The 47,081-nt window shown below is 68.1% G+C and carries 34 protein-coding genes and 1 pseudogene; 13 read left to right on the top strand and 22 right to left on the bottom strand.

The window, feature by feature from the left end; genetic code table 11:
- The first annotated feature begins 231 nt into the window (after window positions 1-231).
- From ACWDU1_RS02375 to ACWDU1_RS02355, 5 genes and pseudogenes are all read left to right on the top strand, one after another.
- Window positions 232-2,271 carry a M13 family metallopeptidase gene (locus tag ACWDU1_RS02375; RefSeq protein ID WP_449995203.1) on the top strand — a complete coding sequence of 680 codons (2,040 nt, stop codon included), beginning with the start codon at window positions 232-234 and terminating at the stop codon, window positions 2,269-2,271.
- Window positions 2,272-2,623: 352 nt separating this feature from the next.
- Window positions 2,624-3,178 (top strand): annotated as a pseudogene (locus tag ACWDU1_RS02370) (class III lanthionine synthetase LanKC N-terminal domain-containing protein); the annotation flags it as partial.
- A gap of 138 nt (window positions 3,179-3,316) precedes the next feature.
- Window positions 3,317-5,140 (top strand): protein kinase/lanthionine synthetase C family protein, encoded by a 1,824-nt coding sequence (locus ACWDU1_RS02365; protein ID WP_449995205.1) that lies wholly within the window; start codon window positions 3,317-3,319, stop codon window positions 5,138-5,140.
- A gap of 72 nt (window positions 5,141-5,212) precedes the next feature.
- Entirely contained in the window at window positions 5,213-5,350 is a 138-nt protein-coding gene (locus tag ACWDU1_RS02360) for a hypothetical protein (protein ID WP_449995201.1), read from the top strand.
- Window positions 5,351-5,466: 116 nt separating this feature from the next.
- Complete coding sequence (locus ACWDU1_RS02355) at window positions 5,467-7,383, top strand: ABC transporter ATP-binding protein (RefSeq protein ID WP_449995199.1); 1,917 nt, start codon at window positions 5,467-5,469, stop codon at window positions 7,381-7,383.
- Between the two features lie 98 nt (window positions 7,384-7,481).
- On the opposite strand, the gene ACWDU1_RS02350 is transcribed toward ACWDU1_RS02355, so the two are convergent.
- The 5 genes from ACWDU1_RS02350 to ACWDU1_RS02330 form a co-directional block, all read right to left on the bottom strand.
- Window positions 7,482-8,207 (bottom strand): hypothetical protein, encoded by a 726-nt coding sequence (locus ACWDU1_RS02350; protein ID WP_449995197.1) that lies wholly within the window; start codon window positions 8,205-8,207, stop codon window positions 7,482-7,484.
- A gap of 149 nt (window positions 8,208-8,356) precedes the next feature.
- Window positions 8,357-8,590 carry a hypothetical protein gene (locus ACWDU1_RS02345; RefSeq protein ID WP_449995196.1) on the bottom strand — a complete coding sequence of 78 codons (234 nt, stop codon included), beginning with the start codon at window positions 8,588-8,590 and terminating at the stop codon, window positions 8,357-8,359.
- Window positions 8,591-8,795: 205 nt separating this feature from the next.
- Window positions 8,796-9,488: a hypothetical protein gene (locus tag ACWDU1_RS02340; protein ID WP_449995194.1), complete on the bottom strand. Its 693-nt coding sequence runs from the start codon at window positions 9,486-9,488 to the stop codon at window positions 8,796-8,798.
- Window positions 9,489-9,771: 283 nt separating this feature from the next.
- The gene (locus ACWDU1_RS02335; protein ID WP_449995192.1) at window positions 9,772-12,930 is read right to left on the bottom strand and encodes a non-ribosomal peptide synthetase; all 3,159 of its coding nucleotides are present in this window, start codon (window positions 12,928-12,930) and stop codon (window positions 9,772-9,774) included.
- 78 nt (window positions 12,931-13,008) lie between these two features.
- Window positions 13,009-14,043 (bottom strand): AMP-binding protein, encoded by a 1,035-nt coding sequence (locus ACWDU1_RS02330; RefSeq protein WP_449995190.1) that lies wholly within the window; start codon window positions 14,041-14,043, stop codon window positions 13,009-13,011.
- A 160-nt stretch (window positions 14,044-14,203) separates the two neighbouring features.
- Between ACWDU1_RS02330 and ACWDU1_RS02325 the strand changes: the two genes are divergently transcribed.
- The gene (locus ACWDU1_RS02325; RefSeq protein ID WP_449995188.1) at window positions 14,204-14,893 is read left to right on the top strand and encodes a GNAT family N-acetyltransferase; all 690 of its coding nucleotides are present in this window, start codon (window positions 14,204-14,206) and stop codon (window positions 14,891-14,893) included.
- Here the strand turns inward: ACWDU1_RS02325 and ACWDU1_RS02320 are convergent.
- The 3 genes from ACWDU1_RS02320 to ACWDU1_RS02310 all read right to left on the bottom strand — a co-directional run bounded on the left by ACWDU1_RS02320 (window position 14,890) and on the right by ACWDU1_RS02310 (window position 19,934).
- Window positions 14,890-16,179, bottom strand: a complete 1,290-nt coding sequence (locus ACWDU1_RS02320; protein WP_449995186.1) for a SidA/IucD/PvdA family monooxygenase — start codon at window positions 16,177-16,179, stop codon at window positions 14,890-14,892. The two genes, ACWDU1_RS02325 and ACWDU1_RS02320, sit on opposite strands and share 4 nt — an antisense overlap.
- 168 nt (window positions 16,180-16,347) lie before the next feature.
- Entirely contained in the window at window positions 16,348-18,087 is a 1,740-nt protein-coding gene (locus ACWDU1_RS02315; RefSeq protein WP_449995185.1) for an ABC transporter ATP-binding protein, read from the bottom strand.
- Entirely contained in the window at window positions 18,084-19,934 is a 1,851-nt protein-coding gene (locus tag ACWDU1_RS02310; RefSeq protein WP_449995183.1) for an ABC transporter ATP-binding protein, read from the bottom strand. The genes ACWDU1_RS02315 and ACWDU1_RS02310 overlap by 4 nt, the downstream gene beginning before the upstream one ends.
- Before the next feature lie 159 nt (window positions 19,935-20,093).
- Between ACWDU1_RS02310 and ACWDU1_RS02305 the strand changes: the two genes are divergently transcribed.
- From ACWDU1_RS02305 to ACWDU1_RS02295, 3 genes are all read left to right on the top strand, one after another.
- Window positions 20,094-20,801 carry a siderophore-interacting protein gene (locus ACWDU1_RS02305; RefSeq protein ID WP_449995181.1) on the top strand — a complete coding sequence of 236 codons (708 nt, stop codon included), beginning with the start codon at window positions 20,094-20,096 and terminating at the stop codon, window positions 20,799-20,801.
- Between the two features lie 66 nt (window positions 20,802-20,867).
- On the top strand, window positions 20,868-21,809 hold the full coding sequence (locus tag ACWDU1_RS02300) for an RluA family pseudouridine synthase (protein ID WP_449995179.1): 942 nt from the start codon (window positions 20,868-20,870) through the stop codon (window positions 21,807-21,809).
- A gap of 41 nt (window positions 21,810-21,850) precedes the next feature.
- Entirely contained in the window at window positions 21,851-22,594 is a 744-nt protein-coding gene (locus ACWDU1_RS02295; RefSeq protein ID WP_449995177.1) for a CPBP family intramembrane glutamic endopeptidase, read from the top strand.
- Between the two features lie 25 nt (window positions 22,595-22,619).
- On the opposite strand, the gene ACWDU1_RS02290 is transcribed toward ACWDU1_RS02295, so the two are convergent.
- Window positions 22,620-23,213: a hypothetical protein gene (locus ACWDU1_RS02290; RefSeq protein WP_449995176.1), complete on the bottom strand. Its 594-nt coding sequence runs from the start codon at window positions 23,211-23,213 to the stop codon at window positions 22,620-22,622.
- Window positions 23,214-23,563: 350 nt separating this feature from the next.
- On the opposite strand from ACWDU1_RS02290, the gene ACWDU1_RS02285 reads away from it, so the two are divergent.
- Genes ACWDU1_RS02285 through ACWDU1_RS02275 form a run of 3 tightly spaced genes read left to right on the top strand, consistent with a single transcriptional unit; the run spans window position 23,564 to window position 26,159 of the window.
- A complete protein-coding gene (locus tag ACWDU1_RS02285; RefSeq protein WP_449995174.1) occupies window positions 23,564-24,535 on the top strand; it encodes an ATP-binding cassette domain-containing protein in 972 nt (323 codons plus the stop codon).
- Window positions 24,535-25,347 (top strand): ABC transporter permease, encoded by an 813-nt coding sequence (locus tag ACWDU1_RS02280; RefSeq protein ID WP_449995172.1) that lies wholly within the window; start codon window positions 24,535-24,537, stop codon window positions 25,345-25,347. Before ACWDU1_RS02285 ends, ACWDU1_RS02280 begins: the two co-directional genes overlap by 1 nt.
- The gene (locus ACWDU1_RS02275; protein WP_449995171.1) at window positions 25,344-26,159 is read left to right on the top strand and encodes an ABC transporter permease; all 816 of its coding nucleotides are present in this window, start codon (window positions 25,344-25,346) and stop codon (window positions 26,157-26,159) included. Before ACWDU1_RS02280 ends, ACWDU1_RS02275 begins: the two co-directional genes overlap by 4 nt.
- Before the next feature lie 96 nt (window positions 26,160-26,255).
- On the opposite strand, the gene ACWDU1_RS02270 is transcribed toward ACWDU1_RS02275, so the two are convergent.
- The 11 genes from ACWDU1_RS02270 to ACWDU1_RS02220 all read right to left on the bottom strand — a co-directional run bounded on the left by ACWDU1_RS02270 (window position 26,256) and on the right by ACWDU1_RS02220 (window position 44,832).
- Window positions 26,256-27,893, bottom strand: coding sequence for a long-chain-fatty-acid--CoA ligase (locus ACWDU1_RS02270; RefSeq protein WP_449995169.1), 1,638 nt, complete (start codon window positions 27,891-27,893; stop codon window positions 26,256-26,258).
- A gap of 43 nt (window positions 27,894-27,936) precedes the next feature.
- Window positions 27,937-29,223, bottom strand: coding sequence for a wax ester/triacylglycerol synthase domain-containing protein (locus ACWDU1_RS02265; RefSeq protein ID WP_449995167.1), 1,287 nt, complete (start codon window positions 29,221-29,223; stop codon window positions 27,937-27,939).
- The gene (locus ACWDU1_RS02260) at window positions 29,220-30,374 is read right to left on the bottom strand and encodes an acyl-CoA dehydrogenase family protein (RefSeq protein ID WP_449995165.1); all 1,155 of its coding nucleotides are present in this window, start codon (window positions 30,372-30,374) and stop codon (window positions 29,220-29,222) included. The genes ACWDU1_RS02265 and ACWDU1_RS02260 overlap by 4 nt, the downstream gene beginning before the upstream one ends.
- A 4-nt stretch (window positions 30,375-30,378) precedes the next feature.
- Complete coding sequence (locus ACWDU1_RS02255; protein ID WP_449995163.1) at window positions 30,379-30,621, bottom strand: acyl carrier protein; 243 nt, start codon at window positions 30,619-30,621, stop codon at window positions 30,379-30,381.
- Between the two features lie 78 nt (window positions 30,622-30,699).
- A complete protein-coding gene (locus tag ACWDU1_RS02250; RefSeq protein WP_449995161.1) occupies window positions 30,700-32,016 on the bottom strand; it encodes a lysine N(6)-hydroxylase/L-ornithine N(5)-oxygenase family protein in 1,317 nt (438 codons plus the stop codon).
- Window positions 32,009-33,562 carry a pyridoxal phosphate-dependent decarboxylase family protein gene (locus ACWDU1_RS02245; RefSeq protein WP_449995159.1) on the bottom strand — a complete coding sequence of 518 codons (1,554 nt, stop codon included), beginning with the start codon at window positions 33,560-33,562 and terminating at the stop codon, window positions 32,009-32,011. Before ACWDU1_RS02245 ends, ACWDU1_RS02250 begins: the two co-directional genes overlap by 8 nt.
- A gap of 153 nt (window positions 33,563-33,715) precedes the next feature.
- Window positions 33,716-35,173, bottom strand: coding sequence for a peptide synthetase (locus tag ACWDU1_RS02240; protein ID WP_449995158.1), 1,458 nt, complete (start codon window positions 35,171-35,173; stop codon window positions 33,716-33,718).
- A complete protein-coding gene (locus ACWDU1_RS02235; protein WP_449995156.1) occupies window positions 35,170-37,452 on the bottom strand; it encodes a penicillin acylase family protein in 2,283 nt (760 codons plus the stop codon). Before ACWDU1_RS02235 ends, ACWDU1_RS02240 begins: the two co-directional genes overlap by 4 nt.
- Entirely contained in the window at window positions 37,449-39,251 is a 1,803-nt protein-coding gene (locus tag ACWDU1_RS02230) for an IucA/IucC family protein (RefSeq protein WP_449995204.1), read from the bottom strand. The genes ACWDU1_RS02235 and ACWDU1_RS02230 overlap by 4 nt, the downstream gene beginning before the upstream one ends.
- A 27-nt stretch (window positions 39,252-39,278) precedes the next feature.
- Window positions 39,279-43,334, bottom strand: coding sequence for a non-ribosomal peptide synthetase (locus tag ACWDU1_RS02225; RefSeq protein WP_449995154.1), 4,056 nt, complete (start codon window positions 43,332-43,334; stop codon window positions 39,279-39,281).
- A 367-nt stretch (window positions 43,335-43,701) separates the two neighbouring features.
- Window positions 43,702-44,832 (bottom strand): NADH:flavin oxidoreductase, encoded by a 1,131-nt coding sequence (locus ACWDU1_RS02220; RefSeq protein ID WP_449995152.1) that lies wholly within the window; start codon window positions 44,830-44,832, stop codon window positions 43,702-43,704.
- A gap of 117 nt (window positions 44,833-44,949) precedes the next feature.
- Between ACWDU1_RS02220 and ACWDU1_RS02215 the strand changes: the two genes are divergently transcribed.
- Complete coding sequence (locus ACWDU1_RS02215) at window positions 44,950-45,276, top strand: winged helix-turn-helix transcriptional regulator (protein WP_449995151.1); 327 nt, start codon at window positions 44,950-44,952, stop codon at window positions 45,274-45,276.
- Window positions 45,277-45,515: 239 nt separating this feature from the next.
- Here the strand turns inward: ACWDU1_RS02215 and ACWDU1_RS02210 are convergent, their stop codons facing one another.
- Both ACWDU1_RS02210 and ACWDU1_RS02205 read right to left on the bottom strand, forming a co-directional pair.
- Window positions 45,516-45,848, bottom strand: a complete 333-nt coding sequence (locus tag ACWDU1_RS02210) for a hypothetical protein (RefSeq protein WP_449995149.1) — start codon at window positions 45,846-45,848, stop codon at window positions 45,516-45,518.
- Between the two features lie 407 nt (window positions 45,849-46,255).
- Window positions 46,256-47,081 (bottom strand): NAD-dependent epimerase/dehydratase family protein (locus ACWDU1_RS02205; RefSeq protein WP_449995147.1); only part of this gene is annotated, 826 nt, incomplete at its 5' end.

The raw sequence follows: 47,081 nt of genomic DNA, 5'->3' as shown, positions 1-47,081 counted from the left end.
TGCGCTCCCTCCCTCTGGTCGCTCCAGAACCGGGCGGGCCCCACCCTTGACGGATGCGACCATCCGGACAGCGGTACATGGGCGAAGGGGTATGCGACCGCTGCGGTCGGGTCCCGATCGGTGCGGGACCCGGTGTGCGTCCCGGCGCGACGCCGAGGGGCCGCGCCGGTAGCCTCATGGGGCTGGTTCGCCTAGGTGAGGTGCGGGTGCCGCATCGGGGAGAGGTTTCGTGTGACATCGCCGGATCGTCCGTTCGTGCTCGGCCGCCGCTCGTTCCTGGTCGCCCTGGGACTGCTGCCCGCCGCCGCGGCGCTGGTCTCCTGCTCCGAGGACGAAGTGGTCAAGCTGGTCACCGTCGATATGGACGGTTCCGATCCGGCCGTGCGCCCGCAGGACGATCTGTACCGGCACGTCAACGGCAAATGGCTGCGCGAATACCGGCTCCCGCCCGACAAGACCTCCTTCGGCGCGTTCAGCGAGGCCAACGATCGCACCCAGCTCCAGCTCAAGGAGATCATCGAGGGCATCCGGGACCCCGAGGAGGGCACCGAGGCCCAGCACATCCGCGACCTCTACGACGCCCGGACCGATCTGGACGAGATCGAGAAGCTGGGTCTGACCCCGCTGGACTCGATGTTCGCCGAGATCGAGGCCGCGAAGGACAAGCCGGCGCTGGCCGAGGTGATGGGCCGGCTGCCGATCGGCGGGATCATCGGTATCGGGGTGAGCATCGACCAGAAGAACTCCACCGCCTATATCGCCTCGATCGGGCAGTCCGGGCTCGGCCTCGACGAGCAGTACTACCGTGACCCCCAGTTCGCCGAGGAGCTCGCGGGCTACCGCACCCTGCTGGAACGCCTCGCGAAGGGCGCCGGCCTGCCCGACCCGGCCGGGCTGGCCGACCGGCAGCTGGCCCTGGAGACCAGGATCGCCGCCGCGCACTGGAACAACGTGCGCAATCGCGATGCCGCCGCCACCTACAACGTCTTCGATTGGGACAAGGCCACGGCGCTGGCTCCGCAATACGACTGGGAACCCTGGCTGAAGGGGATCACCGATCGCCCGAAGGATCTGTTCGCCGAGGTGGTGGTGAACCAGCCGTCCTATGTCACCGAGGCCGGCAAGATCTGGGCCGAAACCGATATCGCGATCTGGCGTGACTATCTGAAACTCGCGGTCATCAAGACCTACGCGCATGTCCTGCCGAAGGAGCTCTCCGACGCGAACTTCGATTTCAACGGGCGGGTGATGTCGGGGTTGCAGCAGCGACCCGAACTGTGGAAGAACGGCGTCGGTACGGTCGACAGCAACCTGGGCGAACAGCTCGGCAAACTGTATGTCGACAAATACTTCCCGCCGGAGGCCAAGGAACGCGTCCAGGTGATGGTCGACGATCTGATGGCCGCGTATCGCGACAATTTCACCAATTCGAAGTGGATGTCACCGGAGACCCGGCAGGCCTCGATCGAGAAACTCGACAAGATCGGCCTGAAACTCGGGTACCCGGATAAATGGACCGACTATTCCGGCCTGAAGGTCACGCGCGGCAAAATCGTGGAATCGCTGCGGGCCATCAACGATTTCGAGGTCAAACGGTCGTTCGACCGGCTGGGCACCGAGGTCGACAAATCGGAGTGGAGCGCCTCACCGCAAACGGTGAACGCCTACTACTCGGCGGTGACGAACGAGATCGTCTTCCCCGCCGCTTTCCTGCAGCCGCCCTTCTTCGACAAAGACGCCGCGGTCGCGGTCAACTACGGCGGCGTCGGCTCGGTGATCGGGCACGAGATCGGCCACGGCTTCGACGATCAGGGCTCGAAATTCGACGGTGACGGCAACCAGCGCGATTGGTGGACCCCCGCCGACCGGGCGGCCTTCGACGCCAAGTCGAAGCAGCTGATCGACCAGTACAACGCGCTCGTCCCGGAGGGCCTGGCCCCCGAACAGCATGTCAACGGTGAGCTCACCGTCGGCGAGAACCTGGCCGACCTGCGCGGCCTGCAGATCGCATTGGCCGCCTATCGTCTCGCCGAGGAGCGGGCCGGGGTGACCGAACCCGACTACCACACGATGTTCCTGTCCTACTCGCGGATCTGGCGCGACAAGAGCTCTCCGGAGCGGATCGAATGGCTGATCGCCAACGATACCCACGCCCCGGACGAGTTCCGGGTGAACCAGGTGGTCCGCAATATCGCGGAGTTCTACCGGACCTTCGGCGTGGTCGAAACCGACGCGCTGTTCCTGCCGGAGGACCAGCGCGTCGAGCTGTGACGCCGTCCACCGATCGGTGCGGCGCCGCGGGAGCGCTCGCCGCAATGGCAGACCACACGACGACAAAGGCCGCGCCCTGACACGTTCCGTCGTTGCTCGGCGGCCGGTTCGGCTGCCCGACAGCGGTACCGGGCGGCCGGGGGCCACACGATCACATCGGGAGCGGGCGGTGGCAAGCCGGTGGCATTCCGATGGCAGTGAAATGTGCAGCCCGCGGGATTCGACCGGAATTGCCGTGTCAGTGCTGCCATATTCGTGGCAGTGATTTCTGATTGACGCCCGGCCGGGTCTGAACAAAGCTTGCTTCGAGTCGAGAAGATCGCATCGAGGCCTGCTGACCCAGGGAGTTGTTATGAGGTTCGAAAGATACTGTCTGGGTGATCGCGAATTCTTCACCAAGCCCTCCGGGCAGAAGCCGATCGGACCGATCCCACTCGACTTGGACCTTTCCGAATACCGTCTCGAAGTCGAGGAATTCTGGACGCACCTCCTCCCGAAAGCGGCGCGCCGGCCGGACATCCAAGGCTGGAAGATACATCTGAGCGCAGAATTCGGTAGCGAATTGTTCGTTATTCGGACTGCCGCCGAGATCTGCGATGATATGAAGGTTCCGTTCAAACATGTATCGTCGATTCGCGCCTATCGGCTGGCCAATTCCAAGAATGCGGACAGGACGGCATCGGGCAAACTGGTGACGATATATCCGTGCGCGGAAGACCTCGAAGCGATACTCGACCGGCTCGAGGAGAGGCTGGCCGGAACGGCCGGGCCACGCGTTCTCACCGATGTGCGCTGGAAAACAGGCCCTGTTTTCCTCCGTTTCGGAGCGTTCAAGCGGATCGAGCAGGACGGCAAGTTCTGTATCCAACGCCCGGACGGCACCCTGGAAGAAGACCTTCGGCAACCGTGGTTCAACCTGCCCGACTGGGTTGTGGTGCCGGAGTTCTTGCGGTCGGCGATCGCTCGGACCGAAATACACGACGTGCCGTTCCAAGTGACATCTGTTGTGCGGCAATCGAATTCCGGAGGCGTCTATCGCGCCGAGATGATAGACGGCCGGGAGGCGGTGATCCTGAAGGAGGGTCGCCGATACGCCGGATACACGCGTGACGGCGACGACGGATACAGCCGGGTGCGATACGAGGCCCGGATACTGCGCCGGCTGGACGGATCGGTACCCGCCCCCCGGGTGCTGTGGGAATCGGACCTCAGCGGTCACTACATGGTGCTGATGTCCGCACTGCCCGGCACCACACTGCAACAGTGGATGGTCCAGCGCATGCCGGTGTACAGCCTGAACGGCGCCGACTGGCAGGAGTACGCCCTCGCGTGTGAAGACGTGATCGGTCGCCTGTCCGCGGCCGTGGACGGGATCGCGGCCGCCGGCCTCACCCACGGGGACATCCACCCGCAGAACATCCTCGTGGATCCGGAGACACTCGAGATCGGATTGGTGGACTTCGAAACGGCGACCGCGTACGGGAGCACACCGACCCGCGAGATCAACGCCCCGGGCTACCGGATACCGAGCGATCTCGCGCCGGAGCATCTGGATCGATTCGCGATCACCAAGGTGATCACCGATATTCTGACCGGAACCGTTGAGCACGAGGACATCACCACCGAGCAGTACAACGGGGCCCTGCCGGCGCTGCTCGACCGATTGGCAGCCGAGAACGGTGCGGTCCCCCCTGCTCTCCGCCGCCTGGTCGCACGCCGCACTCAACTGCTGGAGAGTTTCGGAATCGCCGGAGAGGTCGTCGATCCGCCGGCACGCGGACACTTCATCGACCGGTTGCGGGCCGATCTGCCGACGATCCTTACCGCCGCGCGCAGCCGGCTCGGGCACCGGCCGACCCATTTCGACGCCTTCGAAGACGATCTCAGCGGCTTGGGATTGGGCCTGGCCGGGCACGCACTGGCACTCGATACGGCCGACCACCCGTCACTGATCGCGGACATCATGTCGGAAGCGCGGCACACCGATCGAGTCGGACTGTTCGACGGATTGTGCGGATCGGTGTACTCCTTGCTGGCTCTCGGGGCCGAGAGCGAGGCGGCGACCCTACTGGAGGGCCGGGATCTGCTGAACGATGCCCTCGGGCCGCGGATCTTCGACGGCGTGGCCGGGATTCTGCTGGCGGCGCTCGAGTCGGAAGCACACCCCACCGTGGCCAAGTTGCTCTCGGGCGACCTCGAGAGGGACATCGGTGATTTCGCGCGGCGATATCTGGCGGAGCCCGAGCGGTTCCGCACCGCCCACGACCTGCGGACGAACAATCTCACCCTGCAGCGGTCCGGACTCATGTACGGGGACCTCGGGTATGGGTGGCTGTTCGCGGCAGCCCACCGGCGCTTCGGCGATCCGTTGTTCGCCGAGGCCATGAACAGTGCCATGCGCGCGGAGCTGCGAGGTTACGCCCTCCACCCATCGGGCGGCCTGCAGTACCAGGACAGCGGTCGCCTGTTGCCCTACCTCGCCACCGGATCCGCGGGCTTCGGCGTCGTACTCCAGAGCGTGGAGCGGGATCTGCTCGACCCAGGGGTGGCCGCGGCGCTGGCCGATCTCCTCACCGCGTGCACCCCCGCCTTCAGCGTCGGATGCGGGCTGTTCAACGGTTACGCGGGATTGTTCTACGGCGCCAACGGCCTGCGCCGGTTCATGGGACTCGACGAGACGCCGCTGACCGAACTCGATGCCGCGGTCGGCGGCCTCGGCGTGCGTACATCCTTCAAGGCGTGGGCGGTGCCCGGCGACGGGAACTTCCGGTTGACCACGGACCTGGCCACCGGGTCCAGCGGAATCATTCACGCGGCGAACATGATCGCGGCGGGCGACTACCGATTGTTGCCGCCACTTCAGACGTGATGCCGAGTCGGCGTCATGACCTCGTAGAAGCACGGGGTTTCGAGTATCCGAGCAAGAAAGACGAAATCAGAGATGACCCAGCTCAATGTGATGGATTTGCAGCAGATCGCCGGCCAGGCCCCGGGCGAAACCCAGACCGCCTGGAGCACGATCAGCTGGTCGAAGTGTGACGGACCGAGCGCGCTCAGCCAGAGCAACTGCGGCTGGTAACCATCCGCAACACAGCGCGGAAACGACGCCGCGCACCCGGTGCGAGCGCACCGGGTGCGCGGCGTCACCGCACGGCCACTGCGGCGATGTGGTCGCGGCGGAGAATGGAGCAGGCAGTGGGACCGAGTCCGGAATCCGGGAACCGGCAGCGCGACTCCTTACTGGTGGCGGTCGAGAATATCGCCGAGCCCGACTGGGTCGAGGCCCGCAAGACGGTCGCGAACGCCGGTATGGCCGACAGTTTGCGAAAACTACCGAAGCTGCTCGGTGTCACGGTATCGACCGCTTGGGCGAGTGCTCCCTGGCTGGTGATCGCCGCCGGGGTCATCAGCGTGCTGTGCGGGTTTCTGACCGCATTGGGGCTGCTGGTCACGGCCGATGCCCTCTCGATTGTGCTCGAGTCGGCAGTCACTCCGGAGCATCTGGCGAATTCGCTTCGTGAGATCGTCGTCGTCATCGTGGTCTTCTCGACCCGAGCGTCGCTCGAGAGCCTGCAGCGAGCGATCGAGGCGAGCATCCGGCCGCATATCGCCTACGCCGCCGAGAACACAATCGCGCGAACCGTATCGCGAGTAGATGTGATCGCCTTCGAGGACGCGAGTTTCCGGGAGCTGGTCACCCAGGGCGGCGGTACCGGCGTTCGCGCGCTCGCGGCCGGCGCCGTCCCGGTGCTCGGATTGTTGTCGTCCGCGGCGACGGTCGGAGCATCGATCATCGCCACGGCCGTTTTTCACCCGTTACTGGCGGCGGGTATCGCGGTGGCATGCGTGCCCTCCGCGTGGGCGGCGTCCAGAAGCAGTAGATTGAACAACCTGTACATGCTGGAATCGGTATCCGATCACCTGCAGAAATCGATCCTGAGCGAGGTGACCACCGCACGGGGATACGCGATGGAGAGGACGGCGTTCGGCCTGCGGGACCGGCTGGTCCGGGAGTTCGGCATGGTCTCACTGCGGCTGCGGACAAGAGAAATCCGCACGGGACTCCGGCGCGCACGCGTTCAACTCATCGGACGAGCCTTCTCGGGGGTTGCCCTGTCGGCGGCCGTCCTGATGCTCGTCCTCCTGGTCCAACTGCATTGGGTGAACGTGGCAGTGGCCGGTGCGGCGCTGCTCGCGATGCGAAGTTCGATCACCGCGGTGACGGCCGCGTCCGGCCATCTCTACAACTTCGTCGAACTCGGTTTCAGTATCGGACTGTATCGCGACGTCATATCCGCGGCCGCCGCGCGTCACCGGCCCCCGGGCGGTGCGGACTGCGCACCCGGCGGACCCGATTCGATCACGCTGCGCGGGGTCGACTTCAGGTATCCCGGCCACGCCGAGCTCTCGTTGTCCGGGGTCGACCTCACCCTGCGCCGCGGAGAGACCATTGCCGTTGTGGGCCGGAACGGCTCCGGAAAGTCGACGCTTGCCAAAGTTATCGGCGGACTGTACAGCCCCAGCGCCGGCGAGGTCCTGTGGAACGGCGTCGACCTCCGTACGATTCGTGAAGAGGAGATCCGCCGGCATGTTTCCTTCGTCTCGCAGAGCCCGGCCCAGTGGCCTACCACGGCCGGCAACAATGTCGCTCTGGGCACCGCGGCCGCGGATCCGGAACTCGCCACTACCGCGATGCGGATTTCCGGAGCCGAGGATGTGATGCGGGCTCTGCCACAGAGGTCGGACACCTTGGTTTCCACGCGCTTCGTGGGGGGCCGTGATCTCTCCGTGGGGCAGTGGCAGCGCCTGGCCATCGCGCGAGCGCTCGGGCGCGGGAGTTCGGTGATCGTGGCCGACGAAGCGACCTCTGCGCTGGATCCTCATGCGGAGGAACGGGTGCTCGGGCACCTGGCCCGTACCGACAGCAGCTCGATGACGATCTTCGTCACCCATCGGATACTCGGTGCCCGGCACGCCGATCGCATCGTGGTCATGGAACAGGGGCGTCTCGCCGAGGTGGGAACGCACGACGAGTTGTCGCGGTTGCCCGACGGTCTCTATCGCGCGATGCTGGATGTCCAGCTGCCGTCCGCTGTTCTGTCCCGAGCCTGAATCCAGGGGTGGGTCGTCCTCCGCGCTCCCGGCGCCGGCCCGCCGGCACGGGACCGGTTGCCGGCCCGGGTGCGCTCATCCCCTACGGCGGTTTCCCGCTACAGGGATTCGAGGTGTGACAGCTCAGGATATTTGGAGCCCAGATCGAGCGCGCGGGCCTGCTCGGCCGACTCGGGAACGTTCATGGTCGCCGTCCAGGTCGCGTCCGAGGCCGGAAGAGCACCGCACAGATCATTGAGCAGCCGATCGCGTACGACCGAGTCGACCAGGTACAAGCCGACGAAAACAGTGAGTGGTCGTCGCGTACCGGCATCGCTGCCGGGATGCGCGTCGCGCCAGCGCTTCTCCAACCGATGTCCATGCCTGGCACCCTGGTCGGAGCGAATCTGCCAGTGGAGATCCGCCACGGACCGCGATCGGTCGCGGACGAACTCCGTGACAAATTCCGTGAACTCGGTGAGCTCATCCGCCGTCGCGAAGATCGGGAATTCGAACTCTTGTATGAACGGGCACGGATCCGGGGTCACCGGCAAAAAATCGGGGAGCCGATAGTCGATTGCCACCGCCTGGTCCGAACGATGACTTCTGGCCGGCAGCGGCGGCAGTCCGTCGATCAATTTTTGCCGCCACTCGCCGGCTGCCAGCGGGCGATCCCAATCTTCCGTCCCATACCAGCGGGAATCTTCGAGCATTGCCAGGGCGACGTGCTCGACAGCGAGATAGTTGTACCCCCGGGTGTTACCGATTTCGGCCGCACGTTCCAATATTTTGACCAAGTGGTAGGTAAAATCTCCGATTACCGTCAGATACTGATCATCGGTCATAACGCTCAGGATACGGAATCGTACGGGCACTGCCAATGCACCGGCCGTAAGTATGGCAGTGCCGGGATACGCCGAAGGCGTTCGCGGACAGCCTCCCCGGTCCGGGGGCACGGTGTCCGCAAACGCCTTGGCTTCGAGCAGGTCTCGACTCAGGCCCGCTTGAGGAGGTAACCGTCGAACCTGCCGCCGCTGCAGGTGCCGTACCACGCCTGGCCGGGCGGAGACTGCGGTGCGTCGAAATTGGGCGAGCCGCCCATCCGGATGCAATCATTCGGCCAGATCGGGCCGGGCGTCGGCGGAATTTCCGCGTGCGCCACCCCTCCGAACATGATTCCACCGAATGCCATCACGGGCAGCAATACGGAGCCGGCCTTCTTCCACATATTCCCTCACTTCGAATTACTTTTGTGTCGTCCGATCACGATTTCGGTGATCTGATGAAAATTTATCCGCCGCGAGGTGCGATACGCTATGGCTGCCGAATTGTTGGCAGCCCCGAATCCTCGACTGTCGACCATCCGCCGTTCTTGTGCACGATATTGCGTAGCCGAATGATTCATGATCGGTCTCGATGGCAGTCGTCACCGGCTATCTCGCGGCCAGTGGCACTGCCGACATCAGATCACGGTGCCGAGCAGGGTTTCCGGATTCATCGGCAGGTGGGGAGCCCATGAGTTCACTGCGGCCGGTGACCCCGAGAACGTTGTACAGCGCCCGGACGCGTCGATACATCGACCGTTCGGACATGTAGTTGTGGCGCGCGATCTCGGCGATCGTCATCGGGGTCCGGAGCATGCGCACGAGTTGGCTCTCGGCACGACTGAGACCGCGATGACCGCCGCCGGATTCGGTGCCCGTCCGGGCCGTGGCCTCGGCGCCCTCCGGGACGGGAACCCGGATGCCCTCGTCGGTGGTTCGCGCGTCGGCTCGCACGGAAACCAATTGGAGGTCGGGTCCGCGCGCGGCGTCGTGTACCACCCCCGGGAGATTTCTCAGGTGGGCTCGCAGCAGGTCGGACTGCTGCGGGCCGGGTATCGCGAGGTTGATGACGAAGGAGGCCCCCGAGCGCATGGCATAGTACGTCGAATGGCCGGTGACATCGTGGGTCACAGCCACTACCAGCGACATCGGGCACCGGCTGCGGACGGACCGCAGCCGCTCGGCCTGCGGCTCGGATTCGACCGGCAGCAGTATCGCAATGTGTGCTCCGCTGCCGGGATCCATCATGGCGTAATCGACGAACTCGAGGTGATAGTCATCCCAGAACTGATCACCGAACAACCGTCTTCCGGGGCCGCAGTACAGTCGCAGGCCGGTGTGGGCGAATACAATCCGCGGTGTGGCCGGGCCCGCATCGAATTCCGGGTGCAATGACGTCCCCTCCCCTGAGTGGCGGCTCTTGGGCCCGAACTCGGAGATCGCCCACCGGGAGCCTCCTCGCCCTGTGTGGCCGAATACTGCTCTGTCACAAGGTTTGATGTCGGCAACGGCCGATCGGTTCCCGAATCCCGGATCAATCCCTCGTACTCGAGCCATGGCCCCCCGGCCGCGGCACCCTGTCGCGCTATGACCCCGGCGTAGTCCCCGTGGCGACCGCTGTCCGCACCGACTCGGATCTGTCGTCGATATCGACGCCGAATTCGCTCAGGCATGTCGTCACCAGATGCGCCGCCAGTCCCCGCACCGTGGGGGCGCGGAACGGCGCCCGCATATCGATCTCCACGCCGAATTCCGCCCGGACCATGGAGAGCAACCGGGCCACCAGCAGCGAATGACCACCGAGATCGAAGAACGAATCGTCGGCGCCGATCCGCTCCCGGTCGAACAGCCGCCCGAACAATGCGGCGACCCGCCGTTCGGTGGGGGTCCGCGGCTCGCGGAATTCGCTGGTGGCGGCGAATTCCGGCACCGGGAGGGCGTGGCGGTCCAGTTTGCCGTGCGCGGTGAGCGGGATCCGTTCGATGACCGTGAACGTCGCGGGCATCATGTATTCGGGTAGCCGGGCGGCCACCCGGTCGCGCAACGAGTCGAGATCGAGTACCGCCCCGGGTACCGGCACCGGGTAGGCCGCCAGGATGCGGCCCAGCACCGGATGTTCGGACGCCACCACGACCGCGTGCGCGACATCGGGATGGTTGTTGATCGCGGCTTCGACCTCGCCCGCCTCGATGCGGTAGCCCCGCACCTTGACCTGTTCGTCGGTGCGGCCGATGAATTCGACCACGCCGTCGGCGCCGCGCCGGCCGAGATCGCCGGTGCGATAGAGCCGGCGCCCCGGCCGGAACGGGTCGGCCACGAAACGTTGCGCGGTGAGCCCGGGCCGGTCCAGATAGCCGCGGGCCAGCTGATCGCCGCCGAGGTAGATCTCGCCGACCACCCCGTTGGGCACCAGCTGCAGGGCGTCGTCCAACAGGTACAGGAATACGTTGCGGTTCGGTATGCCGATCGGCACGATCCCGGTGCCCTGCGGGCCCTCCACCGGCATATGGGTGGCGCAGACGACCGCCTCGGTCGGGCCGTAATGATTGCGCAGCTGCGCGTCGAAGCGCGCGGTGAACCGGTCGGCGACCTCACCGGGCAGCGCCTCGCCGCCCACCGGCATATGCCGCAGCGTGGTCCAGTTGTTGATCTCGGGCACCATCAGGAAGGTGGCCAGCATGGACGGGACCATATGCAGAACCGACACCCCGTGCCGGCTCACCAGTTCGGCGATATACGGGATATCGCGGTGCGCATCGGGTTTCGGGATCACCACCCGGGCACCGGCGAACAGGGTCACGAAGATATCCATGAGGGAGGCGTCGAAGCTGACCGAGGTGGATTGCAGGACGCGGTCGTCGGAGTCCAGATCCCATTCCGCGCTGAACCCGGACAGATGATCGGCGATCGCCGCGTGTGACACGGCCACGCCCTTGGGCTGCCCGGTGGAGCCGGAGGTGTAGATGACGTAGGCGGTGTTGCCGGGACGCAGCGGCGCGACCCGGTCGCGGTCGGCCGGATCGGTCTCCGCCAGCGATTCCGCAGCGGCGACGGCCTCGGCGTGCACGGCCGCGGTGAAATACAGCCGCGGCCGGGCGTCGGCGAGCAGGTAGTCGATCCGCTCGGCCGGATAAGCGGGGTCGATGGGCAGATACGCCGCCCCGGATTTCAGGATCGCCCAGGCGGCGATCACGAAATCGACCGAGGTGTCCACACCGAGCGCCACGATGTCCTCGGGACCGATTCCGGCGCCGATCAGCCAGTGCGCCAATCTGTTCGCGCGGGTATTGAGCGCGGCATAGGTGAGTTCGGCGTCATCGGAGACCAGCGCGATCCGATCCGGCGTCGCGGCGACCCGCGCCTGCAGCTGCGCGACCACGGTGGTGTCGGCGGGATCGGCCAGCGAGCCGTGCGACAGTTCGAGAACCGCGTCTCGATCGGCGCCCAGCACGTCGATCTCCGATATCCGCCGACCGGGTTCGTCCACCACGATGGCAAGTAGCTGCAGGTAGTGATCGAGCAACTGGTCGACGGTGTCCCGGTCGAGATGGCCGATCCGGAACGCGGCCTCGAGGGTGGCGCCCGCGCCGTCACCGACCACCGTGAGTTCCAGTTCCTCCTGCGCGACCGCGCTGCCGACGGGCAGTACCGCCGAGCGAATGCCCGGTAAATCGAAGCCGCCCGGGGCGTCCCGCTGCCCGAAACTGAGCTGCACCAGCTGGACCAGGCCGTCGCGGCCGGCCACCCGGCGCGGGCCGACCGCCCGTACGACCCGGTCGATGCCCAGGCCCCGGTGCGCGAAGGCGCCGGCGTGGGCCTGTGCCGCGGCGTCCAGATAGTCCGCGAAGGTGGCATCGCGTTCCGGGGTGGCCCGGACGATCACCGTATTGCCGAAGTAGCCGATCACGTCCGCACCCTCGGGACGGTTGCTCACCGGCACGGTGACGAGAAAATCGCCGGCGGCGGTATAGCGCTGGATCAAGGCCTGGAAACCGGCCAGCAGCACGGTGAACGCATCGGCCGAGAAATCCGCGCCGACCGCCCGGATCCGCGCCAGCAGAGCGTCGGGTACGGCGCGGGATACCGTCTCGGCGGTACTGCCGGAACCGGGCGCGGCCGGCCGGCCGGGGAGTTCGAGACGACTGGGCAGCGGAGTGAGCACCCGGCGCCAGTACTCGAGGTCGGCGGCATCGGAGGCGGGGTCGGATTCGGCGGCGAGGCCGGCGCGCGCGGGCGGTTCCGGGAGGCGGTTACCGCGGTAGGCGGCGTTCACCTCGGTGAAGAACACCGGCCAGGAGTCGTCGTCCCACGCGATCTGATGCGCGGTCAGGATCAGTACGTGGTCGTCCACGTCGGTACGGACCAGGGTCGCGCGCAGCGGGTATTCCGCGGCGAGGTCGAAGGGACGGGCGAATTCGCGGCGCGCCAGCACCGCCACCCGCCGATCCCGGCCGCTCTCCGGGTAGCCGGTGAGATCGTGGTCCCGCCAAGGTATTCCGGGGTCGTCGTGCGTAACCCGGTACGGCTCACCGCTTTCGCCGACATGACAGGTGCTGCGCAGGATGTCGTGGCGGGCGGCCACCGCGGCCAGCGCCGCCCGCAGGCGGTCGGGGTCCAGATCGCCGCGCAACCGATGGGCGGCACAGACATTCAGTGTCGTCTCACCGGGATCGAGACGCTGGACGAACCACATGCGACGCTGGGCGCCGGATAGTGGGCGGTGCTCGGAAAGATCGTCTGGCATGGCTGTCCCTATCCGATCGCTGCCTACGTTGCTGTCTTCACTACGGCGTGGCAGCCATCCCGGCGGCACCGCCGGGCATCAGGCGAAAACGAGCCGGCCCTCCGAGGTCCACGTGCCACGTTCACCGGTGCGGAACAACCGGCCACCGGGCTCCAGCGGATCCGGGACGAAGGAGGAACTGGTGCCCGCGGTGCCTGCCGCGGCACCGCCGACGTACACATCACCGAGGACGCCGGGAGCCACCGGACGCAGGTCCGGGTCGAGGACCTGGACCCGGGCGCCGGGGATGGGCCGGGTGCGACCGGTGCCGTCGAAGCAGCCCCTGGTCACCGCACCCGCGTAGCCGACGGAGGTGAAGGCGAAGGTGGCCAGCGACCGCGGCGCGAGTTCCCGCAACCGGGCGGGCAGGTCGGGGGCGGACGCGGTGCCGGTGATATCCCAGCGGCAGACAGTGGGCAGCGAGGTGGCCGCGGCCGCGATACCGGCGACGGTTTCGACGGTGCCGGTCACATGGGTGACACCCTGACGTTCGATCAGCGCGGCCAGCGCGGCCGGGTCGGTGCGCTCGTGCTCGTCGGCGAGGACCAGGGCCGCGCCGTCGGCGATCGCCGACAGCAATTCCACGGCCACCCCGACATCGCTCCAGCCCGCGGCGAAGAGCCGGACGTCGGCCGTGCCGAGGGCGCGGTCGGCGCGGACACTCTTGCGTTCGGCGGCCACCGATCGGCGGTCGGCGATCGCGACGGCCAGGGCGGCCACCGGGATGCGCGGCGCGTAGCGGTGCGGCCCGGCGAGCACGCCGCGGCCCGCGGCATCGCCCAGCAGTCCGCCGAGCAACCGGATCAGCCGGTCGACGGGAGTGCCGACCGGAACCCGGTCTGGGCGAGCGAGCACCTCGAAAAGGTGGCCGTAGCTGAGAGTTTCGCTACCGAACCGGATGGCGGTGCGGCTCTCCGGCACGGATCGGCCGCAGCGCATCAGGTAGGCGATACCGGGCACCGGGGACAATTCCACACCGGTGGTCCACTCCTCCGGAATCCGGATGGGCGACGACGGAGCCTGCGCCGAGGCCGGGTCGCCGATACGTTCCGGTTCCAGCAAGGTTGTCGGCATAACACGGACTCCTGCGTCGCGGGTACAGCGTATGGTCGAGAGGAATCGGGACTCCCGCACTCCGTCACGGCCATTGGTGAAACCTTAGCATAGGGTAACCTAACCGCGGCTTCGACCCCGTCGCAGCCGATCAGCCAGACATCCGAGGGAGCCGAATCAGATGAACCAGACCGGGACCCCGTACGTCCTCACCCGGGAACTGCTCGATATTCCCGAGGAGGTCCGCGCCGCCCCGGCCCCGCTGGTCCCGTGGTTCCCCGAACCCTTCACCCTGCGCGCCGTCGACGCCGAGGGCGACGATCCGGAAACCATCGCGAGCTGGATGTCGCGCCCGCATCTGGTGGAGACCTGGGAGCAGGACTGGCCGGTCGAGCGGTGGCACCGCCATCTCACCGCCCAGCTCACCGGGACCTACTCGCTGCCCTGCGTGCTGAGCCTCGACTTCGCCGGCGTGGACCGGCCCGAACTCGGCGTCCGCGATGTCGCGTATGTGGAGCTGTACCGCCCGGCCAAGGACGAGATCGCCCGGCTCTACGACGCCGCGCCCACCGATATCGGCTTCCATATCGCGACCGCCGATCCCGACCTCACCGGCAAGGGCGTCATCTCCCGCTGGATGGGACTGCTGTCCGAGGCGGTCTGGGATCAGGACCCCGACTGCCGCCGCCTGCTCTGCGAACCCGACTACCGCAATCCCCGGATGCGCCGCGCCCTGCTGAAGAACGGCTGGACCGAGCTGGGCGAATTCGATATCCGCCCGACCCGGCGGATCGCGCTGCACGTCCTGCCCCGGACCCCCGACGACCTCCCGGCCCTGCGTACCGGGCCGGACGCGCCGAAGTCGGACTAGCGCGCGACCGAACCGAAGCGGCCCCGCGCGCCGGTCGCGCGGCTCCGCTCGGGTTCGGGTCCGAGCACCCGGTCCGAGAGCTGGCCCAGGCAACTGAGATTCGGGAAGCCCGGCCCCTGCGCCAGCCCCGCTAGATTGGGCAGGTAGAGCTTGGTGTCCAGCCCGGAAACCGCCAGGTCGTAGCCGATGGCGGATTCGAGGCGCTGCTGGGTGATCGGACCACCGAGCGCCAGTTCGACCAGGTCGGCGGCATCGGTATCGAACAGGTCCAGGAACCACAGCGGATGCCCGCCGGTGGCGTCCACCACCAGATCGAAGGTGTGCACCCGGTCCGGACGGTTCTCGTTACGCAGCGTGAGCGAGATCCCACCGTCCTGGTCGGCAACCTGCACCACGCGCCCCTGCAGATGATGCACCCGGGCGTCCTCGAGCAGGTTTTCCTGCACCCGCACCGAGAACACGCCACGGTCGGTGCGCCGCACCACGTCCCGGCGTTCCTCGATACTCAAGCCGTTCCATTTGGCCGGATCACTGAACAGGGAGTTCTCGAAATAGCTCTCGCCGCGGGTATAGATCGTCGCCGCCGGCGAGATCACCGAGACCGTCAGCACCTCGTGGCGGACCAGCTCGTCCATTGCCGAGGCGGCGGTCTCACCGCCGCCGATCACCGCGGCACGGGAGGACACGGGCAGTTTCCGGCGGCCCACCAGGTCCCAGAAATCGGCGATACTCAGCATTTTCGGGTGGTCGGCCAGGGTGCGCCGGCTGTTACCGGGGCCGGTGATCATCAACCGTTCCGCTTCGATCTCGGTGGAGAGCCCATCGGCGTCGACCACCGTCACCGCCCAGCCGTCCGCACCCGCGGCGACGGTGCGGACCGCACCGGAGACGAGTTCGAAATCGGCCTTGTCCGCGACCCACTGCAGGTACCGCGCCCACAGGTGGTGCTGCGGGCTGGGCCGGCCCCGGTCGACCCATTCGGCGTAGGTGCCGCGTTCGACCATGAAGGCGGTCCAGCTGAAGGCCAGCATGGCCTCGTCGATCTCGCGGCTGCGGCCGCGCGCCCAGGTGGAGTGGTACGGGAAGCCGATATCCTTCTCCGGGCTGGTGCCGAGCCGGTGCCGGCCGTTGGTCCAGCCGCCGCTGGGCAGCCAGTTCCCGCCCACGGCATGGGCTTCCACCACGGTGATTTCCGGAGCGGGCATACCCAGTGCGCGCAGCACATGCGCTTTCGCGGCCACGGCCATCGCCTTGGGGCCCGCGCCCAGCACCACGAGTCGATTCACCGGATACTCCCATCTCTCGCTACACACCGGCCGGACGCCGCACCCGCCTCGCCCGAACCGGCGTGCCGGGGAGTGCCGCGGACACCGAATAACCTTACCTATATTTGCATAGCCTTACCTAAACTTTGATACGAGATAAGTCACTCCCGGATGAGGTTTCGGAGCCCGTCAGACCCGGGCGGCACCGGCCAGCCGCCAGCCGCTCGCCCGCGATCGCTCGTTCCAGAAGTCCGCGTAGCGACCGCCCAGTTCCAGCAGTTCCGAATGGGTTCCGCGTTCCACGATGCGACCGCCGTCCAGGAACAGGATCTGGTCGGCGTGCGCGACGGTGGACAGCCGGTGCGCGACCACCACCACGGTCTTACCGCGGGTGACCTCGTGCACGCCGCGCACCACCACCGCCTCGTTATGCGGATCCAGCGCGCTGGTCGCCTCATCGAGCAGCACGATCGGCGCATCCTTGAGCAGCGCTCGCGCGATCGAAACCCGTTGCCGCTCTCCGCCGGAGAGCAGCGTGCCGCCCTCGCCCACCGGGGAGTCGTAGCCATCGGGAAGCCGGTCGGCGATCTCGTCCACACTGGCCGCCGCCGCGGCCCGCCGCACCTCGTCGTCCGAGGCGCCCGGCCGGCCGATCCGGATGTTCTCGGCCACCGAACGGTTGAAGAGATAGACGTTCTGGAACACCAGCGAGAGCTGCCCGAGCAGGGTCTCCGTCGGTTGTTCGCGGACATCGTGCCCGCTCACCACGATCCGTCCGGCGTCCGCGTCGTGGTAGCGGGCCACCAGCCGCAGCAGCGTCGTCTTCCCGGCTCCGCTCGGCCCGACGATCGCGGTCGTGGTACCCGGCGCGACCTCGAAGCCGATATCGGACAGCACCGTCTCGCCGTCCCGGTAGCCGAAACTCACGTCCACGAACTCGATTCCCGGTGCGCCGGGAGTCACCGGCGTACTCGATTCCGGCAGGGTGGGCTCGGACAGCAGCTCGGTAACCCGGCCCACCGAAGCGGCCGCTCCGCGTAGTCCGGCCGCCAGCTGGGCGGCCTGATTCAGCGGTTCGATGAAACGCGCCGCCACCGCGATCAGCGCGATCGCGGCCGGTACCGAGATCGATCCGCCGGTCACCCGCTCGACGGCGATATAGGCGAGCACCAGGAAAACCGCCTGTACGCACAGCGCGAAAACCATGAGCCCGGGAACCGAGGTCAGCACCAGCCGGGTTGTGGCGGACTTCTGCTCGGCCAGGGCCGCGTCCAAGGCGCGGTTACCCGGGCCGACCGCGCCCAGCGACCGCAGGACCGGCTGCGCCTGCGCGAACTCCACCACGCGGGCGTCGGCCTCGGCCGCGGCGGTGTGGGCCCGCCGGTCGGAGGCGGCGTAGGAACGCGCCGCGAGGCCGTTCACCCCGTAGAGCACCGGGGCGGCCACCAGCATCGCCACCGAGATCCGCCAGTCGACCAGCAGCATGCCCACCGCGACACCCAAAGGCACCACGATGCTGTTGAGCACCTTCGCCACCAGGTACGCGAAAGCCTGCTGGATCTCGCGGACGTTCTCCACCGCCAGCCGCGACAGCGGCCCGGCGCCCCGGCTCTCGAACCAGCCCAGCGGCAGGGCGTTGAGGTGGTCGCCGATCCGGGTCTGCAGATCACGCTGCATACCCACGGCGATCCGCAACGCGAGTACGTATTGCAGGTAACCGAATACCGCCATCGCGGCCACCGCCGCCACCAGCGCCACCGTCCAGGTCCAGGCGCGTGGGAGGTCGCCGCCGAACAACGCCTCGAGCACCGGGACCAGCAGGACATAGGCCGCGGACTGACACAGTGCCTGCGCCACGATCGCGGCGAACAGCCGCGGCGTCAGCGCGGCGGATTCGCGCGGCACCAGGGTGAGCAGCTTCCGGATCATCGCGCGTCTCCGCTCTCCACCGATGCGACCGCGCCGGCCGCGGCCTCGTTGATCTCCCAGAGCCGCTGATAGGTACCGCCCGCGGTCCGCAGTTCCGCGTGCACACCCTGTTCCACCAGGGCTCCGTTGTCCAGCACCAGGATCCGGTCCACACCGGTGATCGTGTGCAGGCGGTGCGCGATCACCAGCACGGTCCGGCCCGACACCAGATCGGCCAGCGCGTCCTGCACCGCCGCCTCGGATTCCGGATCGGCGAAGGCCGTGGCCTCGTCCAGGACGAGGATCGGGGTGTCGGCCAGCAGCGTGCGGGCGATCGAGAGCCGCTGCGCCTCACCGCCGGACAGCGTGGCGTCCACACCGATCTCGGAGTCGTAGCCGCGGGGCAGAGCCAGGATCCGGTCGTGGATCCGGGCGGCGCGGGCAGCCCCTTCCAGCGCCGCGGTATCGGCGTCCGGCCGGGCCAGCAGCAGGTTCTCCCGGATCGAACCCCGGATCAACCGGACATCCTGGAAGACGAAACCCACGGTGCGATACAGCTCGTCGCTCGCGAAATCGCGGATATCGCGGCCGCCGATGGTGATCGAGCCGGTGTCCACGTCGTAGAAGCGGGGCAGCAGTTTGGCCAGCGTCGATTTACCCGACCCGCTCGGGCCGACCAGCGCGGTGAGGGTTCCGGGACGGAGTTCGAGATCGATATCGCGCAGCACCCGGTGCTCGGCGCGGTAGCCGAATCCGACCCCGCTGAAGCGGACCGGGCCCGTGACGGTGCCGGAGCCGGTGGTGGGCGCCGGCGCTCCCGCGCTCAGTTCCGGCAGCTGCTGCAGGTCGTACAGCCGCACCGCGGCCTCGCCCGCGGCCCGCAGTGCCTGACCGCCGTAGCCCAGGCCCAGCAGTGAACTGCCGAGTCCGAGTCCGACCAGCAGGAACGGCAGCAGATCGATCGGCGCCAGCCAGTTCAGTTCCGCGAAGGCGAGACCGGCGACCACCACCACCGCGAGCACGAAGACCGGCGCCACGACGATATCGGAGATCGCCTGCAACCGGACCAGCGGCAGCTTCCAGCGAGTGAAGGCCGTGGTCTGCCCGTCGACCGCGTCCTGGAACTCGGCATGCGCCCTACCGGCCTGGCCGAAGGCCCGGACCACCTGGATACCGTCGACGAATTCGATGGTCGCGGCCTGGACCCGGCGCTCCCAGCGGGTATATCTCACCATCCGGTCCCGGCTACCGGTCTCCATCATCCGCATCAGCGCGATCCCGTAGACGAGCAGTGGAATCAGCAGGATCAGCGCGAGCCCCGCGTCCACCCAGAACAGGTAGACGAGAGTGACCAGCGGGGTCACCAGGCCGCCGACGAAATCCAGGCGGGCGTGCGCGACCAGGTAGTGCAGTGCCTCGACATCGTCCTGCAGCAGCTTCTTGACATCACCGGAGCCACGTTCGGAGAACCAGCCCAGCGGGACCCGGGTGAGCTTGTCGGCGAGTGCGCGCCGTACAGCGAGCTGGAAGCCGCCGTCCACCAGGTGCGACCAGCTCAGCGCGGCCGCCTGCAGCACGCCGCGCACGACGAGAACGATCACCGCCGCCCAGAGCAGACCCCACACCCGGCCGGTATCGATCGGCGCGGAGAGCAGTTCCCGGCAGGCCTCGACGATGAGCACGAACGGTATGACACCGCAGACCGCGGCGACGGCGAAGATCACGCTCGCCGCGCGCAGCGCACCGTTCACCGGGGCGAGGATCTCGCTACGCGCCCGGGCGGTCCGTTGCTTCTGCGCTCGGGCCTGTGCGCGCGAGGGCCGGTTTCCCGTCTCCGCCACCGGCAGTGGCGCGGCCTCCACAGTCATGTCCCGGTCCTTCCCCCGTCGTGCCGAACGGGACTCATCTTCACATAGCGATCCGCAAAAATATAGGTAAGGCTAAGTTGGCGGCCACGCAGCGCGGACGCCGCGGTCCGCCGGCGGCGAACACTGTTGACGCCGCTTTGTTAGGTTAAGCTAACTTCCATGGGTAGAGGCACCAACGGTGTACTGATGAAGGTGTGGCGAGCCGAGGACTACCGGCTGACCGTCACTTCCACCGACAAGATCACCGACAACTACATCCGCATCGGTTTCACCGCGGGCGGACTTCTGGACGACCATCCGGTTCATCCCACGCAGTTCATCCGGCTCTGGATCCCGGACGCGGAAACCGACAAACTGCACCACCGCGGGTACACCCTCATCGACCAGGACCCCGGTAACGACCACTTCTACATCGAATTCGCCATCCACAGCGGCCCGGCCTGCCAATGGGCCGAGCGCGCACAGGTCGGCGATGTCATCGAAACCTCGGTCCTCGGTTCGAACTTCCAGCTGCCCGAGACGACACCCGGCGAATACGTGATCTTCGGCGACGCCGCTTCGCTGCCCGCGGTCAACACCCTGCTCGACGCCATCGGCGATACCCCGGCCCGGGTCTGGCTGGAATGGCAGTACGACTCCGACGCGACCCTGCCGGTGCGCGACAAACCGCAGCACCAGGTCACCTGGATCCAGCGGGTCGACGACGGCCGTCTCATGCGCGAGGCCGCCGAAGAACTCACCGTCGCCCCGGACGCGTTCGCCTGGGCCGCCTGCGACGCGGCCACCACGCGCGCCCTGGTGAAAACCTTCCGCACCGCTCACGGCCTGCCGAAATCCCAGATCAAGGCACAGGGCTACTGGAAGTAGGGCCCCGGGGCGCGGCGGCCGGGTGCGCGAGATCCGGCCGGGCGGGGCCCGGCTAGGCTGCGACCGGTGAGAAGGAGGCAGCAGCCCCCGCTGCCCAAGCGGCACGGACTGGACCCGGCCCGGCTACGGCTTCCCGACGACGCCGTCTGGCCGACCCTGCGCGACCACCTCGTGGACCGGCTCCCCCGGGTCGACCCGGCCCGGATCGACGAAATGCTGCGAGCCGGTGAGATCGTCGATCTCGACGGCCCGCTCGGCCCCGACGCCCCCTATGTTCCCGGCGGCGCGGTCTGGTTCCATCGTGACCTGCCCACCGAGAAGCCGGTGCCGTTCGAGATCCCGGTCGTGTATCGCGACGAGACCCTGCTGGTGGCCGATAAACCGCATTTCCTGGCGACCATCCCACGTGGCAGCCATATCCTGCAGACCGCGCTGGTGCGGCTGCGCCGCGAGCTGGAGCTGCCCGAACTCATCCCGGCACACCGTCTGGACCGGGCCACCGCGGGCCTGGTCCTGTTCGTCGTCGACCCCGCGCGGCGCGGTGCGTACCAGACGATGTTCCAGGGCCGCCGGGTGCACAAGGAATACGAGGCGGTGGCCGGATACCGGCCCGGCCTGAGCTTTCCGGTCGAGGTGGAGAGCCGGATCATCAAGGAAAAGCACGTCCTGGCCGCGCAGGAGGTGCCGGGCCCGCCGAACGCGCACACCCGGATCGAACTGATCGAGCGGCGCGGCGATCTCGCGCGCTACCGCCTGTTCCCGGCCACCGGCCGCACCCATCAACTCCGGCTGCATCTGAACTCACTCGGCATCCCGATCCTGGGCGACGAGTTCTACCCCGTGATCACCGACAAGGACGTCGGCGACTTCACCCGGCCGCTACAGCTGCTCGCGGCAGCGCTCGAGTTCACCGACCCGCTGACCGGCGAACTCCGGCGATTCGAATCGTCGCGCACGCTGCAGGCCTGGGCCGATCCGGACGGCTGGGCCGCCGGGGCACCCGGCTGACCCGTCCGGCACGCCGCGCGACGATCCGTACACTGGGCCCAATGCTCCACCCGGTTCCCGAGAAAACGGCTGCTCCGCGCCATAAGATCCACGCCTACGCGGATGTGGCGGTGGTGGTGGTCGTACTCACCTGCACCAACCTGATCGCCCATTTCACCACCGCGTGGGCCAATATCGTGAGCGTGCCGATCGCGGCGGTGGTACTGCTGGCGCTGATGCGCCGGCGCGGGCTGCGCTGGTCGGAGCTGGGCCTGTCGCCGCGCCACTGGCGGTCCGGGACCAAATACGCGCTCGCCGCGGTCGGGGTGGTGCTCGCCGCGGTCGCTATCGGAGCCGCGCTGCCGCTGACCAGGCCGTTCTTCCTGGCCGACCGTTATGCCACCATTTCCGGGGCGCTGATCGCCTCGATGATCGTGATCCCGCTGCAAACGGTGATCCCGGAAGAACTCGCCTTCCGGGGCGTACTGCACGGCACCCTCGATCGTGCCTGGGGCGCCCGCGGTGTCTTCGCGGCCGGTTCACTACTGTTCGGCCTCTGGCATATCGCCTCGTCCTTCGGCCTGACCAGCGGCAACAAGGGCTTGTCCGCGGCGATCGGCGGCGGACTGCTCGGCCAGATCACCGGAATCCTGCTCGCGGTCGCCGCGACGGCCGGGGCGGCGGTGGTGTTCACCTGGTTACGGCACCGCAGCGGGAGCCTGCTGGCGCCCATCGCCCTGCACTGGGCCGTGAACGGCGCCGGCGCCCTGGCCGCGGCACTGGTCTGGCATACGACACTGGCCTGAGCCTCGCGTCCCGCGACCGCCGGGATCAGCAGTGTTCGCAGATCCCGGTGGCGGGCAGCTGGATGAAGCAACTCGCGCACACCACGGTGCGGCCGGTATCGGCCTTCGCCGCCGTCGTGCGGGTGGTGGTGACCGGTGTACCGCGTTTGACCGAACCGCCGCGGGAGATCAGCGGCGGGGCTCCGCCGTCGGCCGGCACCTCGGCGCCGTTGGCGGCGTAGCAGGCCCAGCGCGCGTACGCGGCATGGGTTTCGATATCGGCCGGTACCGGCAGCGCGGCCAGTTCGAGTACGTACTTGTAGCTGTCGCTCACCTTGAGATTGCGTTTGACGCAGAGCGCGGTCAGCGGCGGTTCCCCGGCATTGTGGCAGCGCCGGGCCACCTTGCGCAGGATCGCGTCCATCCAGGTGCGGGTCGGGGCGTCGGTGCGCACCCCCGACATCTCCTGCACCCGGTCGGCGAGTTCCTGCACGGTAACGAAGTATCCGTAGACCGTCGCGGTCTCGGTGAGAACTTCGTGGGCGGCCATGGCCCAGGCAACCGCGGCATCGCGGAAGGCGACCGCCGTTCCGTCGTCGACCCGCCAAGCCCCCGAAATCGTTGTCGCAGCGTCCCTCATAGCCCGTACACCCTAGCGCCGACCCCACCCCGTGCGTCAACCGCCCTCCCCTATATCACATTTCGGCCCGGTGCCGTGAGCCGCGAGACCACAGCCCCGGCTTCCGGTGAACCGCTCCGTCCGTGCGGTTTTCCCACTCCCGCCACGGCGAACATAGTATAGCCTTGCCTAAGTATCAGACTTGGGGGTTCCGAGGTGGGAATCCAGCCGATCGGAGGGCCGAGTGCCATGTCGTTGATCGCCGATTCGCGGGCCGTGCCGCCCGCTCGTGGGCCCGTACCGGGACGGTATCCGGACTCGGCCGGCCCGGCCCGGCGGCCGTTCGCCGCACCGTGTGAGGTGGCCGCGATATGACCGCACCGGAATCGGGAACCCCGGCGATCGTGGTCGCCGACCTGGTCAAGACCTACGGCGAAGTGCGGGCCCTGGACGGTATCTCGTTCGAGGTGGCGCGCGGGGAAGTGCTCGGACTGCTCGGCCCCAACGGCAGCGGCAAGACGACCACCGTCACACTGCTGTCCACCCTGCAGCGGCCCACGTCGGGCAGCGCCCGTATCTGCGGGCACGAGGTGGTGGCCGAGGCCGCGCGGGTACGCGAACTGGTGTCGCTCACCGGGCAGTACGCCTCCCTGGACGAGGGACTCACCACCGTCGAGAACCTGTCCGTGTTCGGCCGGCTCACCGGGTTGCGCGGTCGTGCCCTGAACGCCCGGATCGACGAACTGGTGGAGCAATTCGACCTCGGCGCCGTGCGCGACCGGCGGGTCGGCGCGCTGTCGGGCGGGATGCAGCGGCGCGTGGATATCGCCGGCGCGCTCGTCACCCGGCCCGAGATCCTGTTCCTCGACGAACCCACCACGGGTCTCGATCCCCGCAGCCGCGCCGCGGTCTGGGATACCGTCGCCGGACTGCGCGGCGAGGGCATCACCGTCCTGCTGACCACCCAGTATCTGGAAGAGGCCGACCGGCTGGCCGATCACATCGTGATGCTCAACCGGGGTTCGGTGGTGGCCGCGGGCACCCCGGGACAGCTGAAACAGCAGGTCGGCGCGGCGGTCTGCGAAGTGACCCTGACCGCGCGCGACGATACCGCCCGGGTGATCGGGCTGCTCGAGGGCCTCGAGCTGGTCGAGGCCCCCGCCGACGGAACGGTGTCCGCGGCCACGGCCCACCCGCGGCTGGTGGTGCGGGCACCGGGCGGGATGGCCACGGTCTCCGAGGTGATCACCCGGTTGCAGGGCGCGCAGATCGAAGTGGTCGATATCGGCCTGCGGCAGCCCTCGCTGGACGAGGTCTTCCTACAGCTGACGGAGACGCACTGATGCCGGCCACGCTCGCCGCCGACGCTCCGGCCCGGGCCCGAACCGCCGCCCGGACCTCGGTCGGCCTCGGCCCGGCCACCGCCACGCTGGCCCGGCAAAAGATCCTGGCCGCCGTCCGATCCGGCGATGCGCTGTTCGCCTTCTTCAGCCCGGTGGTGTTCTTCCTCTGCTTCTACGTTCCGCTGCACCGGCAGTTCGAGCTCGGCGGCGCCGATTACGCCCAGTTCCTCACCCCGATCATCCTGTTGCAGGCCGGGCTCTTCACTGCGATCACCGCGACCGAGACGGCCGGGCACGATGCCCGCGCCGGAGTGCACGAACGCATGATGTCACTGCCCATCCCCCGGGTCGCCCCGTTCCTGGGCCGGATGGCCTGGGTGCTCACCCGGATGCTGCTGGCGCTGGCCGGCGGGCTCGTCATCGGTCACCTGCTGGATTTCCGGTTCCACGGGTCGCTCGTGGACACACTGATCTTCATGGTGCTCGTGGTCGCGTTCGGCCTGGCCCTGAGCATGCTCACCGACGCGGTCGGCACCCTCGCCCGCAATACGGTCTCCATCGCCAGCATCCTGATGATTCCGCAGCTGATCCTGGTGATGGCCTCCACCGGCCTGGTCCCGGCCGGCGCCTTCCCGGACTGGGCACAGCCCTTCGTCCGCAATCAGCCCATGTCGGTATTCGCCGACACCCTCCGCGGACTCGCGGCCGGTACCGGCCCCGAACTGACCGCGGCCCTCGTCTGGTCGGTGGCGCTGCTCGCCGCGGGATGGGTGGCCATCGTCTCCGCCGGACGAGCACAGGTGAACCGATGACGACAACCGCCCCGCAGACGAAATCCACCTGGCCGCCACGCCGGGCCGTACCGCTGCTGCGGCAGTCGGTCATCCACGCCGGCGCGCTGTTGCGTTCGTGGTCACGCGATCCCGGTATCGTCGTCCAGTCGCTGGTCTTCCCGGCGTTCATGCTGCTCATGTTCCAGCTGGTACTCGGGAAAACCGTGACCTCCATGGGCGGCGGCGACAGCGTCTACGGCAATACCGGGCTGGTCGCCCTCGTCGGTGCCCTGTTCGGCACCCTCGCCACCGCTATCAGCCTGATCCACGAACGCGATACCGGCCTGCTGGCCCGGATGTGGACCCTGCCGGTGCCCCGCGCGGGTTTCATCGCCGGCCGGCTACTGGCCGAAGCGGTCCGCACCGGTATCGCGACCGTCGTGCTGTTCGCTGTCGCGGTACCGCTGGGGTTCTGTTTCGAGCACGGGATCGCCGCCGGGATCGGGTCGGTACTGGTGCCGATGGTGTTCGCGGTCGGTATCGCGGTGCCGGTGATCGCCATGGCGACGGTGGCCTCGGGCAAACAGGCGGTCCAGCAACTCGGCGGCCTGTTCCTGCTCCTGCTGTTCTTCAACAGCGGTTTCGCTCCGGTCACCGAGTATCCGGGCTGGTTGCGGCCGGTGGTCGAACACCAGCCGATGAGCCCCGCCATCGAGGCCGTCCGTGGTCTCACCGAGGGCGGCGAGGTAGCCGGACCGCTGATCGTCACCTTCGCGTGGACGATCGGCCTGATCGCCGCCTTCGGCCCCCTCGCCGTCCGCGGTTACCGCAATGCCGCCGAACGCCGTTAGCAGGCGCCCGCCAGTGGTTCAGTTCCTGACCGGCCGATAGCGCATCGAGGCCGCCCGGCGGTGCGCCGGGCGGCCTCGATTGTTCGGACTATCGGGTCAGGCGGGAATCAGGCTCGCGGCAGACGCGCGGCGGAGTTTGCCGGAGGGGGTTTTCGGCAGGGCGCCCTTGCCCACGATGGTCACCACGGCGGGGGCGATGCCCACATCGTCGTAGACCGCGCGCGCGACCTCTTTGCGGATCCGTTCACATTCGTCCACATCCCCGGCCGCGTCCGATTCGGCGATCACCGCGATGCCCTCACGGGCCATGGACGGCAGTCGAATGGCGAGTGCCGCCACGCTGCCGGGGCGGACGCCGGGTACCGCGACCGCGGCCCGCTCCACCACGACCGGGGAGATATTGCGGCCGGCGACGATGATGACGTCCTTCTTCCGGCCGGTGACCACCGCTTCGCCGTTCTCGGTGAGGTAGCCGAGATCGCCGGTCGACAGCCAGCCGTCCGCGTCGATCGCGGAGAAGTATCCGTCCGGGCCGAGGTATTTCGTGGTGACGGCGTCGCCGCGGACCAGGAAGGTACCGACGCGGTCGGCGGGCAGAGCGTTGCCCGCGTCGTCGACCACCTTCAGTTCGATACCGGGAACCGGCACCCCCAACCGCATGAGCGTGCGCGGCCTGGTGACCTCGTCGCGGGCGATCACACCCTGTTCCTCGGCCCGGTCGGCGTCGATGACATCCACCGAGTACCGGTCGTCGGCGGCGGTGAACGACACCGCGAGGGTGGTTTCGGCCATTCCGTAGGCCGGCATGAGCGCTTCGGGCCGGAAGCCGAATCGGCCGGCCTCGGCGACGAATTCCTTCAGCGTGTCCTCGTCCACGGCCTCGGCGCCGTTGACGGCCACCCGCATACTCGACAGGTCGTAGGCCCCGTCGGCGGCCCGCTTCAGCCGCCGGGCCAGCACCGAGTAGGCGAAGTTCGGGGCCGCGGTGAAGGTTCCGCCGAATTTCGTGATCAGTTCCGCCCACGACAGCGGGTTCTTGAGGAATGCCAGCGGTGTGGTGATGACGGTGGTCGCACCGGCGACCATCGGCGTCATCATCAGGCCGATCATGCCCATATCGTGGTAGAGCGGGAGCCAGCTGACCACGATGTCATCGGATCGGAAGCCGGCGGCGCCGGTCATGGCGATCTGGTTCTGGTGCAGGTTGCGATAGGAGATCGCGACCGCCTTCGGGACACCGGTGGTACCGGAGGTCAGTTGCAGGACCGCGATATCGTCCTCGGCCGTCGCCACATGATCCTGCTCCTCGGTGCCCGCGAGGATGTCCTCGATCGGCACGATCGGAACTCCCAGGTCCAGATCGCGGACGGCGGCGGTGAAGGGCTCGGCGACCGCGAGCACCTTCGCGTCCAGCATCCGCACCACCGCGCGGGTGTCCTCGACCCAGGTCTCCAGATTGGTGCGCGGGGTGGGCTGGTGCAGCATCGTGAAGGCGGCGCCGCGCATCCAGGTGGCCTGCACCAGGACGACCACATCGTCGGCGGTCCCGGCCAGGATGGCCACGGAACTGCCCGGCTCCACCCCGGCGCGGGCGAGTCCGGCGGCGGCGCGGCGGGCCGTCGAGCGGATCTGCGCCCAGGACCGGAACGACAGGTCCGCGGGGTCTTCACCGCTCCACATGCCGGTGTCCTCGGGCGCGGGCTGTTCGAACAGTAATTCGGTGATTCTGCTCATGGAATGTTCACTTCGCTTCCTACCGGGCCGGCCCGGCGGCTCATTACGGCGCCGATGCCTCGGTCAGCACGCGGTCGAACTGTTCGACGAAGGTCGCGGCGTATCCGGCCGGCAGTGCGGCCGGATCGGTGACGACGCCGAACGTGGTCTTGTTCCCCAGGATCAGCGAGGTCACCGAGAACGAATAACCCACCAGCGGTGAGATCGGCGTCAGTCCGGTGATCGCTTTGCCGAGTACGGAACGGATCCGGGAGAATCCCGGATTGATGCCGATGTGGATATCGGGGCTCATCCGCGACATCGACGCGTTGGCGATCGCGCGATGCAGCGGCCACGGGATCTTCGGCGCGTTATCGGTGGCCGCGAGAGCGAGTTCGGGACGCCGCTGTTCGATTACCGCCAATTCGGCACGGGCCCGGTCGATCTGGGCGGCCAGATCGGGCGTATTACCCGGCAGGTTCAGCAGCGATACCAGCACCGCGTTCCCGGTGTGCCGGAACGCCGTATCGTGGGTCACCGGCAACGTCACCCGCAGCACCTCCGCTTGGGGTTTTCCGGTGGCGGGCGCCGCGGCGCTCAGGGTGGCGCCGATGGTGGCGAGCAGGAATTCGTGCACGGTGGCACCGTGCTTCTTCGCGGTCCGGCGCAGATCACGGGTGGACACACTGTGCAGCGCGACCTCCCGGCGGCCGCTGCGGGTCAGTGCCGGCCAGCCGCGGCCGGTGCGGGCGGCGGCGAACTGCTCGTCGAACGCGGCCTTCGATTCCTTCAGCACCTCGGGTTCGATCCCGGGAATGCGGTAGCGGGGGCCGGTCGCGAAACGCTCGAATTCGGTGAGGTCCTCGGGGGTTCCGTCGGCGAGCAGCGCGGCGAACGCGGCACCGGCGATACCGTCGGACAGGCTGTGATGCACCCGCAGCACGATGTACTGGTTACCCGCGCCGGTGGGTGTGAACAGCGTGATATGCCAGAACGGCGCCGGGCGGACCAGTGCCGTTTCGTGCAGGGCCGCGATCTGCCGGAACAGATCGGCCGGATCGGCGTATTCGGCGTGCGCGACCTGCCGGTCCACGTCCACCTGTTCGGCCAGCACCACGCGGGGTTTGCGCCAGCGGCCGTTCTCGACTCCCAGCCGGAAGATATCGAAGAGGCCGGTCCGCTCGCGTACCCGCTCCCGCACGGTCTCCTCGGTCAGCGCCGGGCCGTCGGGTGCGAGTTCCATGACCATCGCCCAGTGCATCGGCGAGGTCTTGGTATCCAAATGCAGGTAGGTGAGGTCCGGGGGCGCCAGCTCGGTGGCTGCCGATCCGGTCACGGCGCCGCTGTTCATATCTGATCCACCTGTTTCTCGAGCATCTTCTGGTAGCCCTCGTGGTCGGGTTTCATCGCGGCCGCCACCAGCTCCCACAGCACTTCGTCGGTGCCGCCACCGACCCGGGCCAGTTTCATATCCCGCCACCAGCGCCCGATCGGGGTCTCCGATTCGAGGTAGCCGATCCCGCCGAAGATGTGCAGGCATTCCGAGGCCACCTCTTCACCGAGATTGGCGGCGGAAGCCTTCAACGCGGCGGCGGTGCGCAGATTCACCTTGCCCTCGGCGGCGACTCCGGTGAGCGCGTAGCGCAGCAGGTCGACGCGGGCCTGCAGATCGGCGACCCGCAGCCGCAGCGCCTGATGGTCGTAGAGCCGTTTCCCGAACTGGCTGCGGTCCATCATGCGAGCCAGGGTGACGCCGAGCATCACCTCGCAGGCGGCGGCGATCTGCCCCGCCACCGAATAGCGTTCGTGGGCCAGACCCCAGCTGATCACCGCCAGACCGGTGCCGGGGCGGGCGATCAGCGCCTCTGCCGGGACCCAGGTGTCCAGCGTGACCGGCGCGGTGTCCAGCGGACCGGCACCGAGCTTCTCGTAGGGTTTACCGATCGACACCTGCGACATGGGCACCGCGACGAGCGCGACATTGCCCTGCTCACCGGCCGGGGCGTCGCCGGCGCTGCGCCCGACCACGAACATGTAATCCGCGACCGGTGAGAGCGAAACGAATTTCTTGTGCCCGGTGACCCGGTAGCCGCCGTCCTCGGGCTCGATCCGGGTGCGGGCGTTCTGCAGATCCGAACCGCCCGACTCCTCCGAGGCGCCGATACACAGCACTGCCTCGGTGGTGACGGCCCGCTCGGCGAGATCGCGCAGGAAATCGTTGCGGCCGAACCGGCGCAGGATGGCGATGGCCGAATCGTGCAGGCTCACCCCGACACCGATACCCGCCGACTGCAGCACCCCGAGCCGGTGCGCGAGGGCGAAATGGTCACCGAGGTCGGCGACCTTGCGGCCCTCCCATTTGCGCGCGAAAACGCCCATCTCGCCGAGGTGTTCCAGCAGGGGCCGGGGGAATTTCTCCGTCCGCTCGGCCTGTTCGGTCCAGGCGACGACCCGGTCGTCGAAGGCGCGGGCGAGGAGTTCTTCGAAGGATTCGGCCGTCACCGGACTACGCTCCGACCTTCGAGCGGATGAGATCTTCCAGATCGCCGACCGAGGCCGCCTCCGACATCTCCCGTTCGCTCAGCTGCACCCCGAGCCGCTCCTCGATGGCGACGACGCCGATGGCGAAGCCGACCGAATCGAGGCCGAGATCCTCGACCAGCAGCGAGGTCCGGGCCACATCGGTGATGGCGAGGTCGAGATCTTCTTCCAGGATGCTGTCCAGCACCTCACGGATATGGTCGGACATCAGGAACTCCTCGGAGACGTTGGAACAGTGATCGGGTGACGGCTGCCGGACAGGGCGGTCCGGAGCCGGGCGGGGGACCTATTCGACGATGTCGTCATCGGTCACCCCGAAACTGGTGAACGCGGTGTGGCGCGGCAGGCGATAGGCCTCGCGCCCGAGCACCGTGTTGAGGATCTTGGCGTTGCGCACGGCCCCGATATCCAGGTTCGGCGCGGAGACGCCGTGGCTGTGTGCCTCGGCGTTGGCGACGAAGAGCCGCCCGCGCAGCGCGTCGTCGGCGGCCACCGCATGATCGGATTCGATCACCAGCCGGCCCCGGGTGTCGTGGCGCAGCCGGTCTTCGAGCGGGGCCAGGAACGGGTGCTCGCGGTAGCGGTAGCCGGTGGCGGCGATGACCATGTCCGCGGTGTGCGAGAGCAGCGAGCCGGTATCCAGATGGCGGCCCCGCAGGCGCAGCCGCCCGTCGGAGAGGGTGTCCACGCCCTCGACCGCGACACCGTTGCGCAACTGCACCGGTTGCGTTTTCTCCTTCAGCTGGCGGCGGTAGAGCAGATCGTGCAGGCGGTCCAGGGTCTCCGCGGAGATGCCCTTGTGGAACTGCCAGTGTCCCGCCCGCACCCGATCACGAGTGTCCTCGGGAAGGCTGTGGAAATAATCCATATAGGCGGGCGTGGTCATCTCCAGCGACAGCTTGGTGAAGTCCAGCGGTGCGAACCACGGGGTCCGCGTCCACCAGTTCACCGCCGGGCCGCCGCGCAGGTTCTCCTCCAGCAGATCGATAACGATCTCCGCACCTGACTGGCCCGACCCGATCACCGTCACCGCGCTCGCCGCGTGCGCGGCGTCCTGGTGGAAGAGGTAGTCCGAACTGTGGACCAGGGCCGGGGAATCGGTGGCCAGCTCGGCGGGGATCGCGGGTTCGGTGCCGATACCCATCACCACGTGTCCGGCGTGGATGGTCGACGCCGCGCCGTCGGAACCACGCACCGAAACCTCGAACCGCTCGTCGGCATCGTTCCAGCGCACGGCCTCGACCGTGGTGCCGAACCGCAGCGAGGACAGCCGCCGCACCACCCACAGCAGGTAGGCCTCGTATTCGCGCCGGGTGGGGAAGAACTCCTCGCGCACCAGGAACGGGTAGAGCCGGTCCACATCGGCCAGATACGCCAGGAACGACAGCGGATGGGTCGGATCCACCAGCGACACCAGGTCCGAGAGGAAGCTGACCTGCAGTTTCGCTTCCTCGAACATCAGCCCCGGATGCCAGTGGAACTCCGGCACCGAATCCACCACCAGGACATCGGCGTCGTCGAGGGTCGAGGCCATGGCGGCCAGACCGAGATTGAACGGCCCGCAGCCGATGGCGAGAATTCCTACCGATTCGACATCACTCATGAACTCGCACCATCTCGTCGTGGTCGCTGCGCAGACCCTCGGACTCCACTTCCAGACCGACCCGCAGCAGCTCGTCGAACAACGCGTCGATATCGGTGCCGGCGGCTTCCGGGTTCAGCAGTGTCAGTTTCAGGCAGGTCCGGGGCTCGCCCTCGCCGTGCACCCGCACCTGGGTGCGCCCGATCAGCGCCTTGCCGTTGCTGAGCAGGCGACGGCGTAGTTCGCCGTTGACCTGGTCCAGATCCAGATCCTCACACCGGTACCGGAACACCACCGTGGTCAGCGTCACCGGCGCGACCAGTTCCAGCTGCGGTTCGGCCGCGATCCGGCCTTCGGCGTAGCGGGCCAGGTCGTGGCAGGCGTCCAGCATGTCGCCGAGACCGCTGCGGCCGTAGGCGAGGAAGGTGGCCGCGACCTTGAGGACATCGGGACGGCGGGTCGTCTGCAAGGTCTGCCCGAGCAGGCCGCCGTAACCGGCCTCGACATCGTCGTCCGGGTTGAGGTACGCCACCGAACGATTGAGCGAGGCGAATCGCTGCTGGTCGGCGAGCAGCAGCACGCTGGCGGCGGCCGGCTGCCAGCCGACCTTGTGCAGGTCGAGGGTGACCGAATCGGCGCGCTCGATACCGGCCAGCAGGCCGGACAGCTTCGCGGAGAACAGGGAGCCGAATCCGTACGCGGCGTCCACATGCAGCCAGACGCCGTAGCGCGCGGCGATATCGGCGAGCCGCGGGAGCGGGTCGATGGAACCGAAGTCCGTGGTGCCCGCGGTCGCCACGATCGCCATCGGCGTATGGGTGCGGCTGAGTTCGGCCAGTGCCGCCTCGAGAGCTTCCGGGATCATCCGGTGCTCGGCATCCACCGGTACCCCGATCACCGCGGCCTCGCCCAGCCCCAGGGTCGCGCAGGCCCGGTGGATGGAGAAGTGCGCGATCTGGGAGCACAGCACCACGGGTCGCGGCAGCGCGCTGGTCCCGTTGTGGCGGATATCGATACCGAGCCGCGCGGCCCCGTAGTCACGGGCGATCAGCAGGGCCAGCAGGTTCGAATACGACCCGCCCGGCCCGAACACGCCCCCGGCGGTTTCGGTGAACCCGGCCAGTCGCGCCAGCGCGTTGATCGTCCACTGCTCGATGGCCAGGGTCGCGGGACCGGAATCGTAGGTGTCCAGGGAGGCATTGGTGGCGGAGGCCAGCGCGTCGGCCACCACGGCCACCGTCAGCGGCGGTGGCTGGAGATGAGCGGCGGTCAGTTTATGGGTGAGGTCCAGCCCGTAGCGGGCGACCAGCTCCGCCAACCGCGCGAGCGCGGCGGCCTCGCCGACCCCGAGGTCCGGGATACGTTCCGGGCCGAGCGATCCCGCCACGGCGGCGAGCACCTCCTCGGGCGCTCCGGAGGGCAGCGGGGCGTGATGGTGGGCATCGGCCACCGCCGCGGCGACCTGCGCCAGCCCGCCGCCGACCTCGGACCAGCCGGCGCCGGGTTCGGCGAACCGGGAGGTCCGCTGCCAGGGGGATACGAATTCTTGTGACACGGAAAGCCCCATTACTTCAAGACACGGATAACGATGTGTTTCGGGTGATTCCGTCGAACTGCGCCGTCGGCGGAATCGAACGACCTTCGCGGATGCGCGCCGGACTCGGTGGAGGCCACCGCGGCGCGGTCGTCGGAATCGAGGAGGGCCGGCGAGGCCGGCGGATCAAGAGAACTGGTGGGCGGTCTCCGTTTCGCGCACCGCGTGCACGAGTTCGCGCACGGTACTGTCCAGAGCCCGCGGTACGCGACCTACCAGCGCGGTCGTCACCGCCGAGGCGCGGCGCGCGAAGGCGCTGTCGACGATATCGGGTTGATAATCGACCTCCAGATGAACTCGATTGTCCGGGGCTATTTCGAAGGCGAAGGTGATCGGGTAATTGCCGATCCCGTTGAACACCGATTCGCAGGAGACTTTCTTGTGCGCGGGCACCGGAATACCGCGCAGCGGCGCGTTGCGCACCGACGCCATGATCTCGGCCACCGGGAACCGGCCGCCGGCCGCCCGCAGCGCGGTGAGCACCGTGCCGTAGTCGACCGTGGCGAAATCCATCGCCCGGTAGACCGCGGCCACCGCGGTCCGCAGCGACTCCCGCACGCTCGCCAGCGGATCGAAGGAGAACCGCATCGGGACGATATTCCCGCAGTAACCCACCCGGCTCGGGTCCTCACCCGGGCGGCGGTTGTCCGACGGCACCAGCAGGACATGATCCGCGGCGTCGGTGAGCGCGTAGACACTCAGCGCGCAGACCGCGATGAGCAAGGCGTTGGAGGTCGCGCCCACCTCCCGGGAGACCTCGCCCAGCGCGTCGAGGTGCGCCGGATCGACCGGGTCGGCGAATTTGACCCCGTCGCGATCACTCAGCGGCGCGAGCCAGCTCTGCGCGGCACCGATCTCGGGCAGTGATCCGGACAGCGGATAGCGCACATCGTCGGCCGCCCAGGTCTGCAGGGCGTGCCGGACCGCCGCGTCGACCGACGCCTGGTCCACGGTGGTCACCGCGCCGGCGCGCTCACCGGCGCCGGATCCGGGCCGGCTTCCGGAGACCAGGGTCCCCAGCAGCAGCGCCCAGGATGTGTCGTCCACGGCCAGGTGGTGCACCACCAGGACCACTGTCACGCGGGAACCCGCTCCCGCGTAGACGCGCCCGCGCAGCGGCGGTTCGCGGGTCAGGTCGAAAGGCGCGGCCGACAGGGCCGACGCGGCGGCCAGGATATCGGCCCGGCTCGCGTCCGGCCCGGCGGGCGGCAGGGTCGCGGGCAGCGCGCCCCATTCCCATACCGCGCCGGGTATCGCCCAGTGTCCGTTCCGGGATACCGGCGTCCGGCGTGGCGCACCGTCCTCGACGACGACCACCGAGCCGAGCACCTCGGCCTCGCGCACCATCAGTTCGAAGGCGGCCACGACCTCGTCGAGGTCGTATCCGTCGAAATCCAGGACGAGCCCGATGTTGTGCGATACCGACTCCGGATCCAGGTCGTAGATCTTCCACATCCGGCGTTCCGCGATGCCCAGCTGCCCGGCGGCCGCCCGCGGCGTCTCGGCGACGGTCGCGGTGCCGGCGTGGGTGCCGGCCAGCCGGCGTCTCATCAGTTCCAGTCGCGTATCGGTCAACAGGTTCATGCTTCTCCCAGCATCGAGCTGTTCGTGAATTCCTCGCGCGCACGCGCGGTCCGCCGCAGTCGCGTCCAGTCGCCGACGATGTCGATCATGTCGCCGCGCGCCCACAGCGGCGCCTGGTCTTCGAAGTTCGGTGAACCCGGATCGCCGGCGACGCCCAGCGGCACGATCCAGCGGCCGGCGTCGCGGTCGGCGAGATCCCAGACATAACGCGCCGCCGAACCCACACTGCAGGCGTGCGAGAACCCGACCGCGCTGCCGTTGGCGAAAACGCATTCGGCGTCTCCGCCCAGCGGTTGCGGCCGGGGCCGGACCCGCCGGGACAGTTCGGGATGCTTCGGGGTCGCGCCGACCAGATCCATGCCGTGGATCGGTGCCAGCACGTGGACGCTGCCCCAGGTCGGCACGGCGGGCAGCGATTCGACCCGCTCGGCCACCGCCTCGACGGCCGTCGCGGTGAGCCGCGCGATATCCACGCCCAGCGCGGGCGCCCGGTGGACCACGGCCTCCAGTGCCGCCGCGATACGGGTGGGCACCACGAACCAGGGATCGAGGATCCGGGGGAACGGATGCGCGGCGGTGAGCCCGGCCAGTGCCTCGTGCCCGGACAGTCCGAGGACCAGCTGGGCGCGGGTTTCGGCGAACAGATAGGCGTCGGCGCTGTCCTCGCGCATGCCGCGGTCCCAGGCCAGGATGCGGCCGCGAATCTCTTCGGCGCGCGGGCTCAGGCCGGTCAGCGGCCGGAGCAGGTCCTGGATCAGGACGGCGGCCTCGTTCTCGGAATCGCCGTGGATACGGGCGCAGTCGGCGGCCGAGACCGATTTGTTCTCCGCGAGCAGCGAGCCGATCCGGTCGGCGCGGTGTGGGGGCACGCATTCGGTGGTGAGCGGTTGCAGCGGCGCCGATTCCGGGATCCGCTGATTGGCGATCACCGAGAACCCGTCCACCTCCGCCGCGAACTCGGTATCGGCGACCGAGGCGGTGGCATAGCCCTGCCAGCGGTACCGCTCGTCCCAGCCGGGCACCGGCAGCCAGTAGTTCTCCGCGGCCCGAACCGGCACCAGCCCGGCGACATGGTGGGTCAGCCGGCCCGTGGTATCGGCGATGACGATCCGGTTGACCGGTTCCACCCATGCGCGCAACGCCGCTTCGACCTCGGCCACCGATGTGGCGAACAGGGTGTCCAGCGCGGCGTCGAAGGTGGTGCCGGGGTCGTCGAGCAGCGGACTGCGCAGGCTCAGCGCGAACGGCGCCTCGGGCCCGCCGAAGATCACCGATCCGTTGGCGGTGGTGATGATCTCGACTTCCACCGGATCGCCGTCGCGGACCGTGATCCGCTCGGTCCGGGTATCGGCCTCGCGCGGGCCCGCCGCCGTATCGAACCGCACCCGGCCGTCGGACCGTTCGAGCCGTTCCAGGTAGAGATCCTGATAGTCGCCCATGGCGTTGGTGATGCCCCAGGCCACCGTGCCCGCGTGCGCGAAATGCGGTAACCCCGGCACACCCGCGAACGCGAATCCGACGATGTCGAATTCCGGTGCCGCGAGCTGGAACTGCTGGTAGATGCCGGGCAGCTCCAGGAACCGGTGCGGATCGCCGGCGATCATCGGGGCCCCGGTGGCGGTCCGGTCGGCGGCCACACCCCAGGCGTTGCTGCCCGAGATCGCGTCACCGAAGGACGAACTCCACAGATCTTCGTCCCGGGCGGCGCCGGCGCCGAAATGGTCGAGCAACTCGGTCACGAAGGCCTCATCCGGCAGATCGGGAACGGCAGTACCCGGATGGTCGGCCCCTTCGCAGTCGAACAGCGGTAGCGCGGCCACTCCCAGCGCCCGGCACGCGTGCAACCGCCAGAGTTTGGTGGTGAAACGGCCGAACAGGATGTGGTGCACGATGAAGACCGCGATCGGCGTCCACGGCTGCCAGGGCGCGGGCCGGTGCTCGAATTCGGTGAGTTCGGGCGCTTGCGCGGTATCCAGCGACCGGTTGATCCCGGCGGTATAGGACCGCAGCAGGCCGCGGGTGCGCTCGGAGGACGCCTCGTAGATACGCCGGGCGGCACGATCCATCTGCGACCGCCGGGCGAACTCGTCCCAGCCCACACTGTCGGCCCCGAAGACCTCGGCGGTGCGCCCCTCGGCCCGCAGCCGCAGGAATTCGATCTGCCAGGCCCGGTCGGTTCCACACGCGTAGCCCTGGCCGAAGAGCGCGCCCTCGGCCGAGGCCGCCGTGATATGCGGGATACCCCAGGCGTCCCGGATGATCTCCATATCCGCGGTCACGACGCCGCCACCTCCATTTCCGGGGTCCGGGCCGCGGCCGGACGGTAGGCGGCGATGGGATTCACGAGTTCGTGCTCGGCGTCGACGAGTGTCGAATACGAATCGCCCAGATTGACCATGCGCCGGTTGTTCGACAGCTGCAGGCGGTTCATATGGATCGCCTGGAAGGTCGGGGCGAACAGATCCCAGCGAGCGAACTTCTCGGCCAGCGCCGGATGCCGCCGCTGGAAGTCGACGACGCTTTCGGCGACCGTGGCCCAGAACGATCCGTCGTCCACGAGTCCGCTCGTATGCAGGATCGCCGCGAGATGGCGCAGATAATCGTCGAAGACATCCGACAGCACCCCCATATTGCGGATCTCGTCGGCCTCATCGGTCACCGCCCGGCGGCAGGAGTCCGGAATACCTTCCGCGTCACCGAATATGGAGACCTCTTCGCCGATGTCCTTGAGGATCGCCCGCACCGGCACGCCGCCGTCGAGGACGAGGATGAGATTCTCACCGTGCGGGGAGAATTTGAATTCGTACCGGTAGAGCAGATAGATGATCGGATGCAGATAGGCGCGCAGATAATGGCGCAGCCAATCCCGGGGCTCGATACCCGACCGGCCGATGATGGCCGCCACCAGCGGCTCTCCGTGATGGTCGAGATGTAGCAGCGCGGCCATGGTGGTCAGCTGTTCGTGTTCCCGCACCAGCCGCACCGGGCTCTCCCGCCACAGCGCGGACAGCAGTTTGCGGTATTCCGAGCCGGGACGGGTGATCCCGGCGAGTGTGGTGTTGCGGTAACCGATGGCCGCGACCTCGTAGAGCATCTCGAAACCGATCGATTCCAGGTACTCGTCACCGCCGACCCGGCTGCGCACCCAGTCGTTGATCAACGGGGTGGTGCGCATGTAGTCGGCCGACATACCGCGCGTGAAACCCATATTGACTATGGAAAGTGCCATTTTCACGTAGTGGCGCCGCGGCTCGGTGATATCGAACAGGGTCCGGATCGACTGCTGCGGCTGGTACAGATCGGGCGCCTCGCCGAGGTGCACGATCTCGCGCTCGGCGATATCGATCGCGTAGATCCGCGCGATCTTCTCCGACCACTGCCAGGGATGGACCGGCATGTAGTAGTAAGCGGCCGGGTCCAGGCCGAGGCCGGTGAGCACGCCGTCGAACCGGGTCAGCGTCTCGGCGCCCAATTCGTCGCGGATCAGCCCGTCGTAGCCGATACCGGATATCGCGGCGAAGTCGCAGTTGCGCCGGACGACTGCCACCCAGGTCAGCGGGAAACACTGTCCCGATTCCGGAGCGTAGCGCTCGACGTCGCCGGCGCTGAATCCCAGCCGGCCCGCATTGGCCACGATGCAGGGATGCCCCTCGGTCATCGTCTTCTCGATCGTCTGGAAATCGGCCACCGCCAGCTCCGCGGCCGGGATCCGGCGGGAATCGGGTCGCTCGGTGCCGATGGACAGGGTGTTGACGAACTCCTCGAGGTATTCCGGCAGCGCCTCCTCGGAGATACCCAGGGCGCTGCTCAGATCCACGATCAGGGCGACGGGGTCGACCGGCAGGTCGGCGCCGTCACGAATGCGCCGGAGACTGGATTCGTCGATATTCCAGCTGTCCAGCGCGAGCAATTCGGCCCGGAACCGGTATTCGACGCTGCCGTCGTCGGAGAACACCGTGTACTCACCCGGCACGATCTCCACCGGCCGCACGAACCGCTCGTGGCAGAACTCCGCGAGTACCTTCTTCGCCATCCGGGTGCGATAGACCTGCCGGTAGGACCGGGGTTGCGCGGACATATCCGTGCTGTTCACGATCGACACCCCTCAGCCCGCCACGAGCTGGTCGACGGCGGCCAGCCGGCGGCCGTTACCGGTGAGACGGATGAAGTCCTCCCGCGTGCAGTAGCTCAGCCTGGCGGTCTTACCCGCCACGGGATGGTCGCCCTCCACCACGAAACCCACCGCGGCGTTGAGCCGCTGGACCTCCAGATTCCGGATATCCGGCTCCACCACCACCCGCTGCGCACCGGCCTCGAAGAAGGCGGTGCGCATGATGTGCAGCATCACCGTGCCGGTGAATCCCGGGATCCGCCGCTCACTACTGGCGACCAGCAGATGCATCCCGATATCGCCGGGCCGGTACACATATCCGGTCCGCGGATCGGCCAGATCGCCGACCTGCGGGTTGTACAGCTCGAACAGGAATTGCGGCACCCCGTCGAGGTAACCCATCCGCATCCCGTACTGCGGTCCGGGCCCGGCCGCGGCGTCGCGGATCATCTGCTCCACCTCGGCGCGGGTGCTCTCCAGCATGTCCCAGTACTTGGCCTTGGGGTGGGTGAGCCATTCGTGCACGGTCGCGGCGTCGCGGGCGATATCCATCCGCTCCGAGCTCAAGCGGTAGCCGACCGCCGTCTCCGCCGTTTCCGCGGGACCGCCGATCTCGGCTTCGACCTGCTCGTCGGTCAGTTCGATCACTTCGAGGAAGGTCGCGGCCACCCGGTCCATCCGCTCCCCCTCCAGTTCGACCAGCCGATCGGCCAGTCCGGCGAGGGTGCGGCGCAGGAAGATATCGGCGACCGTCAGCCGCGGCGCGTCCAGCCACTGCCGGACCTGCGCCACGAACGCCGTGGCGAGCACGGAATCACCGCCGAGGGCGATGAAATCGTCGGTGACACCCAGCGGCCGGGTGGCCAGGATCTCGCCCAGGATCGTGACCAGCGCCGTTTCCAGGCCGGTGCGCGGCGCTACGGATTCCGATCGCGCGTCCGGGGCGACGAGTTCGGCCACCTTCTTGCGGTCGTATTTGCCGTTCGAGGTCAGCGGCAGTTCGGCCAGCACGGTCACCGACCGCGGAATCATATGCGGCGGCAGCACATCGGCCAGGGCGGCCCGGAGTTGTTCCCCGGTCGCGGACCCGGTGGCGATGACCGCGGACCGCAGATCGCGCCCATCCGACCACGCCACCGCCGCGGTGACGGCCGCGAGCCCGAGCAGCCCGGCCTCCACCTCACCCAGTTCGACCCGGTATCCGCGGACCTTCACCAGATGATCGGCCCGGCCCAGGAAGTCGAGGAATCCACCGGGCAGATAGCGCACCATATCGCCGGTGCGATACCAGCGCACGCCGTCCCGCGTGACGAACCGGTCGGCGGTGCGTTCCGGATCGGCGCGGTAGCCGTCGGCCACACCCGCTCCGCCGATCCACAATTCGCCCGGCACGAGGTCGGGCCGGTCACGGCCGATCGCGTCGACCACCCGGCAGCGCACCCCGCGCAGCGGCACCCCGTAGGGCACGAACGTCGCACCCGGCGGGACCTCGGGCGCCTCGCAGACCGTCGAGTGGATCGCCGTTTCGGTGGTTCCGCCCAGCCCGGCCACCCGGCAGTCCGGCAGCTGCGCGCCGACCCGGTGCAGCAGGGAGACATCCACCTTGTCGCCGCCCATGATCACCACCCGCAGAGAGGGCGGCAGCGGCGCGATATCGAGGATCATGCCGAGGATCGAGGGCACACAGTTGAGCACGCTCACCGATTCCGCGCGCAGCATCCGCGCCCAGGTGTCGACGCGGGTGCTCTCGTCGTCCCCCGGGACCACCACGGCCCCGCCGACGGCGAGCAGGCCGAAGATATCGAATACCGACAGATCGAATTCCAGTGAGGAGACCTGCAGGCTGCGGTCGTTCGCGCCCAGTGCGTACCGGTCCACCAGATCGGTGATGGTGGCGACCGCGGCCCGATGCGGCACCTCGACGCCCTTGGGCAGCCCCGTGGAGCCGGAGGTGAACAGGACGTAGGCGAGCGCGTCGGCGCCCACGGCGACCGGCTCGGCCGGGTCCGCGGTGCGGGCGGCGGCGATATCCAGCACCGGCGCCGGCGAATTCGCCCAGGCCCCGGCGCGATCGGTCAGGATCGCGGCCGGTGCGGCCACCGAGACGATGCGTTCGCGCCGGGCCCGCGGCTGGGTCGGGGCCACCGGTACATAGGCCGCACCGGCGGTCAGCACTCCGAGCGCCGCTGCGATCTGGTCGCCGCTCTTGGGCAGGTCGATGATCACGGTATCGCCGGGCCGGACGTCCGCGGCCAGTAGCGCACCCGCGATCCGACGGGCCTCGCCGGCGAGTTCACCGTGCGTCCAGGTGCGGTCGACGCCGATCACCGCGGGTGCGTCGGCGCGCTGCGCGGCGGTGGCGAGGAACCGGCCGTGCAGGGTGCCGTCGAATACGCCAGAATCCGGCAGCGGCAGTTCGACCGCCGCGCGCTGCTCGCGGACCTCGGCGGCCACCGGATCGGGTGCCGGAGCATCCCATTCGCCCGCGATCAGCAGATCCAGCAGCCGCACGTAGTAGGCGAACATGGACCGCGCGGTCCCGGCTTCCAGATCCGAGGCCCGGACGTCCCAGTTCAGCAGTAACCCGCCCGATACCTCGGTGACCTGGGCGTCCAACAGCACCTGCGGTCCCTGCGAGACGATCCACGAGGGTTCGCCCAGGACCTCGGTCGCGATCGGCGAGAAGAGCTCACCCAGGCCGAGTGCGCTGGTGAACACCACCGGCGACACCACGGGTTCACCGCGCTCGCGGCTGAGTTCGCGCAGCACGTCCAGACCGCCGAAGCTGCCGTGCGCGGCCGCCTCGTGCATGGCGGTCCGCATACTCACGGCCCGTTCGGCCAGCGTCTGCGGTGCGGAGAGATCGACATCGACGATCAGCGAGGAGGTGAAATCCCCGACCACCCGCTCGACATCCGGATGCACCGGGTCGCGATCGAAAAGCGGGACGGTCAGCAGGAATCGTGGACCCGCGGCATGGGTTCCGACGGCCTCGGCGAATACCGCCGCCACCGCCGCGGCCGGTGTGACGCCCCGCTGGTGGGCGTGCTCCTCGAGTCGTTTGCGGTCGACCGCGTCGATCGCGTGGTGCAGCCGGACCGTCGCCGGTCCGGTCTCGCCACGCGCCGCGCGGTCGGTCAGCGGCAGTTCCGGAGGTCCCGGCAGATGCGGGATACGCTCACGCCACCAGGCGATATCCGCTTCGCGTGGTACGCGGTCGGTGCGCCGCGCGGAGAGCGAAGGAAACGCGACCCCCAGTTCCGGCAGTGTCTCGCCGCGGTACAGGCGGGCCAGATCGTCCACCAGCACCCGGTAGCTCATGGCGTCGGCGGCGATCATGTCCACGTCCAGATGCACCCGGGCGCCGCCGCCGGGCAGCAGCGTCAACTCGGCGCGCAGCACCGCGCCGTCCTCGATCGGCATCGCGCGGTGGGTACCCTCCGCCCGCCGCCGCTCCAGGTCCGCCGCCGCGTTATCGGGGCTGTCCCGGCGCAGGTCGTGCACGGCGATGGCACCCGGATGCGCCGCTCCGATCAGCTGGTTGCCGTCCGGAAGCACCCGGACCCGCAGCATCGGATGACGTTCCAGCAGGGCCGCGGCGGCCGCGCGGAACCGCGCCGGTTCGATATCGCGGCCGTCGAATTCGATGTAGAGATGGGCCGCGACCCCGCCGAACGCGTGACTGTGCGACCGGCCGATCCAGTAGGCGTGCTGCATGGGCGCGAGCGGGAAGGAGGTGTCGAGATCGAAAACCGCGTCGCTGCCGGAGATCTCCATCCCGGCCCGCTCCGTAGCCCGCTCGTCCGTGCCGTTACCGGCGACGAGCGTGTTCCAGGCCCGGATGGTGGGTGCGGCGGTGAGCCGGGCGAAGTCGACGTCGTGTCCGCGTTTGCGCCACTGGCCCGCCAGCCGCATCATGCGCAGCGAGTCCAGTCCCTGGCCGACCAGGTCGTCGTCGAGGTCGAGAGATTCGGGCGAGATGCCCAGTACCGAACCGACCTCCGCCCGGACATCGATTTCCGTACTCGCCTCGGGACGAGTAGCCACCATGAGAACGCCTCTCGCAGATCAAACCAACGTCGGCTTAGGCCGGACTAACTTTAGTGAAGTTAGCCTAGCCTAATCCGAACTCGAGCGTATCCGCTGAGGGCGATGAAGCAAAAGGAGCGCGCTGTGACAAACAACGCCCCTCGTGAGCTCGGGGTTTGGGCCGACTTAGGGTAGGGTACACTAACCCCACACTGGGTGGCCTCTCAAAGTGGTTAGGGCATACTAAAATACGGGTCTACCAGCGGATAGTGGCTTATTCCGGGCCGGTTTTCCGCCTGCGGGGCGGCCCGGACAGACCCGCGAAAACGGCGCTTCCTGTGCCCAAAGTTGGGGGGCCGCCACCCGCGACAGCGGCGGCTCCCACCCACTACCCGACCTGCATCCGGGAGCCGTGCCGCTCCCCCTCCCAGGCGTACTGGCGAGCCAGCGTCACCTCGGGATCGAGCATCGCGCGGTCGAATTCGGCCGGAACCGCGCCCACCTCGAGCAGCCGGGGCCAATCCGGATTCGCGAGCGCACCCCGCCCCAGCGCCACCAGGTCGGCATGACCCTCGTCGAGGACCGCGCGCGCGAGAGCGGGAGCGTGCATACCGCCGTTCGCGAGCACCGGCAGCCCGGTCACCGACCGGGCCAGCCGCGTGATCGTCTCCCCCGTGTCCAAGACCGCCGTGTCGTACCAATCGCGCCCCTCGCTCGCGAGATGCAGATAGTCCGCCCCCGCCGCGGCGACCGCCCGGAAAATCGTCTCCGCTTCGGCGGCCCCGGCCCACCGGTATCCGAAATCGTTGACCTTCGTCTGCGAGAGCCGCAGCCCCACCGGGAAACCGGACCCGACCGCTGCCCGCACCGCACGGATCACCTCGACCGCGAAACGGACGCGCCGGGCGGGATCGCCACCGTATTCGTCATCGCGCCGGTTGGTGTACTCGGTCAGGAACTGGTCGATGAGATAGCCGTTCGCACCGTGGATCTCGACCGCGTCGAAGCCGGCCGACCGGGCCCGCCGGGCCGCCGCCCCGAATCCGGCGACGATCTTCCGGATATCCGCGTGCGTCGCCGCCGCCGGCAACGCGAACGGCCCCGACCCACCGTAGGCGGACATCTTGGCGCCCTTGGGTAGCACCGCCGACGGCCCGATCGTCCGATCGCTGAACGAATTCTCCTGAACCAGCGCCCCGCCGTGCATCAACTGCAGCGCGATGGCACCGCCGGCCGCGTGCACCCCCGCGGTAACCGCCCGCCAGCCCTCCACCTGCCGCGCCGTCACCATCCCGGGCTGGCGCGCATAGGCCTGACCGAACTCCTCATCGATATAGGTGCCCTCGGTAGCGATCAGGGCGAACCCACCCGCGGCGAACCGCGCGTAGTACTCGGCCATGGCAGCGGTGGGCACACCGTCCCCCGCGGTACTCACCCGCGACATCGGCGCCACCGCCGCCCGATTACGCAGTCGCAGATTTCCGATCCGGATGGCGGCCAAAACGGGATGGCTGGTCACGAAAACTCCTCGTACTCGACGAAATCGGTTCCGATCCAGAATCCGCGCTACCCACCATCACGACAAGTACTGTCTTTTTTGTGCTGTAGTGTCGGTTTGTATACCGAGGAGGTCGGAGTGCACGACGAGACGCCGGACTACTGCACGATCGAAGCCGCCATGGAAGTGGTCGGCGGCAAATGGAAGATGGCCATCGTCAACCACCTCTTCGAGGGCACGCTCCGCTTCGGCGAACTGGGCCGCGCCATGCCCACCGTCACCCCGCGCATGCTCACCCGCCAGCTCCGCGAACTCGAATCCGACGGCCTGATCCGGCGCACCGTCTACCCCCAGGTCCCACCGAAGGTCGAATACGACCTCACCGAACTCGGCGCGAGCCTGCGACCGGTCGCGGGGCTATTGGAGTCGTGGGGGGAGCGGTACCGGCAGGAAACCAGCGGGTGACGATCGTCGGGCCGACCGCTGCTTGATCTGGCAATAGATATCGTCGCGCATTTCCTCGACACTTCGTGAGCGCCTGCTACGGAAAACGGGCAGCGACGAGCCGCGACGTGAGCGGCCGGAGGCATCCAACAGCATCGTGATTCCGCGGCGAACGAGTTCTGCTCTGCCTATACCTGTCACCCACGATTCCGCATGGAGCCGGGCCTCGAGATCAGCGGGCAGATACGAGGTCATCTTGCTCATGTCGGACGGTACCCCCAATCAGCTGCCACATCACTCAGCAGAAGAGCGATGGAAGGCCAGCGGGCGTACGTCTCGCCGAACTGCTCGATCACATCGGCCTGCACCACAATCCGCCCCAACTGTCCGTCCAGATGAGCAATGGCAGGGACGAAGACCGCCTCGGCTCTCTGCGCCTGGATCCGATCCTCGAGGAATACCAGTCGTTGCGGTCGGGACTCGTCTACTCGCAGAACCTCGCAGACTTCGTACCCGAACCGAACCGCCAGCCGCGCCATCCGGCACTCGTCCAGCTTCTGAGCGTGCCCGCTCAGATCCGTGCGCAGATACACAAGTGCCGGAGCAACGTCACCGTATGTGCTTGCGCACGTCATGCGGGCCAACGGACTGCGCGAGACGCCCGCCAGCGAGCGATAACAGCATCGATCTCCATCTGAGGGTGGGTGAGATAACTGCGTGGTTCCAGCGAGCGGAGGCCGTCGAGCACCTCCTGCAATACTCCGGGGTCGTAGCACTCGCTTTCTCGGGCATAGTGGAGCACAGTGGCCGTCGAGGCCACCCTCGAGCGAGCTACCCGATGCCGGGGCGGGCCCCCGCCGATGGGATCCTGTCGGGAGTCCTGAACCGCAGACGTGTGTGAAGAAGTCATGTTCACAGACTCGCAGCGGTACATCATGATTCGATGTGACAGTTTGTCACCGGAGTCGGATCCGACAGACTTCGACGCTCTCCGCCGTCCTTATGACGGTTGCGGCGCCCCGGTATCGCGCACGATCGTCTCGATATCCGAGCGCAAAGGACGCCAGTACAGCTCATGCCAGGCCCGGGCCGGGTCGCTGATAAGCACTGGCGGCTCCGGTGCCGGCGGTTTGTGCAAGATTTCGATATGCCGTCCGGTCCGCTTCTCCACAGCGGCGACAACTTCGAGAATGCTGGTTCCGCGGCCGCTACCGACGATGTAATTCCGACATTCTCCCAGCGGCGGAATGTTCTCGAAGCAGGCCACGAACGCCGCCGCAGCATCCTCTAGGTGCAGATAATCACGGACCGCCCGGCCGTCACCATTGACCTCCAACACCGAGCCTCCGGTCGCCGCCGCAATCGTCCGAGGTATCAGCCGGGTGTCGTCGGCGTCCGCTCCACCCGCAACGTTCATCAGTCGAAGTACGGTCGCCGAGAGGCAGCCGGTGCGCACCTGCGCTCGAATTGCCATCTCAGCGGCCATTTTGCTGGCCGCATACGGATGCGGCGGCGCATCCGGGGTGTTCTCGGTCATCGGCTGGAGTTCTGGAGATCCGTATATCGACCCTGTCGAGGCAAAGACCAGCCGCGAAACCTGCGACGAAGCCATCGCGTCCAACAGCGCGACGGTCCCGCCGACATTCACTCGAAAGTATTGCAGCGGTTGCTCGATCGACTCGCGGGCGCGAGTGAGCCCAGCGAGATGACATACCGCGTCGACTCCCTCCAGCGCCTTCCTCAGCCCTGCGCCATCGAGCAGATCGGAAATTCGGACGGGCACCTCACGCACTGATGTCTCGGTCCGGATCATCGCCAGCGGGTCG

The sequence above is a fragment of the Nocardia sp. NPDC003345 genome (genome assembly GCF_053589395.1).
This window is presented reverse-complemented; position numbering and strand designations above follow the sequence as displayed.

Bases quoted from the DNA above. Each gene is read 5' to 3' on its own strand.
- ACWDU1_RS02365 (WP_449995205.1), top strand. From the start codon at position 3,317: ATGATAGACGGCCGGGAGGCGGTGATCCTGAAGGAGGGTCGCCGATAC.
- ACWDU1_RS02360 (WP_449995201.1), top strand. From the start codon at position 5,213: ATGACCCAGCTCAATGTGATGGATTTGCAGCAGATCGCCGGCCAGGCC.
- ACWDU1_RS02350 (WP_449995197.1), bottom strand. From the start codon at position 8,207: ATGACCGATGATCAGTATCTGACGGTAATCGGAGATTTTACCTACCAC.
- ACWDU1_RS02345 (WP_449995196.1), bottom strand. From the start codon at position 8,590: ATGTGGAAGAAGGCCGGCTCCGTATTGCTGCCCGTGATGGCATTCGGT.
- ACWDU1_RS02335 (WP_449995192.1), bottom strand. From the start codon at position 12,930: ATGCCAGACGATCTTTCCGAGCACCGCCCACTATCCGGCGCCCAGCGT.
- ACWDU1_RS02330 (WP_449995190.1), bottom strand. From the start codon at position 14,043: ATGCCGACAACCTTGCTGGAACCGGAACGTATCGGCGACCCGGCCTCG.
- ACWDU1_RS02325 (WP_449995188.1), top strand. From the start codon at position 14,204: ATGAACCAGACCGGGACCCCGTACGTCCTCACCCGGGAACTGCTCGAT.
- ACWDU1_RS02315 (WP_449995185.1), bottom strand. From the start codon at position 18,087: ATGATCCGGAAGCTGCTCACCCTGGTGCCGCGCGAATCCGCCGCGCTG.
- ACWDU1_RS02310 (WP_449995183.1), bottom strand. From the start codon at position 19,934: ATGACTGTGGAGGCCGCGCCACTGCCGGTGGCGGAGACGGGAAACCGG.
- ACWDU1_RS02305 (WP_449995181.1), top strand. From the start codon at position 20,094: ATGGGTAGAGGCACCAACGGTGTACTGATGAAGGTGTGGCGAGCCGAG.
- ACWDU1_RS02295 (WP_449995177.1), top strand. From the start codon at position 21,851: ATGCTCCACCCGGTTCCCGAGAAAACGGCTGCTCCGCGCCATAAGATC.
- ACWDU1_RS02290 (WP_449995176.1), bottom strand. From the start codon at position 23,213: ATGAGGGACGCTGCGACAACGATTTCGGGGGCTTGGCGGGTCGACGAC.
- ACWDU1_RS02285 (WP_449995174.1), top strand. From the start codon at position 23,564: ATGACCGCACCGGAATCGGGAACCCCGGCGATCGTGGTCGCCGACCTG.
- ACWDU1_RS02280 (WP_449995172.1), top strand. From the start codon at position 24,535: ATGCCGGCCACGCTCGCCGCCGACGCTCCGGCCCGGGCCCGAACCGCC.
- ACWDU1_RS02275 (WP_449995171.1), top strand. From the start codon at position 25,344: ATGACGACAACCGCCCCGCAGACGAAATCCACCTGGCCGCCACGCCGG.
- ACWDU1_RS02270 (WP_449995169.1), bottom strand. From the start codon at position 27,893: ATGAGCAGAATCACCGAATTACTGTTCGAACAGCCCGCGCCCGAGGAC.
- ACWDU1_RS02265 (WP_449995167.1), bottom strand. From the start codon at position 29,223: ATGAACAGCGGCGCCGTGACCGGATCGGCAGCCACCGAGCTGGCGCCC.
- ACWDU1_RS02255 (WP_449995163.1), bottom strand. From the start codon at position 30,621: ATGTCCGACCATATCCGTGAGGTGCTGGACAGCATCCTGGAAGAAGAT.
- ACWDU1_RS02250 (WP_449995161.1), bottom strand. From the start codon at position 32,016: ATGAGTGATGTCGAATCGGTAGGAATTCTCGCCATCGGCTGCGGGCCG.
- ACWDU1_RS02245 (WP_449995159.1), bottom strand. From the start codon at position 33,562: ATGGGGCTTTCCGTGTCACAAGAATTCGTATCCCCCTGGCAGCGGACC.
- ACWDU1_RS02240 (WP_449995158.1), bottom strand. From the start codon at position 35,173: ATGAACCTGTTGACCGATACGCGACTGGAACTGATGAGACGCCGGCTG.
- ACWDU1_RS02230 (WP_449995204.1), bottom strand. From the start codon at position 39,251: ATGTCCGCGCAACCCCGGTCCTACCGGCAGGTCTATCGCACCCGGATG.
- ACWDU1_RS02225 (WP_449995154.1), bottom strand. From the start codon at position 43,334: ATGGTGGCTACTCGTCCCGAGGCGAGTACGGAAATCGATGTCCGGGCG.